Origin of the sequence: Serratia sp. szju (assembly GCF_044594185.1) — a bacterium.
Taxonomy (GTDB): domain Bacteria; phylum Pseudomonadota; class Gammaproteobacteria; order Enterobacterales; family Enterobacteriaceae; genus Serratia; species Serratia bockelmannii.
The window spans coordinates 2,908,425-2,966,095 of sequence record NZ_CP172576.1 but is presented as its reverse complement, the minus strand read 5'-3'; the positions used below and the strand labels follow the sequence as shown (position 1 = coordinate 2,966,095).

Below are 57,671 nucleotides of genomic sequence, written 5' to 3'. Positions count from 1 at the left end.
CTGATAACCTGAAAAAAGTGCACCTCCAGCGAGTAAAATTCATGATGCCCTTTCAACCCGACGTGCTGTGGCGGCGGCTACAAACCTCCCCCTTCCGCGCTCGCTTCCGTTTAAATGCCAAAGACCAGACTTATCTCGACGGCAAGGGATTGCCGCTGATACTCAGCCATGCCCGCGATTTTATCGACCGCCGCCTGGCCGCCGCCCATCCTAAGAATGACGGCAAGCAAACACCGATGCGCGGCCACCCGGTGTTCGTCGCCCAGCATGCCACCGCTACCTGCTGCCGCAGCTGTCTGGAAAAGTGGCACGGCATACCGCAAGGCGTCGCACTGAACGAGCAGCAAAAGGAGTATATTGTCCAAGCTATCGCGCTGTGGCTGGTGCGCAGAGGCGGTGCCAGGGAGATGTCAGGCGCGAATATTTTCGATCCGGATCGCGGATTGTGATAAAAACTGTCAGTAACTTTCACCATTCTTTTGACCCAAGATCCTGACGCTTACATGACAGCTACCTTGTGCAATGAACAGCAAACGCCCGGCATTCCTCAACAGATCGCCACCCGTCTGGCCTTTTTCGTCGCCGGTCTCGGCATGGCCGCCTGGGCGCCGCTGGTCCCCTTCGCCAAAGCGCGCATCGGTATCGATGACGGTTCGCTCGGCCTGTTGCTGCTCTGTATCGGCGCCGGCTCCTTGTTGGCGATGCCGCTGACCGGTTTCCTGACCGGCAAACTGGGCTGCCGCGCGGTGATCCTGATGGCGGGTCTGGGATTGTGTATTGATCTGCCGCTGTTGGCACTGATGGATTCCCTCGGCGGCATGGCCGTAGCGCTGCTGCTATTCGGTGCGGCAATCGGCATGATCGACGTAGCGATGAACGTTCAGGCGGTGATCGTCGAACGCGCCAGCGGCAAGGCGATGATGTCCGGCTTTCACGGTTTCTTCAGCATCGGCGGCATTGCCGGCGCCGGCGGCGTCAGCGCGTTGCTGTGGTTGGGGCTGACACCGCTGCAATCCACCCTGCTCACCGTGTTGGCGGTGATAGTCCTGCTGGCGCTTGCCAGCCGCCATCTGCTGCGTGAGAGCGGCGCCGACGACGGCGGGCCGATGTTCGTCTTGCCGCGCGGTTGGGTGATGTTCATCGGCATTCTGTGCTTTATCATGTTTCTGGCGGAAGGATCGATGCTCGACTGGAGCGCGCTGTTCCTCACCACGTTGCGCGGTGTCGAACACAGCCAGGCCGGTCTGGGCTATGCGCTGTTTTCCATCACCATGACGCTCGGCCGCCTCAATGGCGATCGGGTGGTGAACTCGCTGGGCCGCTACCGGGTGCTGCTGCTGGGCAGCCTGTGTGCCGCTTTCGGCCTGGGTCTGGCCATCGCCTTCAATCACGCCACCGTTTCGCTGGCCGGTTTCATGTTGGTCGGCCTGGGCGCCTCGAACGTCGTGCCGATCCTGTTCAGCGCCGCAGGCAACCAGCGTGACATGCCGGCCAATTTGGCGATCGCTTCCGTCACCACCGTCGGCTATGCCGGTATTCTGGCCGGCCCGGCGCTGATCGGCTTCATCGCTCAGTTTTCCAACCTGACGGTGGCCTTCGCCTGCGTAGCCGCTCTGCTGTTGGCGGTGACCGCCAGCGCCAGGGCCGTCACTCGCTGATTCAGGAATGCGCAGCCACTATGCAAAATAAACAACTGACCATAAGCTCCAGCAACATTACCCGCTGCTTCCTGCTGTTTATCGTGCTGCTGACGATCGGCATCGGTCTGTATGGCTACAACTACACCAATGCCTGGCTGGCGGAAAAGAAGTACACGCTCAATAGCATCGCCGGTTCGCTGCAAAAGCGTATCGATACCTACCGCTATATGACCTATCAGGTCTATGACAAATTCGGCAATGCGCCGGCGCAGAATGTCGATCCTGGTTTGCAGGAAACCCGCCTGCGGCCCGACGTCTATTATGTCGAGAAACCGCACAAGAAAACCGACGCGGTGATCTTCGGCAGCCATGACGAGAACACGCTGGCGATGATCGCCAACATCTCGGACTACCTGGATACCCGCTGGGGCGCCAAGACCGAGAACTACGCCATGTATTACCTCAATGGTCAGGACAACAGCCTCAGCCTGATCACTACCCAGCCGCTCAAAGAGCTGGCTTCGCGCTTTCGGGAAAGCTACCTGACCACCTCGGCGGACGAACGCCGCGCCGAGATGCTGCAGCAGGCCAATATGCTCGACGAACGCGAGAGCTTTTCCGATCTGCGCAAGCAACGCTTCCAGAACGCCTATTCGTTTTCGATTCGCACCACCTTTAATCAGCCGGGGCATCTGGCGACGGTGATCGCCTTTGATTTGCCGATCAACGACATCATTCCGGCCAATCTGGCCCGCGCCAATTTCCTGCTGCTGCCGGATGATGTCGATCTCGACGACAGCACCATCCCGTCGGAAACCGTCCTCGGTACCCATGCAACGATGAGCGGGGGCTGGGTGGAGTTCAGTGCCGCCCTGCCCAATGCGCCGCTGAAGGTGGTGTATCGCGTTTCGGCTATCAATCTGGCCATCGATCTGCTGCGCAACAACATCTGGCTGATCGCAGTCAACTTGCTGCTGCTGGCGCTGTCGATGCTGAGCATCTACTTTATCCGCCGCCAGTACATTCGCCCGAGCGAAAACATGGCAGTGGAACTGGAGGCCGAGCGCGCGCTGAATCGGGAGATCGTCTCCAGCCTGCCCTCCGGCCTGCTGGTCTACAGCTTCGCCAACAATACGGTGATCGCCAGCAACAAAATCGCCGAGCACCTGCTGCCGCATCTCAGCCTGCAAAAGATCGCCCATATGGCCGAACAGCATCACGGAGTGATCCAGGCGACGGTCAACAACGAGGTGTATGAAATTCGCATTTTCCGCAGCCAGCTCTCACCGGACACCTACCTGTTCCTGATGAACGATCAGGATAAAGAGGTGATGGTGAACAAGCGGCTGCAGCAGGCGCGGCGCGAATACGACAAAAACGTTCAGGCGCGCAAACTGATGCTGCACAATCTGGGCATCGAGCTGAATCAGCCGGTACGTCAGATGCACGATCTGGTCGACCGCCTGCACAACCGGCCGGATGAGGAACAACAGCAGGCGCTGCTGGGCCAGCTGACGACGGCGTCGGCTTCGGTACTGGAGTTGATCGATAACATCACCCTGCTGACCCGGCTGGAAACCCAGGACTGGCAACCCACACGCGAGCCGTTCAACCCAACGGCGCTGATCGACGAGTTACTGCTGGAGGCCCTGCCTGCCCTCAATCAAAAGGGGCTGGCGCTGTTCAAGCATTTCCAGCTGGACGTCGAGCAGAACTATATCGGCGACGCCAACGCGCTGCGCAAGGTGATCTCGTTGCTGGTGCATTACGCCATTATCACTACCGCCTGCGGCAAGATTTCTCTGGTCATCGACCATGAGCCCGAGCACCCTGACCGCCTGATTTTCCAAATCAACGACACCGGCTCCGGCATCTCCAACGAAGAGATCAGCAACCTCAACTATCCGTTCCTCAGCCAGACGCTGGTGGACCGCTTCAACCACGGTTCCGGCCTCACCTTCTTCCTGTGCAATCAGCTGTGCAAGAAGCTTAACGGCCAGTTGGACATTCGCAGCAAGGTGGATATCGGCACTCGCTACACCATTCGCGTCGCCATGGAGATGGAGAAAAAAGAACCGCAGGAGCAGGAAAAGCTGCTCGACGGCGTCACCGCCCTGCTGGACGTCACGTCGGATGAAGTGCGCGGCATCGTGACCCGCCTGTTGCAGGCCTACGGCGCCGACTGTCTCGTCGCCGAAGATCGCGCGGTCAATCGCGATTATGACGTGCTGCTGACGGATAACCCGCAGCGGGCCGATGACTACACCCTGCTGCTGGCGACCGATGAGCCGGGTTGGCAAGCGCTGGATAAACGCTACATTCGGGTGAACTACAACCTGAACGGCGCATTAATCGACGCCGTGCTGATGCTGATCGAACAGCAAATGGCCGCGCTGGAACAGGAAGAAAGCCCGCTTTCATTGAGTTCAGAAGATATCCAACTCTATGAAAAACAATTGAAATCAAGTGATTACTATGGGCTGTTTGTCGATACAGTACCCGACGATGTCAAAAAACTGTATACTGAGGCGGGCAGCAGTGATTTCAATGCGCTGTCACAAACCGCACACCGCCTGAAAGGCGTGTTTGCCATGTTAAATCTGCTTCCCGGCAAGCAGCTGTGCGAATCGTTAGAACAGCGTATCGCAGAAGGTGATGCGCCCGAGATCGAGAATAACATCAGTCAGATTGATTTTTTCGTCAGCAGACTGCTGAAGCAAGGTAGCCAACAACATGAATAACCTGAACGTAATTATTGCTGATGACCATCCTATCGTACTGTTTGGCATCCGGAAGTCACTTGAGCAAATTGAATGGGTGAATGTCGTTGGGGAGTTCGAAGACTCAACCGCACTGATCAACAATCTGTCCAAGCTGGACGCCAACGTGCTGATCACCGATCTGTCGATGCCGGGTGACAAGTATGGCGACGGCATCACGCTGATTAAGTACATCAAGCGTCACTATCCGCAGTTGTCGATCATCGTGCTGACCATGAACAACAACCCGGCGATCCTGAGCGCGGTATTGGATCTGGATATCGAAGGCATCGTGCTGAAACAAGGCGCGCCGACCGATCTGCCGAAGGCGCTGGCCGCCCTGCAGAAAGGCAAGAAGTTCACGCCGGAAAGCGTCTCTAAACTGCTGGAAAAAATCAGCGCCAGCGGCTATGGCGACAAACGCCTGTCGCCGAAAGAAAGCGAAGTGCTGCGTCTGTTCGCCGAAGGTTTCCTGGTGACCGAAATCGCTAAGAAGCTCAACCGCAGCATCAAAACCATCAGCAGCCAGAAAAAATCGGCAATGATGAAGCTGGGCGTCGAGAACGACATCGCCCTGCTCAACTATCTCTCGTCCGTCAGCATGACGCCGTTGGACAAAGACTAAAGCCCGCCTCACGGCAGGTGAACGCCAAACAGGCACGGCATCCGCCGTGCCTGTTTGTTTTTCAAGCCTCGCTGCGGCTGTAGCGCACCTGTTGACTATAGTAAGCCAGCGTCTGTTCCAGCGTCTCCAGCGTAACCGGTTTCGACAGGCAATTATCCATGCCCGCCTCGAGACAGCGCTGCTTCTCTTCCGCCAGCGCGTTCGCCGTCACGCCGATTACCGGCGAGCTGAACTGCATCTGTCGCAGTTCCTGCGTCAGGCGATAACCGTCCATGTTCGGCATATTGACGTCGGTCAGCACAATATCGACGTGATGCTGTTTCAGTACGCCGAGCGCGTCGACGCCGTCGTTGGCGGTCACCACCTGATACCCCAGCGACCCCAGCTGATCGGACAACAGGCGACGGTTGATCGGATGATCGTCGACCACCAGCAGATGAATATCGCCGTTGTCCGCCGCGCTGGCCTTGGCGGGCACCGGCAGCTGCACCAGCCCCTCTGCCGCGCCGCCGCCGACGCCAAACAACCGGTTGAGCAAGGTCAACGTTTCACGCGGCGTGGAGGTGCTGTGCATCCAATAGCCTGGCCGGGTTTCCTGCGACGGGCCGATATGCTCGGTGGAGAATTGGATCTGAGCCAGCAGCGGCGTGTCCAGCATCAGCGGGTAATCGCTGAGCAGCACCTCACCGGCAGCGGTCTCCTGCCCGTCATAGCGTTGGATATCGGCGCCGTAACCGCCCAGGATCGCCATCAGGTAGCTTTCCAGCCGCTGATTGCGGATATCCAGCCACAGCCGCCGGCCCTGCCAGGTATCGCTGGCCTGCGGGATCGGGAACTGGGCGTTGAACAGCGGAATGCGAATGCTGAACAAGCTGCCCAACCCCGGTTCGGACTCGACAGAGACATCGCCGTCCATCAGGTTGACCAATTTTTCGCAGATCGCCAGCCCCAAACCGGTTCCCTGGAAGTGGCGCTGAACACCGGTCCCCACCTGGAAGAACGGGTCGAACAGGCGCGAGACCTCTTTCTCCGGAATACCGACGCCGGTATCGCGCACGCTGAACTCCAGGTAGCTGCCGCGGGTGCAGACCTGCAGCACGATACAGCCGGTATCGGTGAACTTGATGGCGTTGTTCACCAAATTGGAGAGCACCTGCTGTAACCGCACCGGATCGCCGAAGATGCGCTCCGGCACGTTCTGTTCGATAAAGCAGTACAGCCCCAGACGTTTCTTGACCACCAGCGGCAAATAGTTGCCGGCGATATGGGTGATCACCTCCAGGCAGGAGAACTCGCGCGGTTCGATCTTCAGCTGCTCGGACTCGATTTTGGAGAAGTCGAGAATATCGCTGATGATTTTCAGCAGCAGGCCGGAAGAGTTGTTCATCGCATTGACCAGCCGATCGACCCCTTGCGGCAACGCCTTGGTTTGCAGCAGATCGAGGTTGCCGATAATGCCGTACAGCGGCGTGCGCAGCTCATGGCTGACGGTAGCCAGGAACATCGATTTGGACTGGCTGGCCTGCTCCGCCGCCGCCGCCATCTCCTGCAACGACTCTTCCATCTTCACGCGCGCGCTGACGTCCACCAGCACGCAAATCGCCACCTCTTCGTTACGGTAGCGCGAGTGAACAAAGCTGATCTGCAGGTTGTTGTTGTTGCTGGTCATCACATCGACGAAATTCGCCTGCTGTTCGCAAATGATACGCGTAATGCGATCGCGATCTTCGTGGGTCAACAGGTTGATGTAGTTATGCGCCAGTTCGTTACTCAGGATATTGGTACCGTCGCTGATGCGCAGGATACAGATACCCACCGGCGCCGAGGCGACGATCTTGCGGTTGAACTGCTCGTGCTCTTCCAGGCGAAACGCGTTGTCCTCCGCCGGCAGGAACATCTTGCGCTCAAACAGCCACGCCAGCGTGAACAGCACGATGGCTGACAACAGGTTCAGCAACAGCGCGTTGAGGATCAGCATTTTGAAGCGTTCCACCACGCTTTTCACCGGCAGTGCATAGACGATGCTCAGCGAAGAAGGTGGCAGCGCTTTCTTCAGAATCAGGTCGCGGTAATTGTCGACATAGCCGAAGTACGCGTGCTCTACGGGATAGCTGTTAAGTGAGGCGGCATAACGATCGCCGTCCGCCAGACGCAGCACCGGCTCGTTGTTCTCATCCAGCAGCGTGACGCCGATCGGCAGGTTGCCGGCGGTAACGAAATCCTCCAACCGAACGGTTTGTTCGATGCCCAACAACGCCTCCAGCTTGTTGCCGATATAGATCGGCGTCAGTACATACAGATAACCGACGTCCGGCCGCTGCGCGCTGGGGCTGATCCAATACAGGTTGTTGTCTTTGTCCTGATTCTTGGCGTTGCGGTATTTCAGAATGCGCTCGTGCAGTGACTTCAGCACATTTTCCCGATTGGCACTCGCATTGCCGCCGCCGAATTCTGCCATACACAGGCTATCGCCGCCGATGAAGAACACCCGGTTGAGATCGTATGCCGCTACGAAGTTCTCTTTCCAATACTGGATCAGGCCGCTCAGTGAATCGAGCGAACTGCGGTAGGTGGTGCTCAGCGCACAGTTGGACTCCGGGTACAGCGGAAAGAATTGCGGCGGGCTGCCCTTGCCGGGAAACACGCCGCTGAACATGTCCAGGCTGCTGACTGACCCGTTGAGGCGGTTCTCCGCCATATACTTGATGTCGCGGATGATGTCGGCGGAATGGCGGATATAGCCCTGTGCCTGGTCGAAATTGAGGTTGTACTCCTGCCGGATGTCCGATTCTTTCTGATGCAGGATATTCAGAATATAAAAGGTGGTGAGCAGCGCTCCCAACGACCACAGCAAAATCGCCAGCACCCGGAACAGATAGCGGGATATCTTCAGCGTAGTTCGAAAAGAGGCTAAGTATTTCAATCGGATACCATACGAAAGTCAGTGGCGGCGCACGCTATCGCCGGCACGGCGGCCGGCGGCTCGGTGCGCCAATTAAACCATATAACTGAAAAAGGGCCTAGCATCGCTGCCAGGCCCTTTTGTCTCAGTGCATTACGGTGTCGGCATGCCGACGCCCTCACCTTGCTTTAAACGTTGTCGTCGTCCATCGGCTCAGCCGCGTCGTCGCCATCGTCCAGCGGCGTGGTGTCTTCTTCCACCGCTTCCGCGCCCGGTTCCAGGCTATCCAGCTCTTCGTCTTCCACCGGTTCGGCCACGCGCTGCAGACCGACGACGTTTTCGTCTTCCGCCGTGCGGATCAGCGTCACGCCCTGGGTGTTACGGCCCACCACGCTGACTTCCGAAACGCGGGTGCGCACCAGCGTGCCGGCATCAGTGATCATCATGATCTGGTCGCTGGTTTCCACCTGCACGGCGCCAACCACCTGGCCATTACGCTCGCTCACCTTGATGGAGATAACCCCCTGGGTGGCACGTGACTTGGTCGGATACTCGGTCACGGCGGTACGTTTACCGAAGCCGTTTTGCGTGACGGTCAGAATGTCGCCTTCGCCGCGCGGCACGATCAGTGAGATCACGCTGTCGCCTTCGCCGAGGTTGATGCCACGTACGCCGGTCGCGGTACGGCCCATCGAACGCACCTGCGCTTCCGGGAAGCGCACCACTTTACCGTTGGCGGAGAACAGCATCACTTCGTTGCTGCCGTCGGTCAGATCGACACCAATCAGCTCGTCGCCCTCGTTGAGGTTGACGGCGATGATGCCGGCGCTGCGCGGACGGCTGAACTCGGTCAGCGCGGTTTTCTTCACGGTACCGCTGGCGGTGGCCATGAACACGTGGCGCCCTTCTTCATACTCGCGTACCGGCAGGATGGCGGTGATACGCTCATCGGCTTCCAGCGGCAGCAGGTTGACGATTGGACGACCGCGCGCGCCACGGCTGGCTTCAGGCAGTTGGTACACCTTCATCCAGTACAGGCGGCCACGGCTGGAGAAGCACAGGATCGTATCGTGGGTGTTGGCCACCAGCAGGCGATCGATAAAGTCTTCTTCTTTAATACGCGCGGCGGACTTGCCTTTGCCGCCGCGGCGCTGGGCTTCATAGTCGGACAGCGGCTGATACTTCACGTAGCCCTGGTGAGACAGGGTCACCACCACGTCTTCCTGGTTGATCAGGTCTTCGATGTTGATGTCGGAAGTATTGGCGGTGATCTCGGTGCGACGGCCGTCGTTGTACAGCTCTTTGACCGCCACCAGCTCTTCGCGGATCACTTCCATCAGGCGCTCTGGGCTTTCCAGAATAAAGATCAGCTCGGCGATGAAGTTGAGCAGCTCTTTATATTCTTCCAGCAGCTTTTCGTGCTCCAGGCCGGTCAGTTTCTGCAGACGCAGATCCAGAATCGCCTGAGCCTGCTGCTCGGTCAGGTAGTACTTGCCGTCGCGGATGCCGAACTCCGGCTCCAGCCACTCAGGGCGGGCGGCGTCGTCACCGGCGCGTTCCAACATGGCGCTGACGTTGCCCAGATCCCACGGCTGAGCTACCAGTGCGACTTTCGCTTCCGCCGGGGTCGGCGCACGGCGAATCAGCTCGATGATCGGATCGATGTTGGCGAGCGCGATAGCCAGCGCTTCCAGGATATGGGCGCGATCGCGGGCTTTGCGCAGTTCGAAGATGGTGCGACGGGTGACCACTTCGCGGCGGTGGCGCACGAAGGCTACGAGGATGTCTTTCAGGTTCAGCAGTTTAGGCTGCCCCTGATGCAGCGCGACCATGTTGATGCCGAAGGTGACCTGCAGTTGCGTCAGCGCATACAGGTTATTCAGCACCACTTCGCCGACCGCGTCACGTTTGACTTCGATGACGATGCGCATGCCGTCTTTATCGGACTCGTCGCGCAGCGCGCTGATGCCTTCCACGCGTTTTTCTTTGACCAGCTCGGCGATCTTCTCGATCAGACGCGCCTTGTTCACCTGATACGGGATCTCGTGAACGATGATGGTTTCGCGCCCGGTCTTGGCGTCGGCTTCCACTTCCGCGCGCGCGCGCAGGTAGATTTTGCCACGCCCGGTGCGGTAGGCCTCTTCAATACCGCGGCGGCCGTTGATGATCGCCGCCGTCGGGAAGTCTGGCCCCGGAATGTGTTCCATCAGCCCTTCGATGCTGATGTTTTCATCGTCGATATAGGCCAGGCAGCCGTTGACGACTTCCGCCAGGTTGTGCGGCGGGATATTGGTGGCCATGCCCACGGCGATGCCCGATGCGCCGTTAACCAGCAGGTTCGGGATCTTGGTCGGCATGACGGCCGGGATCTGCTCGGTGCCATCATAGTTAGGCACGAAGTCGACGGTTTCTTTTTCCAGATCCGCCAACAGTTCGTGAGCAATTTTGGACATGCGCACTTCGGTATAACGCATCGCCGCGGCGGAGTCGCCGTCGACGGAACCGAAGTTACCCTGACCGTCCACCAGCATGTAGCGCAGTGAAAACGGCTGAGCCATACGCACGATAGTGTCGTAAACCGCGCTGTCACCGTGCGGGTGATATTTACCGATCACGTCCCCGACGACACGGGCCGATTTCTTGTATGGTTTATTCCAGTCGTTACCCAATACGCTCATCGCGTACAGAACGCGGCGGTGAACCGGCTTCAGTCCATCACGAACATCTGGCAGCGCACGTCCGACAATAACGGACATCGCATAGTCCAGATACGAGTTTTTCAACTCGTCTTCGATGTTTACCGGTGTGATTTCTCTGGCAAGGTCGCTCATGGAGCTGCTATCCCTCTACTAATGATTCATCTGCCCGCTGCCATAGTGGCAAAGGTGTAAAACTATATCACAAAGCACGCTTTACGGGAAAATAACCGCCGCTGTTTCACGGAAATTGTGCAGATAAGTGCGCTAAAAACGCATCGGCGCAGACGATGCCGCGCCGGAACATGTATAATCCGCGCAACGAGAACAAGGAGCCAGACCAGCCCATGAACGCAGAATCATCCAGCCGAGTGCAAAACGTTGACCACCAGGAAATCGCCAAGTTCGAGGCTGTCGCCTCCCGCTGGTGGGATCTGGAAGGCGAGTTCAAACCGCTGCACCGCATCAACCCGCTGCGCCTGAACTACATCATGCAGCGCGCCGGCGGCATCTTTGACAAGCAGGTGCTCGACGTGGGCTGCGGCGGGGGCATTCTGGCGGAAAGCATGGCGCGCGAAGGCGCCAAAGTGACCGGCCTGGACATGGGCGCAGAGCCGCTGCAGGTCGCCCGGCTGCACGCGTTGGAAAGCGGCATGGACGTCACCTATGTGCAGGAAACCGTAGAAAGCCACGCTCAGGCCAATCCGCAGCGCTACGACGTGGTCACCTGTATGGAGATGCTGGAGCACGTGCCCGATCCGGCCTCGGTGGTGCGCGCCTGCGCCCATCTGGTGAAACCGGGCGGTCACGTGTTCTTTTCAACGATTAACCGCAATACCAAAGCCTGGCTGATGGCGGTGATCGGCGCAGAGTACGTATTGAAAATGGTGCCGCAGGGCACCCACGATCATAAGAAGTTCATTCGCCCGTCCGAACTGATCGGCTGGGTCGACGGCACGCCGCTGCGCGAAAAGCATATGATCGGCCTGCATTACAACCCGATCACCGATCATTTCAAGCTTGGGCGCAACGTTGACGTGAACTACATGGTGCACACCCAGCACGAAGGTTAAGCACGGTAAACCGCGCCGGCCCTGCATTACCGGGGGGCGGCGCCAACGCGGTATTAGGAAAAATACCTAATTTCCGCGACTTCGATCAAAATAGCGGTTGTAGACAGTTTTTTAGAATATTAAATCAGATCAATATGCCGTTTTTTTCTAACGTTTAATAAAGCGCCAAACGATCGGTTTTTTCAGTTTTTCAGTAAAATCTGATCGTGCTTATTGACAAGCTTGTCGCGCCAGTCACGGCGCGCACTGCGAACGGCAAGTGGCATTTCACCCCCAAGTTATCCACAAATTAGGCCGGTTTTGTTCACTTGCAAACGCCGTTTTTTCTCACTATCTTGTTACCTCACCGACATACAACCCCTATATATAGTGTTTACATACTGAGCAGAGCGACTACACTTCTGCTTAGGGGCACCATACGGACAGGTAAAACACCACATGAACCAAAGTCTGCTTGTAACTAAACGCGATGGCCGTAAAGAGCGCATCAATCTCGACAAAATCCACCGGGTCATCGATTGGGCCGCTGAGGGATTACACAACGTCTCGGTTTCTCAAGTAGAGTTGCGTTCACACATTCAGTTTTATGACGGCATCAAAACCGCCGACATTCACGAAACCATCATCAAGGCCGCAGCTGACCTGATCTCCCGCGATGCGCCGGACTATCAGTACCTGGCCGCTCGCCTGGCGATCTTCCACCTGCGTAAAAAGGCTTACGGCCAGTTTGAGCCACCGAAGCTGCACGCCCACGTCACTCGCATGGTCGAGATGGGCAAATACGATAAGCATCTGCTGGAAGACTACAGCGCTGAAGAGTTCGAGCAGATGGATTCCTTTATCGATCATTGGCGCGACATGAACTTCTCTTATGCCGCCGTCAAGCAGCTGGAAGGCAAATACCTGGTGCAGAACCGCGTCAGCGGCGAAATCTACGAAAGCGCCCAGTTCCTGTATTTGCTGGTGTCTGCGTGCCTGTTCTCCAACTACCCGCGTGAAACCCGTCTGGACTACGTCAAACGTTTCTACGATGCGATTTCCACCTTCAAGATTTCGCTGCCTACGCCGATCATGTCCGGCGTGCGCACCCCAACCCGCCAGTTCAGCTCCTGCGTGCTGATCGAGTGCGGCGACAGCCTGGACTCCATCAACGCCACCTCCAGCGCCATTGTGAAATACGTTTCGCAGCGCGCCGGCATCGGCATCAACGCCGGCCGCATCCGCGCGCTGGGCAGCCCGATCCGTGGCGGTGAAGCCTTCCATACTGGCTGCATTCCGTTCTACAAACACTTCCAGACCGCCGTCAAATCCTGCTCACAGGGCGGCGTGCGCGGTGGCGCGGCAACGCTGTTCTACCCGATGTGGCACCTGGAAGTAGAAAGCCTGCTGGTGTTGAAAAACAACCGTGGCGTTGAAGGCAACCGCGTGCGTCACATGGACTACGGCGTGCAGTTGAACCGCCTGATGTACCAGCGTCTGATCAAGGGCGAAGACATCACCCTGTTCAGCCCGTCCGACGTGCCGGGGCTGTACGACGCGTTCTTCGCCGATCAGGACGAATTCGAGCGCCTGTACACCCAGTACGAGAAAGATGACAGCATTCGCCAGAAACGCGTGAAAGCGGTTGAGCTGTTCTCGCTGATGATGCAAGAACGTGCCTCTACCGGCCGTATCTACATCCAGAACGTCGACCACTGCAACACCCACAGCCCGTTCGATCCGCAGATCGCGCCGGTGCGTCAGTCCAACCTGTGCCTGGAAATCGCCCTGCCGACCAAGCCGCTGGAAGACGTCAACGATGAAAACGGCGAGATCGCGCTGTGTACCCTGTCTGCCTTCAACCTGGGCGCGATCGACAGCCTGGACGACCTGGAAGAGCTGGCGACCCTGGCGGTGCGTTCACTCGACGCTCTGCTGGATTATCAGGATTACCCGATCAAGGCTGCGCACCGTGGCGCGATGGGTCGCCGCACCCTGGGCATCGGCGTCATCAACTTCGCTTATTACCTGGCGAAGAACGGCGTACGCTATTCCGACGGCAGCGCCAACAACCTGACCCACAAAACGTTCGAAGCCATTCAGTACTACCTGCTGAAAGCCTCCAACCGTCTGGCTCAGGAACAAGGCGCTTGCCCGTGGTTCAACGAAACCACTTATTCGCAGGGCATCCTGCCGATCGACACCTACAAGAAAGATCTGGATGCGATCTGCAGCGAGCCGCTGCACTACGACTGGGAAACCCTGCGTAAAGAGATCCAGGAAACCGGCCTGCGCAACTCGACGCTGTCCGCCCTGATGCCATCGGAAACCTCTTCGCAGATTTCCAACGCCACCAACGGCATCGAGCCGCCGCGCGGCCACATCAGCATCAAGGCGTCGAAAGACGGCATCCTGCGCCAGGTGGTGCCGGAGTATGAGCGTCTGAAAGACAACTACGAGCTGCTGTGGGAAATGCCGAGCAACGACGGCTATCTGCAGCTGGTTGGGCTGATGCAGAAATTCATCGACCAATCGATCTCGGCCAACACCAACTACGATCCGACCCGCTTCCCGGGCGGCAAGGTGCCGATGAAGCAGCTGTTGAAAGACCTGCTCACCACCTACAAGTTCGGCGTCAAAACGCTGTACTACCAAAACACCCGCGACGGTGCGGAAGACGCCCAGGAAGATTTGCAGCCTGCCAAGGCCGGCGATGACGACTGCGAAAGCGGCGCCTGCAAGATCTAAAGTTTGACCTAGCGGGCCGGAATTTTCCGGCCCCTTCATTTAGCCACGTTACGATGGATTCAGGCTTATGGCTTACACCACTTTTTCTCAGACCAAAAACGACCAGCTGCAAGAGCCGATGTTCTTCGGCCAGTCGGTAAACGTTGCGCGTTTCGACCAGCAAAAGCATGAAGTCTTCGAAAAGCTGATCGAAAAACAGCTCTCCTTCTTCTGGCGCCCGGAAGAAGTTGACGTTTCCCGCGACCGTATCGATTACCAGGCGCTGCCGGAGCACGAGAAGCACATCTTCATCAGCAACCTGAAATATCAGACGCTGCTGGACTCCATCCAGGGCCGCAGCCCGAACGTCGCCCTGCTGCCGCTGATCTCGATCCCTGAGTTGGAAACCTGGGTGGAAACCTGGTCGTTCTCCGAGACCATCCACTCCCGTTCCTACACTCACATCATCCGCAACATCGTCAACGATCCGGCGTTAGTGTTCGACGACATCGTCACCAATGAAGAGATCAAGAAGCGCGCGAAAGACATTTCCGGCTACTACGACGATCTGATCGAGATGACCAGCTACTATCACCTGCTGGGTGAAGGCACCCACCAGGTGAACGGTAAAACCGTCACCGTCAATCTGCGCGCGCTGAAGAAGCAGCTGTACCTGTGCCTGATGAGCGTGAACGCGCTGGAAGCGATCCGCTTCTACGTCAGCTTTGCCTGCTCCTTCGCGTTCGCCGAGCGCGAACTGATGGAAGGCAACGCCAAGATCATCAAGCTGATCGCCCGCGACGAAGCGCTGCACCTGACCGGCACCCAGCACATGCTGAACCTGATGCGTTCCGGCGCCGACGATCCGGAAATGGCGGAGATCGCCGAGGAATGTCAACAGCAGTGCTACGATCTGTTCGTGCTGGCCGCCCAGCAGGAGAAAGAGTGGGCGGAATACCTGTTCCGCGACGGCTCGATGATTGGCCTGAACAAAGACATCCTGTGCCAGTATGTGGAATACATCACCAATATCCGCATGCAGGCGGTCGGCCTTGGTCTGCCGTTCGAAACCCGCTCCAACCCGATCCCATGGATCAATGCCTGGTTGGTGTCCGACAACGTGCAGGTAGCGCCGCAGGAAGTGGAAGTGAGCTCCTACCTGGTTGGCCAGATCGACTCGGAGATCAACGCCGACGACCTGAGCGACTTCGAACTGTAAGCGATGGCGACGCCAATCGTAACGCTGCGCGCCGCCGGCACGCAGCTCTCCTGCCCCAACAGTGAAAACTGTCTGCTCGACGTGCTGGAACTGCACGACGTGCAGGTGGAGTATCAGTGCCGATCCGGCTATTGCGGTGCCTGCCGCCTGAAGCTGGTGAAAGGTGAAGTGACCTACCGCCAGCAGCCGCTGGCGTTTATCAACGCCGGCGAGATCCTGCCCTGCTGCTGCATGCCGCTGACGGATATCGAGCTGGAAATGTAAAGTCGGGTGCCGGAAACCGCGCCTGGAGACCAGAAGGCGGGGTTGCCCCCGCCCTATGATTACCGCTTCACCTCACACGCCAACCTGATCAGGATAGTGATATTTTCCTGGTAGATTTTCAGCTCGCACAGCGAGTCTCTTATCATCCAGATAAATAACAAAACCGTAATACATACAACGGTTAGCGAGTGAAACACATGCCTTAAGCGCATGCTTGCCTCCTTGCTGTGAAGGGGCTACCATAACGGTGTCTAGGCGTTAGGGCAGCCCCATTCTGATTGAGAGTCAGTTTGGGGCTTTCATCTATCCGCCTTGTCACACAATGCCCAAGACGAACAGTCTCAAGCACCCGCCAAAAGAGTAACAGCATTCCCTCGCCGCGAATATCCCCTATAACCTTATGATTAATTAGGAATATATAACTATCCTCAAAGTATTTCGCTTAGCGCCCCTTGCCTGCCGATGCGGAGAAATAACGTGCCGGAGAATCGCCAAAGGCTTTGCGAAACATGGCGATAAAATTACTCGGCGAGGCATATCCCAGCGTTTCCGCGATCTGCAGCACCGTCTCGCCTTCGGCCAGCTTCGCTAACGCATACGACAACCGGGCCTGCTGGCGCCACTGTGCAAAACTCAACCCCGTCTCGCCGATCATCAGCCGCCGCAGGGTACGCGGCGACATCGCCCCCCATTCAGCCCACGCCTCCAGCGAACGCTCGCTCCCCGGCTGCGCCAGCAAGGCCTGCAGAACGCCGGCCAGGCGCGGATGGGACGACATCGGCAAATGCAGTGGTTCCGTCGGCGCCAAACGTATCTCGTCCCGCATCACCTGCGCCATGCGATCCTGCTCCAGGGTGAGCGCGCTGCGCTTGTCCCAGCCTTCTGCTCGCTGAGCCAGCGCCTGCAGCACGGCGCTAATGCCGATGACGCAGGGTACATTCGACAGATCGTGGCAGGCCTCCGGCGCCAGCAGCAAACTCCAGCCGCTCAGTGCGCCGCAGACCTGCACCCGGTGCTCCGTCGCCGGTGGGATCCAACCCGCCCGCTGAGGCGGAAGCACCCAATCGCCCTGCGCCGTGCGTACATGCAACAAGCCGCTTTCGACGCACAGCAACTGCCCGCGCACATGCTGATGCCAGTCGTATTCGCGCGTGCCCAACCGATACTCCCGGCCTGCCGCGTCGCGGCCGCCAAGGGCGATCAGCCAGGGGCCCGCCCGCCATTCGCTGCAGTCAGCGTCAGTGAAGTGAGGGTTATCGTTCACATTGGCCACTTATCACTATTTTTAGTCCAGATACCGTTATATCAACCTTTTCCTGCGCCGACATAATGAAATGCTTCCGGCCGCTCCCGTTTGTGGCCACTGACTCACGAGGGAACATGATGACAACACCCAGCATTGGCATTATCGGCGCCGGGCCCGGCGGTCTGTGTCTGGCTCAGGGGCTGAGCCGCTTCGGCATCCACGCCACGGTGTTTGAACGCGACACCACGCCGCAAGCGCGCGATCAGGGCTACCGGCTGCGCATCGATCCGTCTGGCCAGCAGGCGCTGGCCGCCTGCCTGCCGCCGGCGCACTACCGGTTGCTCTGCGCCGGCAGCGCGCAAAACAGCGGCGAGAGCAATCTATGGGATCCGCAGCTTGCCCCGCTCACCGGCCGGCGCCCCGAGCACTGGTTGCCGTCCAGCCAGCGCCAAACGCAAGAACCGAGCGGCGATCTCGGCATTCATCGCCAAACGCTGCGCGAGATCCTGCTTGCCGGCCTGCAAGACCGGGTGCGTTTCGGCCATACCTTGCGTGAATTTGCACAAACGCCGCAGGGCGTGGAGCTACAGTTCGTCAACGGCGAGCAGGTGCGAGTCGATGTGCTGATCGCCGCCGACGGCGTCAACTCGCTGGTGCGGCGGCGCTGCCTGCCCGAGGCGGGGCCCGAAGACAGCGGCACGGTCACTCTTTACGGCAAAACGCCGCTCGATGCGGCAACCCGGGCCCAATTGGCCCCTGAGCTGCTGAACGGCGTATCGGTGATCTTCGCCGACGGCGTATCGCTGGTGATTGAACCAATGCGCTTTCAGGCGCCCTTGGCGCAGCTGGCGGCCGACTACGCGCCCGATTGCCGCCTCACGCCGGTCGACGATTATCTCTATTGGGCCTGTATCGGATCGGCTGAACGGCTCGGCGGGCCGACACGGGCGAAGGGAAGCGCAACGCTGCAGGCGCATGTACGGCATATCTCGCAGGGATGGGCGCCCGCTTTGCAAACGGCGTTAGCGCTGGCGGATCCCCTGTCGCTCAGCGTGCGGACGGTGCAGGTTACGGCGGCAATGCCGGAATGGCACAGCGAACGCATCGCCTTTCTCGGCGACGCCGTGCACGCCATGAGCCCGGCGGGCGGGCTTGGCGCCAACACCGCGCTGGCGGACGCCGCCAGCCTGGCGACGCATCTGGCGCAAGCCGGCAGCGCCGCGCAGGCGCTCAGGGACTACGGTCTGGAACTGCACGTGCGGGGTGCCGCGGCGATACGCCTGTCACGGCTGGCGTCCGAACGGCTGCAGCAAAGCCGTGACGCCGGCAACTCGGCGCCATGACCGTCACTCGATAATTTCCACTACCTCCAGCCAGGCGTTTTTACCGCACGCCTGGCCCCCATTCAGCCAGCGGCGCAGCATATCCAGCGCCAGCATCGCCACCGACTCCTGACGCAGCCGCAGGCCGTGGCGCGACGCACGATAACGCACGGTCTGGCCAATACCGCCGCGCGGCGTGTGCAGCGCAATGCTCACCTGCTCATCGCGCATGGCGCTGACCGCCAACGCCAACGGCGCACCGGTCAACTCCGCCAGCGAGCGGGCGCGGGCCAGCGTCGTTTCCAGCGTTTCGATACAGTGCGCCGGCAGCAGCTCGCCCCCCGCCAGCGGTGCACCCTCGCTTTGCAGCTGCAGATTGATCAACCCGCCGCTGAATTGCTCGCTCAACGCCAGCTTCAGCCCTTGCTGACTCAGCCGCTGCGTTAACAACGCCGGCAACCCGACGGTGCCTTCAAAAATGCAGTTGTCCCCCGCCACTTCGCGCACGCGCCGCCATGCCTGCTCCATTTCCGCACGCCGGCTTTCCGGCCCGGTCAGCTTCAGTTCGATAATCGGGCTGGATGAGCGGTAACCCAGCACCACTTCCGGCGGCAGCGGCATGCCATCCAGCTCGGCGGCCAGATCGCTCTCGGAAGTGCCGAACGTCGTCAGGCGCAGGCACAGCGGCGGCGCCGGTAAGGTGAAGCGCTGGCGCAGGCGCGGCACGATCTGCTGTTCGACCATCACTTTGAATTCCGACGGTACACCGGGAGTGAAGAACATCTGACATTTGTTCAGCTGCAATGCGAAACCGCAGGCGGTGCCCACCGGGTTATCCAGCATTTCCGCGTTGGCCGGGATCTGCGCCTGCTTACGATTGGAAGGAGCCATCGGCCGCCCACGCTCGGTGAAATAGGCTTCCATGCGCGCCAGCCAGTCGGCCCGTTCGACCAGCTCTACGCCACAGGCTTTCGCCGCGGCCAGCGCGCTGAGATCGTCGCTGGTCGGCCCCAGGCCGCCGTTGACGATCAGCACATCGGCGATATGGCTTCGTTCCTGCAGGATCTCGATCAACGCAGAGAGGCTGTCCCCGACCGTTTCACGCCCGCTCATCGGCAGCCCCTGCTGGAACAGGTAGTCCGCCAGCCAGGCGGCGTTGGTATCAATAATTTGCCCGTGCAGCACCTCATCGCCGGTGCTGAGCATCTCCACCCTTAACATTGATCTCTCCCACATTTTTTGGTCATTCCACTATAGAAGCCCGTAAATAACTTTTCACTAGCCGCCTGCGGATAATTTCAGCCATGGGTCCGTTTCTCATGTGCGATGCAGGCTTGCGAGATGTAAACATTAATGTACATCGTGCGTAACGTCGGTTTGACACAAATTAGGGCTTCCACTATCCTGCCATCCTCATAAATCGTTACCTATAATTTTCAAAATCTTTCGGCTGGTAGAGAAAAAACGTGAAGAATCGCACTCTTGGCAGTGTTTTTATCGTGGCGGGCACCACCATTGGCGCCGGGATGCTGGCGATGCCGCTGGCGGCGGCCGGCGTCGGTTTCGGCGTCACGCTGGCCTTACTGGTCGGGCTGTGGCTGTTGATGTGTTACACCGCGCTGTTACTGGTGGAGGTTTACCAGCATGAGCAGGCGGATACCGGTCTGGGCACGCTCGCCAAACGTTATCTCGGCGGCGGCGGCCAGTGGCTGACCAGCTTTAGCATGATGTTCCTGATGTACGCCCTCACCGCCGCCTATATCAGCGGCGCCGGCGAACTGCTCGCCACCAGCATCAGCCAATGGACGTCGCAGGACTTCCCGGTGTCGCTCGGCGTCCTGCTGTTCACCCTGGTGGCCGGCGGCGTGGTGTGCATCGGCACCCACTCGGTCGACTTGTTCAACCGCATCCTGTTCAGCGCGAAAGTGGTGTTCCTGGTGGTGATGCTCGGCCTGATGTTGCCGAATATCCACCAGACCAATCTGATGACGTTGCCGCTGGAGCAAGGCCTGGCGCTGTCGGCCATTCCAGTGATCTTCACCTCTTTCGGCTTCCACGGCAGCGTGCCGAGCATCGTCAACTACATGGGCGGCAACATTCGCAAACTGCGTTGGGTGTTTATCATCGGCAGCGCGATCCCGCTGATCGCCTATATCTTCTGGCAGCTGGCGACGTTGGGCAGCATCAGCTCCGACACCTTCGTCGGCATCCTGGCTCAGCAGGCCGGGCTAAACGGCCTGTTGCAGGCGGTGCGTGATGCAGTAGCTTCACCGCACGTTGAACTGGCGGTGCACCTGTTCGCCGATCTGGCGCTGGCGACCTCGTTCCTCGGCGTCGCGCTCGGGCTGTTCGATTTCCTGGCTGACCTGTTCAAGCGTCAAGATAACGTGCGTGGCCGCCTGCAAACCGGCGCCATCACCTTCCTGCCGCCGCTGGCCTTCGCGCTATTCTACCCGCGCGGTTTCGTGCTGGCGCTGGGTTTCGCCGCCATCGCCCTGTCGGTGCTGGCGCTGCTGCTGCCTTCGCTGCTGGTGTGGAAAACTCGCCAAAAGCATCAGGCACAATATCGCGTCTGGGGCGGCACCCCTGCGCTGGCGTTGGTGTTTGTCTGCGGGGTAACGGTGATCGCCATTCAACTGGGCATCGCCAGCGGCATGCTGCCGGCGGTCGGGTAAGCGCCGAAAGACAAGAAATGATAGAGAGAAAGGGGCCGCAATGGCCCCTTTTTTCGCAGCCTTAGAAGCTCAGGCCGACACCGACATAAGGGCCATCGGCCAGGGTGTTGTCGCGACGCCCGTCTTTGCCTTCCATCTGCATGTAACGGTAGCCCACGTCCACGCTCAGCGGACGGAACTTCCAGCGCAGGCCGCCGCTGGCTTCGTTATAGGCCTTCACGCCGCTGGTGAAAGAGTCAGGCGCAAAGTAACCTTCGCCGTGCAGGCTGAAGTAGCGGTTGATCTCCCACTCCAGGCCGCCGCCCAGCGCGACCGCCCCGCCGCTCTTCCCGTCTTTCGGGCTGAGGTACAGCGCTTTGGCACCTACGGTCGCCGTCAACGGCCCCAGCGGCACACCGAAGTTCAACCCCACGCTGCCGACGTTGCCGTCGTGGTCGCTGCGCGCCCAGTTGCCGGTCAAGCCCAGACCTGAAGAGCCGGTGCTCATGCCAACGCCCAGGTTGGTGTAGTGTTGCCCGGCTTCGCCCGACACGCTGATGGCGTTCGCCGCACCGGTCACAAACAGCAATCCTGCCGCGCACGCGACCCAAGTCTTTTTCATCATCTTTCCCTCTGGTTTGTCATCCGTACCGAATGATCGAATCAACGCATAATAATAACGTCATGAGTCTATACCAAAGCGCAATGAGTATTTAAGGGATAAAAGCGAAAAAATTCTTCAATAATCAAATAAATGTAAAAATTTGCAAACAAAAATCCATATTCGTCAAGGCGATGCCAACGATAACCGAGACCTATTTGCCGTCGCTCGGCAATAGGGCTACAACTAGTAGTGGCTTTGACCAAGGTCAGGGGAAGAAGCCCCGCCAAAGGACTATGCTGATGAACGCTTAAACCGCCCGAGTCTTTACTTAACTGCACTACGATAAGGAGCAAGTGATGAGCAAGAAAGGACTGACCACCGCAGCCGGCGCCCCGGTTGTCGATAACAATAACGTGATCACCGCAGGCAAACGCGGCCCGATGCTGTTGCAGGACGTGTGGTTCCTGGAAAAACTGGCCCACTTCGACCGTGAAGTCATCCCCGAGCGTCGCATGCACGCCAAGGGTTCCGGCGCCTACGGCACCTTTACCGTTACCCACGACATCACCCGCTACACGCGCGCCAAGATCTTCTCCGAAATCGGTAAGCAGACCGACATGTTTATCCGCTTCTCCACCGTCGCCGGTGAGCGCGGCGCCGCCGACGCCGAGCGCGACATTCGCGGTTTCGCCATGAAGTTCTATACCGAAGAAGGCAACTGGGATTTGGTGGGTAACGATACGCCGGTGTTCTATCTGCGCGATCCGCTGAAATTCCCCGATCTCAACCACGTGGTGAAACGCGATCCGCATACCAACCTGCGCAACCCAGTCTACAAGTGGGACTTCTTCTCCCACCTGCCGGAGTCGCTGCACCAGCTGACCATCGACTTCAGCGATCGCGGCATTCCGAAATCCTACCGTCACATGCACGGTTTCGGCAGCCACACCTTCAGCTTTATCAATGCCGCCAACGAACGTTTCTGGGTGAAATTCCACTTCCGCTGCGAGCAAGGCATTGAAAACCTGATGGATGAAGAAGCGGAAGCGATCATCGCCAAGGATCGCGAAAGCTCACAGCGCGATCTGTTCGATGCGATCAAACGCGGCGACTTCCCGCGCTGGAAGCTGCAAATTCAGATCATGCCGGAGCATGAGGCCTCGCAGACGCCATACAACCCGTTCGACCTAACCAAGGTGTGGCCGCACGGCGACTACCCGCTGATCGACGTCGGCTTTTTCGAGCTGAACCGCAACCCCGACAACTACTTCTCCGAGGTTGAGCAGGTGGCGATGAACCCCGCTAACGTGGTGCCGGGCATCAGTTTCTCGCCGGATAAAATGCTGCAGGGCCGCCTGTTCTCCTATGGCGATGCGCACCGCTACCGCCTGGGCGTCAACCACCACCAGATCCCGGTGAACGGCGCCAAATGCCCGTTCCACAACTACCATCGCGACGGCGCGATGCGCGTGGACGGCAACAGCGGCAACGGCGCCACCTACGAACCGAACAGCTTCGGCCTGTTCCAGGAGCAGCCGGACTTCAGCGAGCCGCCGCTGAGCATTGAGGGCGCGGCCGACCACTGGAATCATCGTGAAGACGACGATTACTACAGCCAGCCGCGCGCGCTGTTCAACCTGCTGAGCGCCGAAGAGCACCAGCGCATGTTCACCCGCATCGCCGGCGAACTGTCGCAGGTGCCGGAACACATCCAGCGCCGTCAGGTCGAGCTGTTCACCAAGGTGCACCCCGACTACGGCGCCGGCGTCGCCAAGGCGTTGGGGCTGAAATAATCCCCCTGCATCATTCACTCAGCCGCCCTTTCGGGCGGCTTTTTTTATGCCGGACGCAGGCGCTCCGCCACCCATACCTGCAACCGGCGGCGCGAAATCTTGATGCCGCCGTTTTTCAGCTCGTCAGGCAGCGGAAGCAATGCCGTCGGGCGTTGGAAATTGGCGAGCTTATCCTGCGACCAGGCGAGCAGCGTCGGCAGCGACAGCGACGGATCGCCATCGATTACCGCCACCGGCCGCTGGCCGAACTCGGCGTCCGCCACCGGCACCACAAACGCCTGCGATATCTGCGGGTGCGCCGCCAGCACGCGTTCGATATCTTCCGGCTGCACCCCTTCGCCACCGCTGAAAAACAGGTTGTCCAGCCGGCCGAGAATGCGTAGCTCCCCCTCGATCATCGCGCCGCGATCGCGGGTCGGGAACCAGCCCTGTTCATCGGCCAACGGCTGCAGATGGCCATGACGCCAGTAGCCAAGCGCCAGGCTGTCGGCGCGGATCCAGACCTCTTCATCCACCAGTTTTACCTCGCGGCCGCCGAGCGGCAGGCCGACACCCGGCCGCGCATCGGCGCGCTTGGCGCACACCGTGGAGGCCAGTTCGGTCAGCCCGTAGCCGCACCAGCAACGGATCCCCGCCGCCTCCGCCCGCTCGGTCAGTTCCACCGGGATCATCGCGCCGCCGAGCAGCACCGCCTTCAGCGTCATGTCCGCCAGCGGTTGCGCCAGCAGCCGCCACAGCTGGGTCGGCACCAACGAGGCATGCGTGCATCCCGCCAACGCCTCGTTCAGCGGGTGCATCTCGCGCACCGCCAACCGGGCGCCCGCCGCCAGCCAGCGCCAGACGATACCCTGGCCGGAGACGTGAAACAGCGGCAATGACAGCAGCCAGCAATCCTCGCGCTGAAACGCCATCAGCCGCAACACCCCGGCGGCGCTGGCCAGATGGTTGGCGTAGCTGTGTGCGGCCGCCTTCGGCATGCCGCTGGAGCCCGAGGTCAGCGTCAGCGTCGCCAGACGCTGCGCATCCCACGTAGGCAGGTTCGGCCAGCGCGGCTCGGTCGAGGGCGGCGTCAATCGAATCACGTCTTCCGGCAGCGCCGGCAACGAGTCCGGACCGAAGACAAAGGTCATATCCAATTCCGGCAACAGCTGCGCCAGCAGCGGCGTCGGCAAGGCGGGATTGAGCGGCAATAGGCGTGCGCCGCACTGCAACAGCGCCAGATAGGCCAGCAGCAGCGGATAGCTGTTTTTACCGCACAGCGCCACGCCGCAGCCCGGTTCAACGCCCTGATGCTGGAAATCCGCCGCCAGCTCATCCACCTGGCTCTGCAACGCCAGCCAGCTCAGCGGTTGTTCGCCGAGCATCAGCGCCGTCGCCTGCGGCTGAGTGCGGGCCCAGTGTCGCCACGGCCAATCGTTCAACGGCGCCATAGGCACTCCAACGCCGAGACATCCAGCAGCGGCAACGCGCTGCCCGGCCACGGGCGCAGCACCTGCGCCTGCATCAACCCCAGCGTATCCAGCCCCGGCACGGTGTCCGGCGTCAGCCAATGGGCGATGCGCGCCAGTTGGGTCAACCCCAGGCTGGATTCGAGGCTGGAGCTGATCACCGCCGTCAGGCCCGCCGCGTGCGCCTGCGCCACCAGCGTCTGGCAACGCGCCAGGCTGCCGACCAGCGTCGGCTTGATCACGATGGCCGCCACGCCCGGCTCGGCCTGCACCACAAAGTCCGCCTCCCGCACGCTCTCATCCCAGGCGATGGCGATACCGGTCGCCCGGGCGAAGTCACGCGATTCATCACGGGTCTTGCAGGGCTCTTCCAGGAAAGAGATACGATCGCGCCATGCCGGGTTAACATACCTGGCGAAGCCGTCGGCCTTGGCGCGGGTCCAGCTGCGGTTGGCGTCCAGCCGCAGCCGCAGATCCGGCAACGCCTCCAGCAACACGTTGACGATCATGCCGTCCCGCACCGCCTCATACAGCCCCACCTTCACCTTGGCGACTTTCTCGCCCGGCAAAGCGCTCAATGTCTCGAACAGCTCATCCGGATCGCCGGTGCACAGCGGCGCCTTGCGAAAATCCGCCTGCATCGGCAAACGCTGCTCCAGCTCGGCCTGCGCACAGCTGAGCCCAAAGGCCACCGAGGGCAGCGCGCTGTGCTCCGGTTCGTTGCCCGCCAACCAGGCCTGCAGCCAGCCCAACGCGGCCTGTTCGGCCTGCGCCGGCGTTTCCCGGCTGAATTCCGGCAGCGGCGCGATTTCTCCCCAACCTTCACGCTCGCCCTGACACAGCTGCACCACCCATCCGTCACGCGTTTTCAACCGTTGATTGCGCAGCACCACGCCCGCCTCCATCGGCAGGCTGTAACGGTATAGCGCCGCGCTGCGGTTTGCCCCGTTCATTACGGGTTACGCTTGAATTTGCTGAAGTCCGGTTGGCGCTTCTCGTTGAACGCGTTGCGCCCTTCCTGCCCTTCGTCGGTCATGTAGAACAGCATGGTGGCGTTGCCCGCCAGCTCCTGCAAACCGGCCTGGCCGTCGCAGTCGGCATTCAGCGCCGCCTTCAGACAGCGCAGTGCCATCGGGCTGTTCTGCAGCATTTCGCGGCACCAGCGCAGCGTCTCTTTTTCCAGTTCGGCCAGCGGCACCACGGTATTGACCAGGCCCATGTCCAGCGCGGCGGCGGCGTCGTACTGGCGGCACAGGAACCAGATTTCGCGCGCCTTCTTCTGGCCGACGATGCGCGCCATGTAAGACGCGCCCCAGCCGCCGTCGAACGAGCCCACTTTCGGACCGGTCTGGCCGAAGATGGCGTTATCCGCCGCGATGGTCAGATCGCACATCATGTGCAGCACGTGGCCGCCGCCGATCGAATAGCCGGCCACCATCGCCACCACCGGCTTCGGGCAGGTGCGGATCTGGCGTTGGAAGTCCAGCACGTTGAGGTGGTGTACGCCGCTGTCGTCGCGATAGCCGCCGTAGTCGCCGCGCACTTTCTGATCGCCGCCGGAGCAGAAGGCCTTATCGCCGGCGCCGGTCAGAATAATGACGCCGATGCCGTCGTCGTAACGGGCGTTGGCCAGCGCGTCGATCATCTCTTTGACCGTTTGCGGGCGGAACGCGTTGCGCACCTGCGGCCGGTTAATGGTGATTTTGGCGATGCCGTCGGCGGATTTGTGATACAGGATGTCTTCGAAATCGCCGGTGCAATCCTGCCAGGCGATAGCGGCATACAGGTGTTCTTCATTCGGATAAAGCATGTTCGGTTCCTTTAACCAGGGTTAACGAGAAATGTCTGCAGCTCGGCGACGAAATCCTGCGGATTGGCCAGATGCGCGTTGTGGCCGGCCTGCGGCACGATGCGCAACGGCAACCCGGCGTCGCGCGCCAGCCGTTGAAATTTGGGGTCGTTCTCACCGCACAGCACCCGCAGCGGCACGGTCAGTTGGCGCAGCTGCGGCGCCAGATAAGGCTGCCGCCCGAGCGAGGTGGCTTCGAGCATGTCGGCAATCGCCGGGCCGCTGTTGACCGAACGCGCGGCGATCAGCGCCTGGCGGTGCACATGGCTAAGCTCTTTGAACACCGGCTGCTGATACCAGTCCGCCAAGACTTCGGCAATCAGCTCACTGCGAAAACGCGCCGCCCATCGCGCATCCTGCTCGCAACGATCGCGGCGCTGTTGTTCGTCCTCCAGCCCCGGATTGCCGCCCTCGACGATCACCCCTTGCAGGCCGTCATGGCGGCCGTGGCAAGCGTGATACATGGCGATGCGCCCGCCGAGCGAGTAGCCCACCAGCCAATAACGTTCAATATTGCGCAGTTGCAGGGTCGCGGCGATTTGCGCGCTGATGTCGTCGAAGCCGCGGCAGCCCACCGCCACGGAATCGCCGTGGCCGGGCAGATCGATGGCCAGCGACGGCCATTCCGGGCAGCGCGCGGCGATCACCCGCCATTCATTGTTGTTGCCGAGCAGGCCGTGCAGCCACACCAGCCACGGACGCCCCGCTTCGCCCTGTTGCAAAATTCGCGTCGCCAGCATCATTGCACCGCCATCTGTTGTACCAGGTATTGCAGGCTTTCGGCCCCTTCACTCGGCGACACCTGCAGTTCTATCAGCGTGGCGCCGCCGCGCCGCCAGCCTTGCTCAACCGCCTGTTGCAGCTGGCTCCAGTTCTCCGGCCGCGCGTAGTCAAGCTGGAACATCGCCGCCGCATGGCTGAACTCAACGTTCTGCGGCATGCAGTAAAAGCGCTGACGATCTTCTTCGGGCGTCGGCAGCAGCGAGAAAATTTGGCCGCCGTTGTTATTGACGACGATCAGCACCGTCGGCGCCGAGCAGTGGCGCAGCAGCGCCAGCGCATTGAGGTCATACAGTGCGGAAAGGTCGCCCACCACCGCCAACGTTGGCCTGGCGGTGGCACGTTGTACGCCGGCGGCGGTGGAAATCAGACCGTCGATACCGCTGGCGCCACGGTTGCTGAATACCGGGTAAGCGACGGGCAATGGCGTTAACGCGTCGATCAGTCGCACCACCAGGCTGTTGCCGAGAAACAGCTGGCCGTTCTCCGGCAACAGTTCCGGCAGGCGGTGCGCCAGCTGCGCTTCGCCAAAGTTATCGTACAGATGCGTGGACGCCGCCGTCAGCGCCTTATCCGCCAGCGCAGCCAGCCCGGCGGCCCACGGCGCGCGCGGTTGCGCCGGATGCTGCGCCAACCACTGCGCCACGCCGGCGCGCAGGCGCCGCCCCCGGTGCTGGGCCGGATCGAGCCGCCCCGGCAGCTCGTCGATGACCCAATACTCTTCCGGCCGGCACTGCGCCTGCCACTGCAGCAGGCGTTTGCCGGTCAAACTGCCGCCGAACTGCACCACCAGCTGCGCGTCTTGCAACAGGCGCTGCGCCTGCGGATGCGCGAGCCATAAATCGGCACAGGGCAGCGGTTGCCCGGTCTGCGACAGTACATCGCCGATCAGTGGCCAACCCAGCGTTTCGGCCCATTCCGCCACCTGTGCGCCCTCTTGTGCGCTCATGCGGCCGGCGAGCACCACGCCGCGCTTTTGTCGCCAGAAAAACCAGTCCGGCTGCGGCAATGGCACTGCATGCGTCTCGCTTTCCTGCAGCCACGGACGATCGCTCTGCCACCAGTCGCCCAGCGCGGCGGACCATTCGGCATAGTGACGCTCATCGCCGCCGTACAGCGGTTCGGCGAACGGGCAGTTGATATGCAAAGCGCCATGCTGCAAGCGCGCCATCGCGCTGTCGACGCTGGAGGCCAGCCACGCGGCCGGAATATCCGGCGTAGGACGCGGCAGATCGATCGCCAGCGTCGGGTGGCTGCTGTAGAGGCCGTTTTGACGGATCGCCTGATTGGCGCCGCAGTCGATCAGTTCCGGCGGCCGATCGGCGGTGAGAAACACCAGCCGTTCACCGGTCAGGCCGGCTTCGATTAAAGCCGGGTAAAGGTTCGCCGCCGCGGTGCCGGACGTGACGATCACCGCCACCGGCTCACGCGCCGCCTTCGCCAGCCCGAGTGCCAGATGACCGAGCCCGCGCTCATCAAAATGGGTATGGCAGATAAACGATCGGTTGGCCGCGGCGGCCAGCGTCAGCGGCGTGGAGCGCGATCCCGGAGCGATACAAACATGCCGCACCCCATGGCGGGCCAGCGCCTCGAGCAGCACAGCCGCCCACCGGCGATTAAAAACACTTGTCGACATAGTTCGCTCACAAGTCAGTTAGCAGAGATCGTCTCCGACGCAGCCGACAGACGCCGCGCCTGTAGTTACGCTCTGTATTATATGAGGTGTTATTTTCACGGCTTTTGCGCCAGCGCAAGAACGCCGTATATCCCTGGGTGTTTACACCAGATAATTATTTGATTTAGAACAAAAAACAAACAATAAATATACAAACACTTTACACTTGCGGCGGCGTCGGCTCAATCCGTCCATATAAAAACAAGGGAAATAGGGGTGCTCCAACGGCGGCTAGCGGGAAGTATAGGCGGGATAAGGAAAAGCTTTCGGTAAAACGGCGGAATGAACAACACAGTCTGAAGAAAAACACGGGGCGGCCTGCGCCGCCCCGATGGCATGGTTTATTTGCGAGCCAGCAACAATCCCAGCACCAGCCCGACGGTGGCGCCGATGCCCACGCTGTGCCAGGGTTTGTCCCGCACGTAGTCGTCGGTGCGGTGCACCGCTTCTTTGGCGCGCGCATAGTAAGATTCGCCGGTGTTCGCCCAGCGCGCCTTGACCTCACTCAGCGCCTGCTCGGCGTGCGACTTGATGTCGATGTAGGCCTGATCCGCGCGGTCGCCGGTGTATTGCAGCACTTCTTCCAGCGTCTCGGTCAGCATTCTCAGATCGTCATCCAGCGTAGTTTGCTCAGCATCCGTATGTCTTGCCATCGTGAGATCTCCGTGGTTGAAAAATTAAGCGTTCCTACACTATAGACAAGGATCGCCGCCTGCGGCCATCGGACTTTTACCCTAAAACACCAATTGCACCTTGGCAGCCTGGCGTTTATCGCCGGCAAACGTCAGCGCCTGCGCCAACTGCCCGCTGGCGAATTCCGCCGACAGCAACGGCAGCGGATCGATCACGCCGTCGGCCAGCCAGGCCACCGCCAACGTGAACTCCGCCACGAAGCGGAACGATCCAAGCAGATTCAGTTCCTTGGCAATCAACAACATCAGCGGAAAATCGGGGAAGCTGCCGCCCATGCCCACCTGCACCACAGTGCCTTTGGCGCGGGTGATCTCCAGACAGCGCTGCAGCGACTGCGGGTGCCCCGCCACTTCGAAGGCGACGTCAAAATACCCCTTGTCCTGCAGATAACCGCTAAAATCGTCGTCCGCGGCATGCAGGCACCGATCGGCCCCCATTTGCCTCGCGATCGCCAGGCAGCGCGGACTGAGATCGGCGCAGACAATCTCGGCGGCGCCCAGCGCTTTCAGCGCCGCCACCAGCAGGCAGCCGATCGGGCCAACGCCGGACACGAAAATCTTTTTCCCCGTCACATCGCCGGGCTGCTTCGCCGCGTGGACAGCCACCGCCAGCGGTTCGGCGAACACCATTACCCTGTCGTCGCGATCGGCAGCGTAAGGAATGCACTGCGCGCTATCCACCACTTTGTATTGGGTAAAAGCGCCGTCGACGTGCGGAAAATACATCGCGCTGCCGAAAAAGCGCATCTCGACGCATTGATTGCTTTGCTGCACCAGACAGTATTTGCACTGCCCGCAGGGTTTGCTGGGATTGAGCGCCACCTTCTGCCCGACCGGCAGCTGCGGCGAATCGCTGGCGACCACCTCACCGATCACCTCATGGCCCAGCACCATCGGCTGACGCACCTGAAAATTGCCGACCTTGCCTTCCTGGAAGTAATGCAGATCCGAGCCGCAGATGCCGCCGCGGCTGATTTTTACCAGCGTTCCCTGCCCCCGATAATCCACTTCTTGCGCGATCACCGCCACGTCTCGCTTGCCATTGACCACGCAGGACTGGGTTTGAATTTTCATCTCCAGACTCCACGAAAAAAGATTACACCGCCGCAGACATGCCGCCATCGACAAACAGCAACTGCCCGTTGACGAAGGCGGAGGCGTCGGCGGCCAGGAACACCGCCGCGCCGATCAACTCCTGAGGATCGCCCCAGCGCGCGGCAGGCGTGCGTTGGGTCAGCCAGGCGGTGAAGGCCGGATCGTCGGCCAGCGCCTGCGTCATCTCGGTTTTGAAGTAGCCGGGGGCGATGCCGTTGACCTGAATGTTGTAGCGCGCCAGCTCCACGCACATGCCGCGCGTCAGCATTTTCACCGCGCCCTTGGACGCCGCATAAGGGGTGATGGTGTCCCGCCCCAGCTCGCTTTGCATCGAACCGATATTGATTATCTTGCCGCGCCGGCGCGGCACCATATAACGCGCTACGGTCTGCGACACGATGAAGACCGCCTTCTGGTTGACGGCGATGATGTCGTCCCAATCTTGCTCCGGAAATTCGGTGAACGGGTGGCGGCGCTGGATACCGGCGTTGTTGATCAAGACGTCTATCGCGCCGATGTCCGCTTCGATACGGTCGATGGCGGCATGCACCGCCTGGGAGTCGGTGACGTCGAACGCCGCCGCATCGGCGCGCAGCCCCTCTTCACGCAGGCGATCGGCGGCGTGCCGGGCATGTTCTTCGGTGGTGGCGTTGATCAGAATATGCGCGCCTTGCTGTGCCAGGCCGCGCGCCAGCAGAAAACCAATGCCGCGCGAGGCACCTGTGATTAAGACGGTTTTGTTATCCAGAGAAAACAGGTTGTGCATGGTGATTCCCGGCCTTCAGGCCTCCAATCGGACAGGCCTCTATCTCAGCCGATTGTTACCGGTAAAAACGTGATGGAAATCACTGAAAATAATGTTACGAAACCCTGTTACTTTTAACGTGATCTCACGCAATCCCTACAGGAAGAGTCAATACCTATCCCTTTTAAAATAGACAATTTTCAACAGCGTTACCGTCCTGGTTATCAGGAGATACTGCCGCACAGCGGCGCGGCAGCAACTCACTCGGCGGCACCGTTTGAGCCGGCATTCGGGTCCATCGGCGGCGTAGCGCGGGCTTTATCGCTGCGTGCCGCCCACCACAGACCGCTGTTTTTCATCGCATAGCCGAACAGCAGGCCCACCAGCAGGGAAAGCGTCACCAGCGGCCAATCGCCGCCGCCGGCGAAGGTCGCACAGGCGCCGATAAAGGTGCCGGGTACGAATCCCAGCCACTGCTGTTTAGCCTGAATGCACATCAGGAACGCCACGATGCCGGTCAGCAGATACCCCAGCAGATTCCACTGCGGCGCCAGTTCGCTGCCGTGGATGATCGCCATTGCCCAGAAGACGCCGCTGCAGCAGGTCAACGCGCCGATCAACAGCCCTTTCAGTCCGCCCTGCGGGCAGGCGAAATACGCCGTGCAGCCGAGAAAGCCGGCCCAACCGATCAGGCCCAAACTGACGGCAACCCATCCCCAAACGCCGGACAGGATCCCGGTGGTGACGGCAATGGCGAAAAGAACGTTCATAAAGTGACCTGCAGCAAAAAGAAAGCGCGCAGTTTACCCGAAAACAGGCCAATTTATGCGATGAAAATCACACTATAAATGTAATTAAAGAATCATTAATTATAAAAAATAGATATTCATCACAAAGTAATTAGCGAGGGAACCCCACCCGGGACGTCTTCCATGCCAACAACAGGCACACCACGGTGCTGCCCAGGAACAGCAAATGGGTTGCCTGATTCAGATCGACGCGATCGACCACCACGCCCAGCAAGATCGGCACCCAGTTGGCGATATAAGCGATAACGTAAAACAGCGAAAGCAAACGCGCATGGCTGGTCGGCGGCGAAATCAGGTTCACCAGGGTCGCGCTGCCGACGAAAATGGCGCCATAAGCATAGCCGGCCACCACCAGCCCCACCGCCGCCAGCCCAAGAGAATGCCACTGGATCGCCATGGTGAACACCACTGCCGCCAGCACCTGCGCCAGGCAACCGAACAACAGCGAATGACGGGCGTTAACGCGGCGGCTCAGGATCTGGCTGATACCGGCGATCAGCAGATACACCGCAATCGCATAGCCAAAGACGCCACGAGCGTGCAGGCCTAACAGCGTTTCCGCCACGCCGGGGCCGATTGCCAAAATACTGGCGGCCAGCGCCCAACAGATAAATAAAGCCCCTGCACACACAAAGAATTTACCGCCGGTGGCGCGCAAGCCATCGAGCAGCGAGCTGTTTTCTGTCTCGGCCGACGTAACATGGCTCGGCGCCGTAACCACGCCACGCGGCCACGAGAACATCACGCCCAACGCAGCCACGGCGGCCATGACCATGATGAAAACAAATGGCAGCGTCGTGGGATGGAAACCGGTCTGCAAGGCGATGCCGCTGAAGATCGGGCCCAGCGCCAATCCGGTGGTGAATGACAGCGTCGCGATCAACGCCGCATTTTTGCCGCCGTCGCGCGGCCCAAACCGCACCAACGCGATGTTCGCCGCGCCGGTTAGCGCCCCGGTGCCCACCCCGGCCAACAGCCGCGCCATCAGCATCATGGCAAAGGTATCAGCCTGCGCGAACAGCAGGGCGCCGCTCAACACCACCAGCAATGCCGGCACGATCATGCTGCGTAAATCCTTTACTTTGCCGGCCAGATTGCCGACGCCGAACAAAGAGATCAGCACGCCGGCGGCATAGGCGCCGTAGATGACGGTCAGACTGACCGAGCTTAGCGTAAGCTGCTGCTGATACAGCGGATAAAGCGGCGTCGGCGCGCTGCTGTTCAGCAATGCCGACATCAAAGCCAGCGCCAGGAACAATAAAATTGTCCTGCCCGACGCCTGAGCATTTTGCGGCGCCGCAATCTGGCTGGCGGTATTTTCTGACATGTTTCAACTCCCAAAGACGGCAGACGGCGGCCTGCCGTCGACATTTTCCTCACCCGGCCTGCCGGGAACGGCGCTTATCATAGCGTTCCGGCGACGGGCGAAGTATCGTCAAGAATGAATCACCCTGATGCATTCTTGCATCACCGGAGAAATAACCGCCGATGTGCAGCCCGCTAACCGTCTTTCTCTCCCCCCGGGCAGAACAACGCTTTATGATAGAAACCGTTATTGTTCGCCTGGCTCGGCCTGTGCCCCACGGCGCCGACAAATCTGCAGAGAGGAAATGGCATGATGAATTGGGACGACGCGCGCTTCTTTTTGGCCGTCGCACGCTGTGGCACGCTACGCAAAGCCGCCAACCAGCTGCATGTCGATCAGGCGACCGTCGGTCGACGGCTCTCCGCTTTCGAAGACGCTCTCGGTTCCAAGCTGTTTATCCGCACGCCGAAATCCTTCGCCCTCAGCCCGTTGGGGGAAGAAATGCTGGCGGACGTGATGAAGATGGAGAATGCGGTGCAGGCGATCAACCGCAAAGCCGCCAGCGGCGATGACAGCCTGCACGGCCACGTGAGCATCGCCACCACCGATACCCTGGCCGAAGCCTTCGTGATACCCGCGCTGCAAGATCTGCGGGAACGCTATCCGGCCATCACCGTCACGCTGTTGACGGCACTGAACATCGCCGATATCTCTTATCACGGCGCGGATCTGGCGATCCGCGGTGCACGCCCCGATGACGATGAACTGATCATCAAGCGGCTGGCCACCATCGAGATGGGCCTGTACGCCAGCCCGCACTATCTGGCTCGGCGAGGTATGCCGGTCAAAGGCGAGCAGTTGCGCGGCCACGATCTGCTGATGTTCCCGCGCGAGCTGGTGCCGCGCCACTGGAACAATTTCTGCGGCGAAGCCCTGCACGAGCCCAACGTCGTGCTGCAATGCAATTCACAGCTGCTGCTGCGCTCCGCCACTCGCAGCGGGCTAGGCATCGGCCTGCTCTCCGCGTTTCTGGCGGATAAAGACCCGGAGCTGGTGCGCCTGTTGCCAGAGAATAAAGACTGGGTGGATATCTGGCTGGTGCTGCATCCCGATTTGCAGCGTGCCGCCCGCGTGCGCGCGGTGGTGCAGGCGCTGGAAACGTCGTTTAGCGCCCATTACGGCTGAGTGCCGTTTCTCCATAAAAAAAGGCCGCCGAAGCGACCTTTTTACCGTCTGAAGCGTTATCAGAACGTCGGCTGCGCCATCTGCACCAGCGAAATCAGCGGCTGCGGATAAACCCCCAACAGCAGCACCAGCGCGGCGGAGATCAGCACCACGACGCCACCGGCGGTCAACGCCCAGTTGTTCGGGGTGTCGCGCTGCAGCGATTCCGGCGCGCTGAGGAACAGGCTGACGGTCACGCGCAGGTAGTAGTACAGGCCAATGGCGCTGCCTACCACGACTGCGCCGGTCAGCCACCACAGGTGTGCGCTGACGCCCATCGCGATCACGAAGAACTTACCGATAAAGCCCAGCGTCATCGGGATACCGGCCAGCGACAGCATCATCACCGTCATTACCGCGGACAAGATTGGCTTATGCCAGAACAGACCACGGTAAGAGAACAGCGAATCCGCATCCGGGCCGCGGTACGGGCTGGACATCAGGCTGACCACGCCGAAGGCGCCCAGGCTGCTGAACAGGTAACCGGCCAGGTAAACGCCGGCGGTTTCCAGCGACAGCTGATGGGTTTGCACCGCAATCAGCGCCACCAGCAGGTAGCCCAGGTGAGCGATCGACGAGTAGCCCAGCAGACGCTTGATGTTGGTCTGGCTGATGGCCATCAGGTTACCGAACAAGATAGAGCAGAACGCGATGATCGACAGCACCAGACGCAGCGCTTCGTTGTCGGCGGCCGGGGCATACAGGAACAGACGCATCACGACCGCGAAGATCGCAATCTTGCTGGCGGTTGCCAGGAAGGTCGAGACCGGCGCAGGCGCGCCCTGATACACGTCCGGCGTCCACAGTTGGAACGGCACCAGCGACAGCTTGAAGCCCAGACCGACGATCATCATGCCCATACCGGCCAGGATCAGCGGCTGGTGCATCATGTTTTCCTGCAGGCTCTTGCCGAGGCCGGCCAGCGACAGATCGCCGGATTCAGCGTACAGCAGCGCCATGCCGAACAGCAGGAACGACGACGCGGCGGCGGACAGCAGCATGTACTTGATGGCAGCTTCCAGCGGGCGCTTCTGACGATAGGCATAACCCACCAGGCCGAACAGCGGCAGCGAGATCAGCTCGATACCGATGAACAGCGAAGCCAGATGGTTGGCGCTCGCCAGCAGGATGCCGCCCATGGCGGCGATCAGCACCAGCAAGTAGAACTCTTCGCGGTTATCCGGATAGCCGACCAGCCACGGATAGGCGAAGGTGCAGGTCGCCAGACTCGCCAGCAGCACCAGCCCGGTGTAGAACATCGAGTAGCCGTCAACCCGCAGCAGCGGGGTGACGTCCATTGGGCCTGCCTGGCCGACAAAGTACAGCGAAAGCAGCGCCAGGTTGAGACCGATCACGGTCAGGGTGGCGTTGATAAAGTGGTCGCGTCGCCACGCAATGCCTAGCATCACAACCACCACCGTCAATCCGACGATCAACAGCGGCAGCAGTGCGATCAGTTGTTGAGGAGTTATTGTCATGGCGAATTACGGCCTTGTTGTTGAAATTGCTGAAACTGACGAACCAAACCAGTGTTGCACGTTGCTCATCGCCGCGTTGGAAGTATCCAGAATCGGCTGCGGGTAAACCCCCAGCAGAACCAGCAACACCACCAGCAGCAGAATGATGAACAGTTCGCGCGCGGTCATGCCCTGCAGCGGCTGGTCGGATTTAGGCGCACCGTAGTAAGCGCGCTGCATCATGATCAGCGAGTAAACCGAAGCGAACACCAGACCGAAGGTAGAGATCACGGTGATCACCGGCACCACCTGGTAGCTGCCGAACAGAATCATGAATTCACCGACGAAGTTACCGGTACCCGGCATCCCCAGCGTAGCCACGGCGAAGAACAGCGACAGCGCAGGGATGAATTTGATACGCCCCCACAGGCCGCCCATCTGACGCATGTCGCGGGTATGCAGACGCTCATACAGCTGGCCGCAGATAATAAACATACCGGCGGCGGACAGACCGTGCGCGATCATCTGGATCACGGCACCCTGGTAAGCCAGCTGGCTGCCGGTGTAGATGGCAATCAGCACGAAGCCCATGTGCGATACCGAGGTGTAGGCGATAAGACGCTTGATGTCAGTCTGCGCGAACGCCATCCAGGCGCCGTAGAAGATGCCGATCACGCCCAGCCACATGGCGATTGGCGCGAACTCGTGCGAAGCCTCAGGGAACAGCGGCAGGCTGAAACGCAGCAGGCCGTAGGCCGCGGTTTTCAGCAAGATGCCCGCCAGGTCGACGGAACCTGCGGTCGGTGCCTGGCTGTGCGCGTCCGGCAACCAGCCGTGCAGCGGCACCACCGGCATTTTCACCGCGAAGGCGATGAAGAAGCCCAGCATCAGCAGATATTGCACGTTGTGGGACATCGGCGTTTGCAGCAGGTCTTCGTAATCGAAGGTCCACACGCCGGTGGCGTTGTAATGCACGAACACCAGGCCCAGGATCGCAATCAGCATCACCAGACCGCTGGCCTGGGTGTAGATGAAGAACTTGGTCGCCGCGGTGATACGGGTTTTACCGTCCGACGCTTTGTGCCCCCACAGCGCGATCAGGAAGTACATCGGCACCAACATCATTTCCCAGAAGAAGAAGAACAGGAACATGTCGATGGCGAGGAACACACCGATAACGCCGCCCAGGATCCACAGCAGGTTGAGGTGGAAGAAGCCCTGATACTTCTGGATTTCACGCCAGGAACAGAGGATCGCCAGAACGCCCAGCAGACCGGTCAACACCACCATCAGCAGCGACAGACCGTCCAGCGCCAGGTGGATGGAGATGCCGAAGCGCGGGATCCACGGCAGCAGGAATTCGCTCTGCCACTGCGGAATGCCTTTCGGCGTGGTCAAGGTATAGCCGCCCTGCATCCACAACTGCAGAGAGAGCGCCAACGTCAGCCCCATTGCGATCAGCGCTATCCAGCGCGGCACCTTAGTACCGAAGCGCTCAAGCTGCCAGCACAGCAGACCGCCGATAAAGGGGATAAGAATTAGCCAAGGTAATAGCATGGCGTTTTGTGTCCCTTATACGAATAATTTCAAACTTTGTACGTAGCGCCTACCCGGCGCTACGCCCGAAAAATGCGTCTGTTTAAATTATTCAATTAAACCAAAATCAACAGAGCCAATACGACCACTGCACCCACACCCATAGACGCTATATACCAACGCACCTGACCGTTCTCGCTCACCGTCAGACCGCGGTTCCCCCAGCGGGAGAAGACGGCCGGCAGGTTCATCAGCGAGTTCAGCGGATCGCGCTGCAGCAGCTTCGCAATGCCCAGGTACGGCTTGACGAACACTTTGTCATACAGCCAGTCGAAGCCCCAGGCATGGAACCACCAGGTCGAGAAGAAACGACCCGGCGCGCTGTTGGCGATGCTGTTGACCAGGCTGCGTTTGCCCAGCCACAGCGCGGCCGCCAGCAGAATGCCGACGATAGCCACCACGCCAGAGGTGATTTCCAGCGTCAGCACGCTGCCGTGCGCCAGTTCAGTGGTATCCGGCAGCACGCCCTGCAACGGCGGCACGATCATCGCGCCGACGAAGGTAGACAGCACCAGCAGAACCAGCAGTGGCAGGTGGTGAGTGATGCCTTTACCGGCATGCGCTTTGATTTTCTCTTCGCCATGGAACACGATGAAAATCATACGGAAGGTGTACAGCGAGGTCATGAACGCACCAACCAAGCCGGCCACCATCAGGTTGATGTGGCCGTTGGCCATCGCGCCCGCCAGGATCTCGTCCTTACTGAAGAAGCCGGCCGTGACCAGCGGCAACGCAGACAGCGCCGCGCCGCCCACCAGGAAGCAGACGTACACCAGCGGGATGCTCTTGCGCAGGCCGCCCATCTTGAAGATGTTTTGCTCGTGGTGGCAAGCCAGGATCACCGAACCGGACGACAGGAACAGCAGCGCCTTGAAGAACGCGTGGGTCATCAGGTGGAAGATCGCCGCGTCCCATGCCTGCACGCCCAGCGCCAGGAACATGTAACCGATCTGGCTCATGGTGGAGTAAGCGAGCACGCGCTTGATGTCGGTCTGCACCAGCGCGGCGAAGCCGGCCAGCAGCAGAGTGACCGCACCGACGATGCCCACCAGGTGCAGCACTTCCGGCGCCATCAGGAACAGGCCGTGCGTACGGGCGATCAGATAGACGCCCGCGGTCACCATGGTCGCCGCGTGGATCAGTGCGGAAACCGGGGTTGGGCCCGCCATCGCGTCCGCCAACCAGGTTTGCAACGGCAGCTGCGCCGATTTACCGACCGCGCCGCCCAGCAGCATCAGGGTCGCCCAGGTGATGGCCGTGTCGCCCACCGCCAGTTTCTGCGGCGCCAGGATCATCAGCTCGCGGATGTTCAGCGTGCCCAGCTCGTTGTAGAGGATGAACAGCGCGAACGCCAGGAACACGTCGCCCACGCGGGTGACGATAAAGGCTTTCATCGCCGCCGCGCCGTTGGCCGGATCTTTATAGTAGAAACCGATCAACAGGTAGCTGCACAGGCCCACGCCTTCCCAACCCAGATACATCAGCAGCAGGTTGTCCGCCAGCACCAATACCACCATGCTGGCGATAAACAGGTTGGTGTAAGCGAAGAAGCGCGAATAGCCCTCTTCACCGCGCATGTACCAGGAAGCGAACATGTGGATGAAGAAGCCGACGCCGGTGACCACCGACAGCATGGTCAGCGACAGGCCGTCCAGCACCAGGGTCACGCCGATATTGAAGTTACCGACGGCCATCCAGGTCCACAGGCTTTGCTCGAACAGCTGCACGCCGGCGGCTTTCTGGGCGAAGAAATCCATCGCCACATACACCGTGACCAGCGCAGCCAGGCCGATAGAACCCACGCCGACGGTGGCCGCCGTGTTTTCAGACCAACGACCGCGGGAAAATGCCAACAGCAGGAACCCGATCAGCGGTAGCAGAATTGTTAAATATAATAGGTTCATCCGCGCATCTCACTGACAGTATCAATATTCAGGGTATGACGACGACGGTAGAGCTGCAGCAGCAGCGCCAGGCCGATACTGGCCTCGGCTGCCGCCAGGCTGATCGCCAGGATGTACATCACCTGCCCGTCCGCCTGGCCCCAGTAGCTTCCCGCCACGATAAACGCCAACGCCGCAGCGTTGATCATCACTTCCAGGCTGATCAGCATAAACAGCAGGTTGCGGCGCACCAGCAGCCCGGTCAGCCCGAGCACAAACAGGATAGCCGCCAGGATCAGGCCATGTTGAAGAGGGATCATGCTTGCTCCTCCGATTTTCTTCTCGCCATTTCGCCACTCGCCGGCGCGTTGCTCAGCACCTCGCCAGGCTTGTGCTCGCGGCCGATATGGAAGGCGACAACCAGACCCGCCAGCAGCAGCATTGAAGCCAGCTCAACCGCCAGTACGTAAGGCCCGAACAGGCTGATGCCCACCGCCTTCGCGTCGACCATCTCGCCGCTGATACCCTGATCGGATACGCTGCGGATCGCGACGATCAATACCACCAGCAGCGCCAGTGACAACAGGCCAGGCCCGATCCACACCGTCGGCTTCATCCAGTCGCGTTCTTGCTGCTGCACGTTGCCGAGGTTCAGCATCATCACCACGAACACGAACAGCACCATGATGGCGCCCGCATAGACGATGATTTCCAACGCGGCGGCAAAGTAGGCACCGAGAGAGAAGAAGACTGCCGAGATCGCCAGTAACGAGACGATCAGATACAGCAGCGCATGCACAGGGTTGGTATGGGTGATCACGCGAATCGTCGCGGCCACCGCAATCAAACCTGCCAGATAAAATGCAATTTCCATGCTTGCTGGCTCCTTAGGGCAACAGACCTTTGACGTCGATCGGTTTGGCTTCGTTTTCGGCTTCGCCTTTGGCTTTGCCGTCAATCGCCATACCGGCCATCCGGTAGAAGTTATATTCCGGATATTTACCCGGCCCCGAGATCAACAGATCTTCTTTTTCGTACACCAGATCCTGACGCTTGTACTCACCCAGTTCGAAATCCGGCGTCAGCTGGATAGCGGTAGTCGGGCAAGCCTCTTCGCACAGGCCACAGAAAATGCAGCGCGAGAAGTTGATGCGGAAGAACTCCGGATACCAACGGCCGTCTTTCTGTTCCGCTTTTTGCAGCGAGATACAGCCGACCGGGCAGGCCACCGCACACAGGTTACAGGCGACGCAGCGCTCTTCGCCGTCCGGATCGCGCGTCAGCACGATGCGGCCGCGGTAGCGCGGCGGCAGGTAAACCGGTTCTTCCGGATACATCTGGGTTTCGCGCTTGGCGAAGGCATGCATGCCAATCATCCAAATGCTGCGCACCTGGGTGCCGAAACCAACCACTAACTCTTTCAATGTCATGGTTTATTCACCCCTTATTGAGCGTTGTACAAAATGACCGCGGCGGTTGCCAGCAGGTTCAGCAGCGTCAGCGGCAGGCACACTTTCCAGCCGAAGGACATCACCTGGTCATAACGCGGACGCGGCAGCGCGGCACGGATCAGGATGAACATCATCATGAAGAAGGCCGTTTTCAACGCGAACCAGATGAATGGCGGCAGGAACGGACCCTGCCAGCCGCCGAAGAACAACGTCACAATCAGGGCGGACACGGTGACGATACCGATGTATTCCCCCACGAAGAACAGACCGAACTTCATGCCGGAATATTCGATGTGGTAACCGTCGGCCAGTTCCTGCTCGGCTTCCGGCTGGTCAAACGGGTGGCGGTGACACACCGCCACGCCGGCGATCGCAAAGGTCACGAAGCCGAAGAACTGCGGAATGACGTTCCAGACGTGCGCCTGGGATTCAACGATGGCCTGCATGTTGAACGAATCCGCCTGCATCACCACGCCCATCAGCGACAGGCCGATGAACACTTCGTAGCTCAGGGTTTGCGCGGAGGCGCGCATCGCGCCCAACAGCGAGTATTTGTTGTTGCTCGACCATCCGGCGAACAGCACGGCGTACACCGCCAGGCCGGCCATCATCAGGAAGAACAGAATACCGATGTTGAGATCGGACACCGCCCAGGTCGGGCTGACCGGAACGATGGCAAATGCCAGCAACAGGGAAGTAAAGGCGATCATCGGCGCCAGGGTGAAGATCACCCGGTCGGAGAATCTCGGTACCCAGTCTTCCTTGAAGAACATTTTGATCATGTCGGCGACCAGCTGCAGCGAGCCGCCCCAGCCTACGCGGTTCGGTCCGTAGCGGTTCTGGAACAGGCCGAGCAGGCGGCGTTCGCCGAAGCTCATGAATGCCCCGCACGCCACGACCACCAACAGGATCACGACCGCTTTAAGAATGGCGATCAGAATGTCGATCACCTCAGGGGTAAACCAGCTCATCGTGCCGCCTCCCGCAGATTGTCTACCTTAGCACCCACCAAGATCGGCGGGATCCCTGGCAAGCCGAGCGGCAAACCAACCTGGCCCTGGGTCAGGGTTTCACTCAGACGCACCGGCAGACGCAAGGTCTGGCCCGCGCAGCTGAACTCCACCAGGCTGCCCGCGTTGACGCCAAGCGTCGCCGCGTCGGCCGGGTTGACCATCACGTAGGCTTCCGGCATGCGCTGCTGGATCACGTGAGAGCGCTGCGACATTTCATCGCTGCCGAACAGGTGGTAGTAAGGCGCGACACGCCAGCCGTCGTTCGGATTGAAGGCGGCTGGCACGCGGTCGAAGTAACCGAGGCTGCCCTCCCCCGCTTCGATCAGGCGCACGCCCGGATCGCCGTGGCGCAGTTTGCCGCCCACTTCGGCCTGGAACTTGTTCCATGCCTGCGGTGAGTTCCAGCCTGGCGCCCAGGCGAACGGGATCTGCTGACGATCGGCCAGCGGGCTGTTGTTCCCTTCCATCGAGAAGGCGAACATGGTGTCTTTATCCTGCGGCTGACGCGGCTCGTGCACGCTGATGTTGGCGCGCATGGCGGTACGACCGCTGGAGCGGTGCGGCGAACGCGCCAGCTTCTGACCGCGGATGCGGAACGTCGCGTCCGGCGCGGCGTCGACGATGCCCTGCAGCTGCGGCAACGCGGCGACGCAAGCGGCGATCACGTCATCGAGCTGGGTCCAGTCCACGTGGCGGCTGGTGTAGGTGGAGTGCAGCGAGTGCATCCAGCGCCAGCTTTCCAGCATCACGGTGAACTGATTTTTCTTGGCGTCGTCATAGTAAGCCGGATCGTATACCTGGAAGAAGCGCTGCGCGCGGCCTTCCTGGTTGATCAGCGTACCGTCGCTCTCGGCGAAGCTGGCCGAGGAGAGGATCAGGTTGGCTTTGTCCATGATCGCGGTGCGCTGGTGGTCGGCGACGATCAGGTTGTTGACCTTGGCCAACGCTGCGTCCACCTGCGCCGCCGGCGCATGACGATAGAGATCGTTTTCCATCACGATGGCGGTGTCGGCTGCGCCACTCGCCAGCTGTTCCAGCGCTTGATCGAGCGAACCGCCGCCGATCATCGCCAGGCCCATGCTGTTGGCAGCGCCCGCCACGAAGGTGATGCCGACATCGGAACCGCGGCCCTTCAACGCTTTGGCGATGTTGGCCGCCGCTTGGATGATGGCTTCGCTGCCGGCGTTGCTGCCGGTCACGATCAGCGGTTTGCGTGCGCCGGTCAGCGCCTGCACGATGATATCGACTTTCTTGTTCAGGCCGTCGGCCAGATCGTTCACCGCCGGCGCTGCGCTATCCAGCGCGTGCGCGATGGCGAAGCCGAAGCGTGCCTGCTCGTCCACCGGCGCGCGGTAGTTCCAGGCGGCAATGTCGTCCAGGCGGGTGTTGTCGATGTTAGTGGTGAACAGCGGGTACTTGGCGTGCTGACCGATGTTCTGCACCGCCGCGATCTGCCAGTCGGCAACACGTTGCGCCGCCGCCATCGCGCGAGCTTTCCCTTTGACGGCCTGGCGCACGGACAGCGCGATACGCGCACCGGTTTGCGTCAGGTCTTCGCCCAGCACCAGCACCGCGTCGTAATCTTCGATCTCACGCAGCGCCGGCGTATGGACGCCGCCGTTTTTCAGCACGTTCAGCATCAGCGCCAGGCGTGATTGCTCCGCCTGAGCGATACCGGTGTAGTAGTTCTCGGCGCCGACCAGCTCGCGCAGTGCGAAGTTGCTTTCCAGGCTGGCGCGCGGGGAGCCGATGCCGATGGTTTTCTTCGCCTGACGCAGGATGTCCGCCGCGCCCTGCATCGCCTGCTCGGCGTTCAGGGTGATCCAGTCATCGCCGCGCAGCTGCTGCGGTTGACGCGGACGATCTTTCTGGTTGACGTAGCCGTAACCGAAACGGCCGCGGTCGCACAGGAAGTAGTGGTTCACGCTGCCGTTGTAACGGTTTTCGATACGGCGCAGCTCGCCATAGCGTTCGCCCGGGCTGGTGTTACAGCCGATGCTGCACTGCTGGCAAATGCTCGGCGCGAACTGCATGTCCCATTTACGGTTGTAGCGTTCGGAGTGCGTTTTGTCGGTGAATACGCCGGTCGGGCACACTTCCACCAGGTTGCCGGAGAACTCGCTTTCCAGCGTGCCGCTTTCCGGGCGACCGAAGTAGACGTTGTCGTGCGCGCCGTACACGCCGAAGTCGGTGCCGTCCGCATAGTCTTTGTAGTAACGCACGCAGCGGTAGCAGGCGATGCAGCGGTTCATCTCGTGCGAGATAAACGGCCCCAGCTCCTGGTTGTTGTGGGTACGCTTGGTGAAGCGGTAGCGGCGGAAGCTGTGGCCGGTCATTACCGTCATATCCTGCAGGTGACAGTTACCGCCTTCTTCACAGACCGGGCAATCGTGCGGGTGGTTGGTCATCAACCACTCGACCACGCTTTCACGGAACTGCTTCGCTTCGCCGTCATCGATGGAGATGAAGGTGCCATCGGATGCCGGGGTCATACAGGACATCACCAAACGGCCGCGCGTATCTTCCGCGTTTTGGTATTGCTTTACCGCACATTGGCGGCAAGCGCCGACGCTTCCCAGCGCCGGATGCCAGCAAAAGTAAGGAATATCAAGGCCGAGGGAAAGACAAGCCTGCAGCAGGTTGTCCGCCCCGTCTACCTCATACTCTTTGCCGTCTACATGAATCGTAGCCATAGTCAGCATGCTTCCAAGTGGCCTGCCTTGCGGCAGGCGTTAATCAAAAATTCTGGCCGTGTTCGGGCGAGTTCGGCTTACCAGCGCTGCTTCAGCAGATTGTTCGGCTGAATGCCGCCAATCGCATGGGCGTTGCCGAAGTGCTGCACGGCGATACCCGCCTCGAACTCTTCACGGAAATATTTAATCGCGCTTTGCAGTGGCTCTACGGCACCTGGCGCGTGGGCGCAGAAGGTTTTGCCCGGGCCGAGGGAGCGGCACAGCTGTTCGAGGGTTTCGATATCCCCCGGCTGCCCTTCGCCGTTTTCCAACGCACGCAGGATCTTCACGCTCCACGGCAGGCCGTCGCGGCATGGCGTACACCAGCCGCAGGACTCGCGGGCGAAGAACTCTTCCAGGTTACGCACCAGCGGCACCATGCCGATCTCGTGGTCTACCGCCATCGCCAGCGCGGTGCCGAGACGGCTGCCGGCTTTGCCGATCGCGCCGTATTCCATCGGCAGGTCGAGGTGATCGGCGGTCAGGAAGTCGGTGCCCGCGCCGCCCGGCTGCCAGGCTTTGAAACGCAGACCGTCGCGCATGCCGCCGGCGTAGTCTTCCAGGATCTCGCGCGCGGTGGTACCGAACGGCAGCTCCCAGACGCCCGGATTTTTCACCCGGCCGGAGAAGCCCATCAGCTTGGTGCCTTTGTCTTCACTACCGGAGATGCCGGTGTACCACTCCACGCCGTTCGCCAAAATGGCCGGCACGTTGCACAGCGTTTCGACGTTGTTGACGCAGGTCGGCTTGCCCCAGACGCCGGCGCTGGCCGGGAATGGCGGCTTGGAGCGCGGGTTGGCGCGGCGGCCTTCCAGCGAGTTGATCAGCGCGGTCTCTTCGCCGCAGATGTAACGGCCGGCGCCGGTGTGCACAATCAGCTCGAAATCAAACCCGGTGCCGAGAATGTTCTTGCCCAGATAGCCGGCTTCGGTGGCTTCCGCGATGGCGCGACGCAGGTGCGCCGCCGCTTCGATGTACTCGCCGCGCAGGAAGATGTACCCGCGATAGGCTTTCAGCGCGAACGCGGAGATCAGCATGCCTTCCACCAACAGGTGCGGCAGCTGCTCCATCAGCAGGCGGTCTTTATAGGTGCCCGGCTCCATCTCATCGGCGTTACACAGCAGGTAACGGATGTTCATGGATTCGTCCTTCGGCATCAGGCTCCACTTCAAACCGGTGGAGAAGCCCGCGCCGCCGCGGCCCTTCAGCCCGGAATCTTTCACCAGGCCGACGATCTCGTCCGGGGCCAGGCCTTTGAGGGCCTTCTCTGCGCCGGCATAGCCGTTTTTGCTGCGGTATTCGTCCAGCCACAGCGGCTGCTTGTCATCGCGCAGACGCCAGGTCAGCGGATGCGTTTCGGGAGTGCGTACAATGTGCTTGGTCATTGATACTGCTCCAGTAGCGTCTCGATATCTTCAGGCTTCAACTGACTGTGAGTGTCCTCATCAATCATCATGGTCGGCCCTTTATCGCAGTTGCCCAGACAGCAGGTCGGCAGCAGCGTGAAGCGGCCATCAAAAGTGGTTTGACCCGGCTTGATGTTCAGCTTCTTCTCGATAGCGGCCTGAATGCCCTGGTAACCGGTGATGTGACAAACAACGCTGTCACAATAACGGATCACGTGACGTCCTACTGGCTGACGGAAAATCTGGCTGTAGAACGTGGCCACGCCTTCTACGTCGCTGGCGGGGATGCCCAGCACTTCCGCGATGGCGTAAATCGCACCGTCCGGAACCCAGCCGCGCTGCTTCTGCACAATTTTCAGTGCTTCGATGGAAGCGGCGCGCGGATCCTCGTAATGGTGCTTTTCGTGCTCGATCGCATCACGTTCTTCCGCGCTCAGTACAAATGCATCAACGCCGCTCTGAGGAGCGGCTGCATTGATGGGCTCGAGCGCATCGTTGACTGCGTGATTGTCTTTTTGATCATGCATAGTTAGCGGTCCACATCTGACATTACAAAATCGATACTACCCAGATAGACGATCAGGTCGGAAACCAGGCTGCCTCGGATGACCGATGGGATCTGCTGCAGGTGCGCAAAGCTCGGCGTACGTACCCGGGTGCGGTAGCTCATGGTGCTGCCGTCGCTGGTCAGGTAGTAGCTGTTGATCCCTTTGGTGGCTTCAATCATCTGGAATGATTCGTTGGCTGGCATCACCGGGCCCCAGGAAACCTGCAGGAAGTGGGTGATCAGCGTTTCAATGTGCTGCAGCGTGCGCTCTTTCGGCGGCGGCGTGGTCAGCGGGTGATCGGCCTTGAACGGGCCTTCCGGCATGTTGTTCAGGCACTGTTCGAGGATGCGCAGGCTCTGGCGCAGCTCTTCCACCTTCAGCATCACGCGGGTGTAACAGTCGCTGTTGCCGTCGCCCACTGGCACTTCGAAGTCGAAGTTCTCATAGCCGGAGTAAGGACGCCATTTACGCACGTCGAACTCAACGCCGGTAGCACGCAGGCCGGCACCGGTCACACCCCACTCCAGCGCTTCCTTGGCGTTGTAAGACGCTACGCCGATGGAACGGCCTTTCAGGATGCTGTTCTTCAGCGCCGCTTTCACGTAAGAATCCAGACGTTTCGGCATCCAGTCGAGGAATTCACGCAGCAGGCGATCCCAACCGCGCGGCAGATCGTGCGCGACGCCGCCGATGCGGAACCAGGCCGGGTGCATACGGAAGCCGGTAATCGCTTCCACCAGATCGTAGATTTTCTGACGGTCGGTAAAGGCGAAGAACACCGGGGTCATCGCGCCGACGTCCTGAATGAAGGTGGAGATATACAGCAGGTGGCTGTTGATACGGAACAGCTCGGACAGCATCACGCGGATAGTGTCGACGCGCTCAGGCACCTTAATACCGGCCAGCTTCTCGACCGCCAGCACGTAAGGCATTTCGTTCACGCAGCCGCCGAGATACTCGATGCGGTCGGTGTACGGAATGTAGCTGTGCCAGGATTGACGCTCGCCCATCTTCTCGGCGCCGCGGTGGTGATAACCGATGTCCGGCACGCAGTCGACGATCTCTTCGCCGTCCAGCTGCAGAATGATGCGGAACGCACCGTGCGCAGACGGGTGGTTCGGGCCGAGGTTGAGGAACATGAAGTCTTCGTTCTCGGTGCCGCGCTTCATGCCCCAGTCTTCCGGCTTGAAGGTCAGCGCTTCCATCTCCAGATCTTCTTTCTGCTTGGTCAGCACGAAAGGATCGAATTCGGTGGCGCGCGCCGGGTAGTCCTTGCGCAGCGGGTGCCCTTCCCAGGTCTGCGGCATCATGATGCGCGACAGGTGCGGGTGGCCGTCGAAGGTGATGCCGAACATTTCCCAGGTTTCGCGCTCATACCAGTTGGCGTTCGGGAATACCTTGGTCGCCGTGGGCACGTGCAGGTCTTTTTCAGACAGCGCCACCTTCAGCATGATGTCGCGGTTGCGCTCGATGGAAATCAGATGGTAGAAAACGGAGAAATCCGCAGCGGGCAGGCCGTCGCGGTGGGTGCGAAGACGTTCGTCCACGCCATGCAGATCGAACAGCATGACATACGGCTTCGGCTGTTTTCTCAGGAACGTCATTACTTCCAGTAACTGGTCAGGTTTAACCCATACCACGGGCATGCCGGTACGGGTGGCCTGAACAGTAAAGGCTTCCGGCCCAAAACGGTTGCGCAGTTCGCCGATCACCGGGTCGTCAAGGTGATCTCGGGTCTGCCAGGCAGGCAAGGCGTCGTGCGTCGTCAAATCTGTCATAATTTTTTTTCACCACACTAAAGGGTTATTCGCCGCAAGTTTCACTTTTCGCTGTGTTAACCAATAGCGCACTAAGATGGACGTTAAATGAACGTCTTAAATCTCGTCAGGCGTCCGGAGGTTGGTCACCGCGATGCGCTCGCCGTGTTTACGCTCTCTTTCAGACTGCATATTGGCGCGGTAAACGCCCTGATCGCCGACAACCCACGACAGCGGGCGACGTTCTTTGCCGATAGATTCCTGCAGCAACATCAGCGCTTGCATGTAGGCTTCCGGACGCGGTGGGCAGCCGGGAATGTACACGTCGACCGGCAGGAACTTGTCCACGCCCTGCACCACGGAATAGATGTCGTACATACCACCGGAGTTGGCGCAGGCGCCCATCGAGATCACCCACTTCGGTTCCAGCATCTGCTCGTACAGGCGCTGGATGACCGGGGCCATCTTGGTGAAACAGGTACCGGCCACCACCATCAGGTCAGCCTGACGCGGGGAGGCGCGCAACACTTCCGCACCGAAACGCGCCACGTCGTGAACGGCGGTAAACGACGTCACCATCTCCACGTAACAGCACGAAAGGCCGAAGTTATACGGCCAAATAGAGTTTTTACGCCCCCAGTTCACCATGTCATGCAGCGCATGTTCGAGTTTACCCATGTAAACCGTGCGGTGGACCTGTTGTTCCAGGGGATCGGCGACGATCTCCTGTTTTTGCAGGGGATAACGGTCGTTCTCACCGTTCGGGTCTATGCGGGTGAGCGTATAGTCCATCTTAATGCCTCGCTGTTACTGCGGATGACTGTTGGTGTTAGTGATCGTGCTCGGTTTGCTGCGGCGTTGGGAACGCGCCGGAGTCCAATCCAACGCGCCGATGCGCACCAGATAAACCAGACCGGCCAATAGCACCAAAATGAAAATGGCGGCTTCGATAAAGCCTACCCAACCGCTCTCGCGAACCGAGACCGACCAGGCATACAGGTATAAGGCTTCAACGTCGAAAATAACGAAGAACATGGCCACCAGGTAGAACTTGGCGGACAAGCGCATGCGCGCCGTGCCGACCGAGTCGATGCCTGATTCAAACGGGGTGTGTTTGGCGCGCGCCCGGGCTCTCCCGCCCAAGAAGAACGCGCCCAGCAGCATTAAGCCGCAGAGCCCGATAGCCACAACGAGAAATACGGCGAGCGCCCAGTGATGAGCGATAACTTCAGTGGTTGTTGACATACTCTATGCTTACTCATCAAAAGTGGCGTCGATCGCACTGCTCTTGTCACCGGCAGTTAGTGCGCCACATCGATTTAAGGGAAGGATAAATAACCACACAAACAAACTGCTTTTACAGCGAGTTAGGCAGCGTTTTTCTGTGGGCTTTTTACTCCTTTCTATAACCTTTTGTCAACTTTGACAAAAGTATCTACACACTAGTTTACATACGTATCATTTAATTAACATTTGATGCGCCAGGGACAGGCTAAATCGTGTCAGTTAATTTTTGTGTAGAAACAGATAGATATAAACCAACATGCACATTTCAGTTTTACTATACCATTGTCTCAGGAATTCCCTGTTCTTCCACTCACTACCTAGGGGTATTTTTTTGATCCAGGACACGTTTTCAGCATAAATCCTCAAAAAAAGTGTGGCCCTTTAACAATTTTCCTCAAATTGAGCCGCAAAAACGGCCGCTATAAGCTAACAAAATACCCCTGCTATTACCATGCCTTTAACCCATTCAATCTTATTGCTCAAAAAACGAACTTAGCGTATTAAACCCGGCCAAACTCTCTTTTCATTAACGCTTAAAAGTTAACAAAACAGCCAACTCAATTGAAAATACAAGCCAAATACATATAAATAAATTTTTAGGTAAAAAAAGGGCAAAAAAAACCTCCGCCGAAGCAGAGGTTTTTCATCAGATATCGCGCCGCGACGTTATTCTTCTTCGTCCACCAGGCTGGCGTCATCCTGATCGCTCTGGAGACCGCCTTCCGCACCGTTGAAGCCATAGCCGTCATTGCCGCCCTGCATCGCGCTGAAGATGGCCATCGCCAGCTCGTTGCTGCACTGCGCGTTTTTGCACAGCGCATACTGGGTATCCGGCAGCGGCGGCAAACCTTCCACCGCGCCCAGCACCCGCAGATCGGGGCTCATCATCTCGATCGGCCGTGCGGTCACGCCCAGGCCGGCTTTACAGGCCGCCCGCACCGCGGACAGCGTGGAGGCGACGTAGGCGATACGCCACGGAATACCGGCTTCGTCCAACTGTTTAATCGCCAGCGCGCGGAACGGGCTTGGCTCATCCATTACCACCAGCGGGATCGGTTCGCCGGCCTGATAGTGATAATCGGCGGCGCAATACCACAGCGTCGGCGACGTGCGCAGCACGATGTGCGGGTGCCCGGCCGGATCCGCCGTGGTCACCGCCAGATCGATCTCGCCCTCTTCCAGCAGATCGACCATCGTCGTACTGCGCTTTACGCGCACGTCAATGGCCAGCTTCGGATAGATGGCGGTCACGCGGTTCAACAGGAAAGGCAGAATGGTATCGGCGGTGTCGTCGGAAGCACCGATGGTCAGAACACCTTTTATATTGTTGTACATCAGCGAGGTACAGGCTTCGTCGTTAAAGCGCAGGATCTTCCTGGCATAACCGAGAAGCTGAATACCATGCTCAGTCAGGAGTTTGTTGCGCCCATGGCGGGCAAACAGTTCTTTGCCGACCAGTTGCTCTAATCGCTGCATTTGTTGACTGACGGCTGATTGAGTACGGCAAACGGCAACAGCCGCCGCGGCGAAGGTATTCAAATCAGCAACCGCAACAAAGGTTCTTAGCAGATCGAGGTCGAGATTAAGTATCGGACGATTTGCAGTTGTCATAGTGTATTCTTCACTTTTTTAAATTCTAATTTACGAACTACTACCCTGGTGTGTTTCTCAGACGCCGTTGAAAAGGACGGCGCCTGTTATGACAGTACCCCACTCATAAGTGGAGGGCAAAAAAATTACTTATGATTCGTTACCTCTATCGCTTTTTAAAATGCGATCTATCGATGGTGCTTATAGAACGCGGGGGACTGAATACCGGTGAAAAGGGAAAACCCCCACCGAACCTGAGATTTTACTCATTCATACTGCCTAATTTCCACTCCATTCGTGCTACTGAGAACCCTTATCAACCGGCCTTCAGACTGCATTCCAGAGCAAAAAAGATAAATAATTAACGGTACCGACTTCATGTTACTACTCAATGAATTTAATAAATTCAATCATTAAGATTTTTGCTTTAAATAATAATCTTATAACCACATAAACAATGCTTAAGGTAAAATATAAAGTAAAGCTAATGTAAATATGTCATTTTCCTTAGTGTGGTGCGCGAACCGACACCCCGCTATCAGACTACTCCGGTATTATCGTTCCTTTACAGTTTATTGAAGCCTATTCTCCCTTTCGGCTTATCAGTTCACTGCTGCCGGCCGCGATCGCCGGCACGTCTCGTTTATCGACGCTTGATTTAACAGAACAAAACCCTAGTAAAATTATAGTTCATGAAATTATGAACCACAAAATAACTTTACCTTTGCTTATCATAACTAAAATCCCCCGTTACGACATGCATTTGCACCAAAGGCGTGCAAAACCCTTCAAAAGCAACTACGCCAGGAGTACATTGGGCGGGTTGCGGCGTCCCACGGTAGGAGCGCCCCTATCCCAGCAAAAGGCTCAACTTTTTATGTCCCCCATTGAGAAATCCAGCAAACTGGACAACGTCTGCTATGACATTCGCGGCCCGGTGCTTAAAGAAGCTAAACGTCTTGAAGAAGAAGGCAACAAAGTCCTGAAACTGAACATCGGCAACCCTGCCCCGTTCGGTTTCGACGCCCCGGACGAAATCCTGGTCGACGTGATCCGCAATCTGCCCACGGCGCAAGGCTACTCCGACTCCAAGGGCCTCTTCTCGGCGCGTAAAGCGATCATGCAGCACTATCAGGCGCGCAACATGCGTGACGTGACCGTTGAGGATATCTACATTGGCAATGGCGTCTCTGAGCTGATCGTCCAATCCATGCAGGCGCTGCTCAACAGCGGCGACGAAATGCTGGTACCGGCGCCGGACTACCCGCTGTGGACCGCTGCGGTATCGCTGTCCGGCGGCAAGGCCGTGCACTACCTGTGCGATGAGCAGGCCGGCTGGTTCCCGGATCTGGACGATATCATCAGCAAGATCACCCCGCGCACCCGCGGTATCGTGATCATCAACCCAAACAACCCGACCGGCGCGGTTTACAGCAAAGCGCTGTTGGAACAGATCGTCGAGATCGCCCGTCAACACAACCTGATCATCTTCGCCGACGAGATCTACGACAAGATCCTGTACGACGACGCCGAACACCACTCGATCGCCGCACTGGCGCCAGATCTGCTGACCGTGACCTTCAACGGCCTGTCGAAAACCTACCGCGTGGCGGGCTTCCGCCAGGGCTGGATGGTGCTGAACGGGCCGAAGAAGCACGCCAAAGGCTATATCGAAGGGCTGGAGATGCTGGCTTCGATGCGCCTGTGCGCCAACGTGCCGATGCAGCACGCCATTCAGACCGCGCTGGGCGGTTATCAGAGCATCAGCGAATTCATTCAGCCCGGCGGCCGCCTGTACGAACAACGCAACCGCACCTGGGAATTGCTCAACGACATCCCGGGCGTCTCTTGCGTGAAGCCGCAGGGCGCGTTGTACATGTTCCCGCGCATCGATGCCAAACGCTTCAACATCCACGACGACCAGAAGCTGGTGCTGGATCTGTTGCTACAGGAAAAAGTGCTGCTGGTGCAAGGTTCGGCGTTCAACTGGCCTTACCCGGATCACGTGCGCATCGTCACCCTGCCGCGCGTAGACGAACTGGAAATGGCGGTCGGCAAGCTGGGCCGCTTCCTTGAAGGTTACCACCAGTAATCGCCTGGGGCGCAGCGCCTTGCTGCGCCCTTCTCTTATTGCCCGGTTGCAAAATTCGCCGTCACTGCTTCACAATGGGGCCCTCACTTGCCGTTAAAGAGAGCACCATGAGCCAGAGCCATTTCTTCGCCCATCTGTCCCGCCTGAAACTGATCAACCGCTGGCCACTGATGCGCAACGTGCGTACCGAGAACGTCTCCGAACACAGTCTGCAGGTGGCTTTCGTCGCCCACGCGTTGGCGGTGATCAAGAACCGCAAATTCAACGGCAACCTCAATGCCGACCGCGTTGCGCTGTTAGCGATGTATCACGACGCCAGCGAAGTGATCACCGGCGACATGCCGACGCCGATCAAGTACTACAATCCGCAGATCGCCCATGAATACAAGAAGATCGAAAAGATCGCCCAGCAAAAGCTGCTGGACATGATCCCCGCTGAGCTGCGCAACGATTTCCGCACCATTCTCGATGAGCACTACTACAGCGAAGATGAAAAGCAGGTAGTGAAGCAGGCAGACGCGCTGTGCGCCTACCTGAAATGTCTGGAGGAACTCTCTGCCGGCAACAATGAATTTACCCTGGCCAAGGCGCGGCTGGATAAAACCCTGGAACAGCGCCGCAGCCCGGAAATGGACTACTTTATGGACGTGTTCATTCCCAGTTTCAGCCTGTCATTGGACGAAATCAGCCTCGACAGCTCGCTGTAACCCCACCGGCGCAGCCTCGCTGCGCCGTTAAAAACCGTAGAGCCACGGCACCACAATCACGCTGACCGCCATCACCAACAGGGTGAACGGCACGCCGAGACGCACGAAATCGCCGAACTTGTAATTGCCCGGCCCCAGCACCAGCGTGTTGACCGGTGAAGAGACCGGCGTCATAAAGGCGGCGGACGCGGCGATGGCGATAATCATCGCGAACGGGTATGGCGAGACGCCCATTTCGCGCGCGGCGGCAATGGCGATCGGCGCCATCAGCACCGCCGTCGCGGTATTGGAAATAAACAGGCCAATGGTGGCGCACAAGACGAACAGGCACAGCAGCATCACGCGCGGCCCCGCGCCGCCGGCGACGTCCATCAGCCCGCGAACGATCAGATCCACGCCGCCGGTCTTTTGCAGCGCCTGCGCGAACGGCATCATGCCGACGATCAAAATGATGCTCGGCCAATGGATCGATTTATAGGCGCTCTCCATGTCGATACAGCGGAACTTGCCCATCAGCAGGCAGGCGATCAACGCCGCGATCGGGTTAGGGATTTCGTCGGTCAGCATCATCGCCACCATCAACGCCAGGCAAAACAGCGCGTGCGGCGCCTGGGTGATGGCCGGCGCCACTTCGTCCACTTCGGCCGGCAGGTTGAGCACGATAAAGTCGTGGGTTTTGGCCTGCAGCTGACGAATCGCCTTCCAGTCGCCGATCACCAGCAAAATGTCGCCCAGCTCCAGCGGCTCGTCCACCAGCTTGCCGCTCAGAGTCTCGCCGTGGCGGCGGATGCCCACCACATTCAGATCGTAGCGGCTGCGGAACGCTGCTTCACGCAGGCTTTTGCCCAGCAGCGCCGAGTCCGGGATCAGCGACACTTCGGCCATGCCGACGTTGCGCGACTGTTCAGAGAAGTAATCGCCGCGCAGCACCATCGGCTCCAGCCGCTGCTCGCCGCAGAATTCGCGCAGATCGACCTGGCTGTCCGACATGTCGATCAAGAGGACGTCGCCCTCGCGCAGCTCGGTGCTGCCGGAGGCGCTGACCATCACCCGCCGGAAGCGTTTCCAGCGCTCGATGCCCACCACGTTGGCACCATAGCGCGCACGCAGGTGCAGTTCATCCAGCGAACGTCCGATCAGCGGCGAAGCGCTGCGGACAGCCAGCCGCCGCGCGCGGCCGGTCAGCTTGTAATCACGGATCAGGTCGCGGAAGGTGCGACGCTGCCAGTCATCGCCGGCTTTGCCGGTGTCACCGCTGCCCAGCCAACGCCGGGCGATCAGCATGTAGCCGACGCCCAGCGCCAGCACCACCAGGCCAATGGGCGTCACGCTGAAGAAACCGAAACCATGGATGCCTTCCCGCACCAGTTCGCTGTTGACCACCATGTTGGGCGGCGTGGCCACCAGCGTCATCATGCCGCTGATCAGCCCGGCGAAGCTGAGCGGCATCATCAGCCGCCCCGGCGCGATCTTCATTCTGGCCGTCACGCTGAGCACCACCGGGATAAAAATCGCCACCACGCCGGTCGAGCTCATGAACGCGCCCAGCCCGGCGACCGTCACCATCAGCAGCATCAACATTTTGGTTTCGCTGCTGCCGGCCACTTTCACCAGCCAGTCGCCCACCTGATAGGCCACGCCGGTGCGCACCAGCCCTTCGCCGATCACGAACAGTGCGGCGATCAAAATCACGTTGGGATCGCTGAAACCGACCGTCGCTTCCTGCAGGCTGAGCGTGCCGCTCAGCACGAAGGCGATAATCACCAACAGCGCCACCACGTCCATCCGCAGCTTGTTGGTGGTAAACAGCACGATGGCAATCAGCAGTAAACTCAGCACCCACAGTAATTCGCTGTTCAAAACGGCCTCATCCGGCAAATGTCCAAAGGTCTAAAAAATAGCATAAAAAAACCCCGCCGAAGCGGGGTCTAATCAATTAGGGTGAAGATAATGCCACTCAGGCCAGCCGGCGAACGATCGCGCCCTGCGCCGTTTTATCGACGGCGATCTGCGCCAGCGAATCCAGCCGCAGGTCGACCTGCTCCAGCTTCGGCGCATCGGCCGGGGCGTTGACCGCAATCACCTGACAGCCCGCAGCCAGACCCGAAAGAATGCCGGCCGGCGCGTCTTCAACCACCACGCACTCGTGCGGCGCCAGCCCCAGGCGCTCGGCGCCCAGCAGGTAGGCATCGGGCTGTGGCTTACCGTGTTTAACCTGCTCGGCGGTGATGAACACCGCCGGCTGCGGCAAACCGCCGGCCTGGCGGCGAGCGCCGGCCACTGGCACCGAACCGGAGGTGACGATCGCCCAAGGGATGCCGAGCGCGTTCAGGCGCTCCAGCAGCGCGATGGCGCCCGGCAGCGCGCGAACGCCGTCGGTATCCTGCGCTTCCACCTGCTCCAGCAGTTGGAACTCGCGCTGAATTTCCGCTTCGCTTTCGTCCGGCATAAAGTGGCGCAGAGAAGTAATGGCCTGTTTACCGTGAATGAAGTCCAGCACCGCTTGCGGATCGACGCCGCGGCGCTCGGCCCAGTGCGTCCAGGCACGCTCTACCGCCGGCAGAGAATCCACCAGGGTGCCATCAAGATCGAACAGAAAACCCTTACACTCCACAGAAAACCTCTTCTTAATCAAGCATTGATGATTTGCGCTATCTCAACGGCGCTCAAGTGATACTGGCGCGGACAGGCCAGCCAGATCGCCAGCATACGCTGGTACTTTTCCCACATTTTGGTCTGGGCGTTAAAACCGTGGCTACCGGAATCGAAGTGAGTATAACGCCCCTCGGTGCTGACCAGGAAACGCACGTAGCTCAGGTAGCGCGCCTCGGTAGCAGCGTCGAAGCCGAGAAACGCCAGGCGGCGCTCGTCCAGATCCTGCTTCTCTTTCAGGTTGCCCCAGGAAACCTGCAGCGCATGGTGCATCTCCATCACGTTGATGATGGTGCGGCACACCTCTTCGCTCAGTTCGCCGAAGTCGCGATCCAGTTCGCGCATTTGCAAACCGAAGCCGCGTTCGACGATGG

Annotated in this window: 47 protein-coding genes (1 of these 47 only partly in view); 14 read left to right on the top strand and 33 right to left on the bottom strand. The window is 59.6% G+C overall.

Features of this window, described 5'->3' with window-relative positions; all coding sequences use genetic code 11:
* Positions 1 to 41: 41 nt before the first annotated feature.
* Genes RE418_RS14055 through rcsB form a run of 4 tightly spaced genes read left to right on the top strand, consistent with a single transcriptional unit; the run spans position 42 to position 5,024 of the window.
* Positions 42 to 449, top strand: a complete 408-nt coding sequence (locus tag RE418_RS14055; RefSeq protein WP_062826730.1) for a DUF4186 domain-containing protein — start codon at positions 42 to 44, stop codon at positions 447 to 449.
* 54 nt (positions 450 to 503) lie between these two features.
* Positions 504 to 1,658, top strand: a complete 1,155-nt coding sequence (locus RE418_RS14050) for an MFS transporter (protein ID WP_049294881.1) — start codon at positions 504 to 506, stop codon at positions 1,656 to 1,658.
* A gap of 20 nt (positions 1,659 to 1,678) precedes the next feature.
* Positions 1,679 to 4,381, top strand: coding sequence for a phosphotransferase RcsD (gene rcsD, locus RE418_RS14045; RefSeq protein ID WP_049207299.1), 2,703 nt, complete (start codon positions 1,679 to 1,681; stop codon positions 4,379 to 4,381).
* The gene (gene rcsB / locus RE418_RS14040) at positions 4,374 to 5,024 is read left to right on the top strand and encodes a response regulator transcription factor RcsB (RefSeq protein WP_004935900.1); all 651 of its coding nucleotides are present in this window, start codon (positions 4,374 to 4,376) and stop codon (positions 5,022 to 5,024) included. Before rcsD ends, rcsB begins: the two co-directional genes overlap by 8 nt.
* 61 nt (positions 5,025 to 5,085) lie before the next feature.
* Here rcsB and rcsC read toward each other — a convergent pair whose 3' ends face one another.
* Together rcsC and gyrA are read right to left on the bottom strand one after the other, a co-directional pair.
* The gene (rcsC, locus tag RE418_RS14035; RefSeq protein WP_089181144.1) at positions 5,086 to 7,947 is read right to left on the bottom strand and encodes a two-component system sensor histidine kinase RcsC; all 2,862 of its coding nucleotides are present in this window, start codon (positions 7,945 to 7,947) and stop codon (positions 5,086 to 5,088) included.
* A gap of 167 nt (positions 7,948 to 8,114) precedes the next feature.
* The gene (gene gyrA / locus RE418_RS14030; protein ID WP_043136507.1) at positions 8,115 to 10,757 is read right to left on the bottom strand and encodes a DNA topoisomerase (ATP-hydrolyzing) subunit A; all 2,643 of its coding nucleotides are present in this window, start codon (positions 10,755 to 10,757) and stop codon (positions 8,115 to 8,117) included.
* A 212-nt stretch (positions 10,758 to 10,969) separates the two neighbouring features.
* On the opposite strand from gyrA, the gene ubiG reads away from it, so the two are divergent.
* The 4 genes from ubiG (at position 10,970) to yfaE (ending at position 15,884) form a co-directional block, all read left to right on the top strand.
* A complete protein-coding gene (gene ubiG, locus RE418_RS14025) occupies positions 10,970 to 11,695 on the top strand; it encodes a bifunctional 2-polyprenyl-6-hydroxyphenol methylase/3-demethylubiquinol 3-O-methyltransferase UbiG (RefSeq protein WP_025303640.1) in 726 nt (241 codons plus the stop codon).
* Positions 11,696 to 12,133: 438 nt separating this feature from the next.
* A complete protein-coding gene (gene nrdA / locus RE418_RS14020; RefSeq protein ID WP_025303641.1) occupies positions 12,134 to 14,422 on the top strand; it encodes a class 1a ribonucleoside-diphosphate reductase subunit alpha in 2,289 nt (762 codons plus the stop codon).
* Between the two features lie 67 nt (positions 14,423 to 14,489).
* The gene (gene nrdB, locus RE418_RS14015; protein WP_399675172.1) at positions 14,490 to 15,620 is read left to right on the top strand and encodes a class Ia ribonucleoside-diphosphate reductase subunit beta; all 1,131 of its coding nucleotides are present in this window, start codon (positions 14,490 to 14,492) and stop codon (positions 15,618 to 15,620) included.
* Positions 15,621 to 15,623: 3 nt separating this feature from the next.
* A complete protein-coding gene (yfaE, locus tag RE418_RS14010; protein ID WP_025303642.1) occupies positions 15,624 to 15,884 on the top strand; it encodes a class I ribonucleotide reductase maintenance protein YfaE in 261 nt (86 codons plus the stop codon).
* 59 nt (positions 15,885 to 15,943) lie between these two features.
* Here yfaE and RE418_RS14005 read toward each other — a convergent pair whose 3' ends face one another.
* Together RE418_RS14005 and RE418_RS14000 are read right to left on the bottom strand one after the other, a co-directional pair.
* A complete protein-coding gene (locus RE418_RS14005; protein WP_004935921.1) occupies positions 15,944 to 16,096 on the bottom strand; it encodes a Hok/Gef family protein in 153 nt (50 codons plus the stop codon).
* 230 nt (positions 16,097 to 16,326) lie between these two features.
* Positions 16,327 to 17,148, bottom strand: coding sequence for a helix-turn-helix domain-containing protein (locus RE418_RS14000; protein ID WP_043136550.1), 822 nt, complete (start codon positions 17,146 to 17,148; stop codon positions 16,327 to 16,329).
* 116 nt (positions 17,149 to 17,264) lie between these two features.
* On the opposite strand from RE418_RS14000, the gene RE418_RS13995 reads away from it, so the two are divergent.
* On the top strand, positions 17,265 to 18,473 hold the full coding sequence (locus tag RE418_RS13995) for an NAD(P)/FAD-dependent oxidoreductase (RefSeq protein WP_225735598.1): 1,209 nt from the start codon (positions 17,265 to 17,267) through the stop codon (positions 18,471 to 18,473).
* A gap of 3 nt (positions 18,474 to 18,476) precedes the next feature.
* Here RE418_RS13995 and RE418_RS13990 read toward each other — a convergent pair whose 3' ends face one another.
* The gene (locus RE418_RS13990; protein ID WP_043136517.1) at positions 18,477 to 19,673 is read right to left on the bottom strand and encodes a nicotinamide mononucleotide deamidase-related protein YfaY; all 1,197 of its coding nucleotides are present in this window, start codon (positions 19,671 to 19,673) and stop codon (positions 18,477 to 18,479) included.
* 245 nt (positions 19,674 to 19,918) lie between these two features.
* Between RE418_RS13990 and tyrP the strand changes: the two genes are divergently transcribed.
* The gene (gene tyrP, locus RE418_RS13985; RefSeq protein ID WP_004935940.1) at positions 19,919 to 21,127 is read left to right on the top strand and encodes a tyrosine transporter TyrP; all 1,209 of its coding nucleotides are present in this window, start codon (positions 19,919 to 19,921) and stop codon (positions 21,125 to 21,127) included.
* Positions 21,128 to 21,188: 61 nt separating this feature from the next.
* On the opposite strand, the gene RE418_RS13980 is transcribed toward tyrP, so the two are convergent.
* Entirely contained in the window at positions 21,189 to 21,728 is a 540-nt protein-coding gene (locus tag RE418_RS13980; protein ID WP_038876374.1) for a YfaZ family outer membrane protein, read from the bottom strand.
* Between the two features lie 338 nt (positions 21,729 to 22,066).
* Here RE418_RS13980 and katA point away from each other — a divergent pair, with 338 nt between their 5' ends.
* Positions 22,067 to 23,503, top strand: a complete 1,437-nt coding sequence (gene katA / locus RE418_RS13975) for a catalase KatA (protein ID WP_033651930.1) — start codon at positions 22,067 to 22,069, stop codon at positions 23,501 to 23,503.
* Positions 23,504 to 23,547: 44 nt separating this feature from the next.
* Here katA and menE read toward each other — a convergent pair whose 3' ends face one another.
* From menE to RE418_RS13925, 10 genes are all read right to left on the bottom strand, one after another.
* A complete protein-coding gene (menE, locus tag RE418_RS13970; protein WP_399675170.1) occupies positions 23,548 to 24,933 on the bottom strand; it encodes an o-succinylbenzoate--CoA ligase in 1,386 nt (461 codons plus the stop codon).
* A complete protein-coding gene (menC, locus tag RE418_RS13965; protein ID WP_049207305.1) occupies positions 24,921 to 25,904 on the bottom strand; it encodes an o-succinylbenzoate synthase in 984 nt (327 codons plus the stop codon). Before menC ends, menE begins: the two co-directional genes overlap by 13 nt.
* Complete coding sequence (gene menB / locus RE418_RS13960; protein WP_089181147.1) at positions 25,904 to 26,761, bottom strand: 1,4-dihydroxy-2-naphthoyl-CoA synthase; 858 nt, start codon at positions 26,759 to 26,761, stop codon at positions 25,904 to 25,906. The genes menC and menB overlap by 1 nt, the downstream gene beginning before the upstream one ends.
* A gap of 11 nt (positions 26,762 to 26,772) precedes the next feature.
* Positions 26,773 to 27,543 (bottom strand): 2-succinyl-6-hydroxy-2,4-cyclohexadiene-1-carboxylate synthase, encoded by a 771-nt coding sequence (gene menH / locus RE418_RS13955; protein WP_043136534.1) that lies wholly within the window; start codon positions 27,541 to 27,543, stop codon positions 26,773 to 26,775.
* Complete coding sequence (menD, locus tag RE418_RS13950) at positions 27,540 to 29,216, bottom strand: 2-succinyl-5-enolpyruvyl-6-hydroxy-3-cyclohexene-1-carboxylic-acid synthase (RefSeq protein WP_025303652.1); 1,677 nt, start codon at positions 29,214 to 29,216, stop codon at positions 27,540 to 27,542. The genes menH and menD overlap by 4 nt, the downstream gene beginning before the upstream one ends.
* A 380-nt stretch (positions 29,217 to 29,596) precedes the next feature.
* Entirely contained in the window at positions 29,597 to 29,908 is a 312-nt protein-coding gene (gene elaB / locus RE418_RS13945; RefSeq protein WP_025303653.1) for a stress response protein ElaB, read from the bottom strand.
* 81 nt (positions 29,909 to 29,989) lie between these two features.
* Complete coding sequence (gene idnD / locus RE418_RS13940; RefSeq protein ID WP_089181148.1) at positions 29,990 to 31,021, bottom strand: L-idonate 5-dehydrogenase; 1,032 nt, start codon at positions 31,019 to 31,021, stop codon at positions 29,990 to 29,992.
* A 22-nt stretch (positions 31,022 to 31,043) separates the two neighbouring features.
* Complete coding sequence (gene idnO / locus RE418_RS13935; protein WP_025303655.1) at positions 31,044 to 31,808, bottom strand: gluconate 5-dehydrogenase; 765 nt, start codon at positions 31,806 to 31,808, stop codon at positions 31,044 to 31,046.
* A gap of 239 nt (positions 31,809 to 32,047) precedes the next feature.
* Positions 32,048 to 32,557, bottom strand: a complete 510-nt coding sequence (locus tag RE418_RS13930; RefSeq protein WP_025303656.1) for a DUF1097 domain-containing protein — start codon at positions 32,555 to 32,557, stop codon at positions 32,048 to 32,050.
* 130 nt (positions 32,558 to 32,687) lie between these two features.
* Complete coding sequence (locus tag RE418_RS13925; RefSeq protein WP_089181149.1) at positions 32,688 to 33,923, bottom strand: MFS transporter; 1,236 nt, start codon at positions 33,921 to 33,923, stop codon at positions 32,688 to 32,690.
* A gap of 288 nt (positions 33,924 to 34,211) precedes the next feature.
* On the opposite strand from RE418_RS13925, the gene RE418_RS13920 reads away from it, so the two are divergent.
* Positions 34,212 to 35,087 (top strand): LysR family transcriptional regulator, encoded by an 876-nt coding sequence (locus RE418_RS13920; protein ID WP_025303658.1) that lies wholly within the window; start codon positions 34,212 to 34,214, stop codon positions 35,085 to 35,087.
* A gap of 59 nt (positions 35,088 to 35,146) precedes the next feature.
* On the opposite strand, the gene nuoN is transcribed toward RE418_RS13920, so the two are convergent.
* From nuoN to lrhA, 14 genes are all read right to left on the bottom strand, one after another.
* Positions 35,147 to 36,604, bottom strand: a complete 1,458-nt coding sequence (gene nuoN, locus RE418_RS13915; RefSeq protein WP_025303659.1) for an NADH-quinone oxidoreductase subunit NuoN — start codon at positions 36,602 to 36,604, stop codon at positions 35,147 to 35,149.
* Positions 36,605 to 36,610: 6 nt separating this feature from the next.
* Positions 36,611 to 38,140: an NADH-quinone oxidoreductase subunit M gene (gene nuoM / locus RE418_RS13910; protein WP_025303660.1), complete on the bottom strand. Its 1,530-nt coding sequence runs from the start codon at positions 38,138 to 38,140 to the stop codon at positions 36,611 to 36,613.
* A 95-nt stretch (positions 38,141 to 38,235) separates the two neighbouring features.
* The gene (gene nuoL / locus RE418_RS13905; protein WP_019453716.1) at positions 38,236 to 40,083 is read right to left on the bottom strand and encodes an NADH-quinone oxidoreductase subunit L; all 1,848 of its coding nucleotides are present in this window, start codon (positions 40,081 to 40,083) and stop codon (positions 38,236 to 38,238) included.
* Positions 40,080 to 40,382 (bottom strand): NADH-quinone oxidoreductase subunit NuoK, encoded by a 303-nt coding sequence (gene nuoK, locus RE418_RS13900; protein WP_004936014.1) that lies wholly within the window; start codon positions 40,380 to 40,382, stop codon positions 40,080 to 40,082. Before nuoK ends, nuoL begins: the two co-directional genes overlap by 4 nt.
* On the bottom strand, positions 40,379 to 40,936 hold the full coding sequence (gene nuoJ, locus RE418_RS13895) for an NADH-quinone oxidoreductase subunit J (RefSeq protein ID WP_019453717.1): 558 nt from the start codon (positions 40,934 to 40,936) through the stop codon (positions 40,379 to 40,381). Before nuoJ ends, nuoK begins: the two co-directional genes overlap by 4 nt.
* Positions 40,937 to 40,949: 13 nt before the next feature.
* Positions 40,950 to 41,492 carry an NADH-quinone oxidoreductase subunit NuoI gene (gene nuoI, locus RE418_RS13890; protein ID WP_025160170.1) on the bottom strand — a complete coding sequence of 181 codons (543 nt, stop codon included), beginning with the start codon at positions 41,490 to 41,492 and terminating at the stop codon, positions 40,950 to 40,952.
* A gap of 14 nt (positions 41,493 to 41,506) precedes the next feature.
* Positions 41,507 to 42,484 (bottom strand): NADH-quinone oxidoreductase subunit NuoH, encoded by a 978-nt coding sequence (nuoH, locus tag RE418_RS13885; RefSeq protein WP_004936022.1) that lies wholly within the window; start codon positions 42,482 to 42,484, stop codon positions 41,507 to 41,509.
* Positions 42,481 to 45,219: an NADH-quinone oxidoreductase subunit NuoG gene (nuoG, locus tag RE418_RS13880; protein ID WP_043140271.1), complete on the bottom strand. Its 2,739-nt coding sequence runs from the start codon at positions 45,217 to 45,219 to the stop codon at positions 42,481 to 42,483. Before nuoG ends, nuoH begins: the two co-directional genes overlap by 4 nt.
* 77 nt (positions 45,220 to 45,296) lie before the next feature.
* Positions 45,297 to 46,643: an NADH-quinone oxidoreductase subunit NuoF gene (gene nuoF / locus RE418_RS13875; protein WP_015378579.1), complete on the bottom strand. Its 1,347-nt coding sequence runs from the start codon at positions 46,641 to 46,643 to the stop codon at positions 45,297 to 45,299.
* Positions 46,640 to 47,191 (bottom strand): NADH-quinone oxidoreductase subunit NuoE, encoded by a 552-nt coding sequence (nuoE, locus tag RE418_RS13870; RefSeq protein WP_004936034.1) that lies wholly within the window; start codon positions 47,189 to 47,191, stop codon positions 46,640 to 46,642. The genes nuoF and nuoE overlap by 4 nt, the downstream gene beginning before the upstream one ends.
* Before the next feature lie 2 nt (positions 47,192 to 47,193).
* Positions 47,194 to 48,990 (bottom strand): NADH-quinone oxidoreductase subunit C/D, encoded by a 1,797-nt coding sequence (gene nuoC / locus RE418_RS13865; RefSeq protein ID WP_025303662.1) that lies wholly within the window; start codon positions 48,988 to 48,990, stop codon positions 47,194 to 47,196.
* A 96-nt stretch (positions 48,991 to 49,086) separates the two neighbouring features.
* Positions 49,087 to 49,761 (bottom strand): NADH-quinone oxidoreductase subunit B family protein, encoded by a 675-nt coding sequence (locus RE418_RS13860; protein ID WP_004936039.1) that lies wholly within the window; start codon positions 49,759 to 49,761, stop codon positions 49,087 to 49,089.
* A 15-nt stretch (positions 49,762 to 49,776) separates the two neighbouring features.
* Positions 49,777 to 50,214 carry an NADH-quinone oxidoreductase subunit NuoA gene (gene nuoA, locus RE418_RS13855; RefSeq protein ID WP_025303663.1) on the bottom strand — a complete coding sequence of 146 codons (438 nt, stop codon included), beginning with the start codon at positions 50,212 to 50,214 and terminating at the stop codon, positions 49,777 to 49,779.
* A gap of 708 nt (positions 50,215 to 50,922) precedes the next feature.
* Positions 50,923 to 51,867, bottom strand: a complete 945-nt coding sequence (gene lrhA / locus RE418_RS13850; protein ID WP_025303664.1) for a transcriptional regulator LrhA — start codon at positions 51,865 to 51,867, stop codon at positions 50,923 to 50,925.
* Between the two features lie 856 nt (positions 51,868 to 52,723).
* Between lrhA and RE418_RS13845 the strand changes: the two genes are divergently transcribed.
* On the top strand, positions 52,724 to 53,938 hold the full coding sequence (locus tag RE418_RS13845; protein WP_025303665.1) for a pyridoxal phosphate-dependent aminotransferase: 1,215 nt from the start codon (positions 52,724 to 52,726) through the stop codon (positions 53,936 to 53,938).
* A gap of 107 nt (positions 53,939 to 54,045) precedes the next feature.
* Positions 54,046 to 54,645, top strand: coding sequence for a 5'-deoxynucleotidase (yfbR, locus tag RE418_RS13840; protein ID WP_025303666.1), 600 nt, complete (start codon positions 54,046 to 54,048; stop codon positions 54,643 to 54,645).
* Between the two features lie 27 nt (positions 54,646 to 54,672).
* Here the strand turns inward: yfbR and RE418_RS13835 are convergent, their stop codons facing one another.
* The 3 genes from RE418_RS13835 to RE418_RS13825 all read right to left on the bottom strand — a co-directional run.
* Entirely contained in the window at positions 54,673 to 56,505 is a 1,833-nt protein-coding gene (locus RE418_RS13835) for an SLC13 family permease (RefSeq protein ID WP_043140070.1), read from the bottom strand.
* A gap of 97 nt (positions 56,506 to 56,602) precedes the next feature.
* The gene (locus RE418_RS13830; RefSeq protein WP_049207312.1) at positions 56,603 to 57,259 is read right to left on the bottom strand and encodes a sugar phosphatase; all 657 of its coding nucleotides are present in this window, start codon (positions 57,257 to 57,259) and stop codon (positions 56,603 to 56,605) included.
* Positions 57,260 to 57,276: 17 nt separating this feature from the next.
* Positions 57,277 to 57,671 carry the 3' portion of a YfbU family protein gene (locus RE418_RS13825; RefSeq protein ID WP_016926898.1) on the bottom strand. It continues 100 nt past the right edge of the window, so only the last 395 of its 495 coding nucleotides appear in the window; the start codon falls outside the window, past its right edge; the stop codon is at positions 57,277 to 57,279.

Excerpts from the sequence above, each read along its gene's own strand:
- RE418_RS14055 (WP_062826730.1), top strand. The coding sequence starts at position 42 with ATGATGCCCTTTCAACCCGACGTGCTGTGGCGGCGGCTACAAACCTCC.
- RE418_RS14050 (WP_049294881.1), top strand. The coding sequence starts at position 504 with ATGACAGCTACCTTGTGCAATGAACAGCAAACGCCCGGCATTCCTCAA.
- rcsD (WP_049207299.1), top strand. The coding sequence starts at position 1,679 with ATGCAAAATAAACAACTGACCATAAGCTCCAGCAACATTACCCGCTGC.
- rcsB (WP_004935900.1), top strand. The coding sequence starts at position 4,374 with ATGAATAACCTGAACGTAATTATTGCTGATGACCATCCTATCGTACTG.
- gyrA (WP_043136507.1), bottom strand. The coding sequence starts at position 10,757 with ATGAGCGACCTTGCCAGAGAAATCACACCGGTAAACATCGAAGACGAG.
- ubiG (WP_025303640.1), top strand. The coding sequence starts at position 10,970 with ATGAACGCAGAATCATCCAGCCGAGTGCAAAACGTTGACCACCAGGAA.
- nrdA (WP_025303641.1), top strand. The coding sequence starts at position 12,134 with ATGAACCAAAGTCTGCTTGTAACTAAACGCGATGGCCGTAAAGAGCGC.
- nrdB (WP_399675172.1), top strand. The coding sequence starts at position 14,490 with ATGGCTTACACCACTTTTTCTCAGACCAAAAACGACCAGCTGCAAGAG.
- yfaE (WP_025303642.1), top strand. The coding sequence starts at position 15,624 with ATGGCGACGCCAATCGTAACGCTGCGCGCCGCCGGCACGCAGCTCTCC.
- RE418_RS14005 (WP_004935921.1), bottom strand. The coding sequence starts at position 16,096 with ATGCGCTTAAGGCATGTGTTTCACTCGCTAACCGTTGTATGTATTACG.
- RE418_RS13995 (WP_225735598.1), top strand. The coding sequence starts at position 17,265 with ATGATGACAACACCCAGCATTGGCATTATCGGCGCCGGGCCCGGCGGT.
- RE418_RS13990 (WP_043136517.1), bottom strand. The coding sequence starts at position 19,673 with ATGTTAAGGGTGGAGATGCTCAGCACCGGCGATGAGGTGCTGCACGGG.
- RE418_RS13980 (WP_038876374.1), bottom strand. The coding sequence starts at position 21,728 with ATGAAAAAGACTTGGGTCGCGTGCGCGGCAGGATTGCTGTTTGTGACC.
- katA (WP_033651930.1), top strand. The coding sequence starts at position 22,067 with ATGAGCAAGAAAGGACTGACCACCGCAGCCGGCGCCCCGGTTGTCGAT.
- menE (WP_399675170.1), bottom strand. The coding sequence starts at position 24,933 with ATGGCGCCGTTGAACGATTGGCCGTGGCGACACTGGGCCCGCACTCAG.
- menC (WP_049207305.1), bottom strand. The coding sequence starts at position 25,904 with ATGAACGGGGCAAACCGCAGCGCGGCGCTATACCGTTACAGCCTGCCG.
- menB (WP_089181147.1), bottom strand. The coding sequence starts at position 26,761 with ATGCTTTATCCGAATGAAGAACACCTGTATGCCGCTATCGCCTGGCAG.
- menH (WP_043136534.1), bottom strand. The coding sequence starts at position 27,543 with ATGATGCTGGCGACGCGAATTTTGCAACAGGGCGAAGCGGGGCGTCCG.
- menD (WP_025303652.1), bottom strand. The coding sequence starts at position 29,216 with ATGTCGACAAGTGTTTTTAATCGCCGGTGGGCGGCTGTGCTGCTCGAG.
- elaB (WP_025303653.1), bottom strand. The coding sequence starts at position 29,908 with ATGGCAAGACATACGGATGCTGAGCAAACTACGCTGGATGACGATCTG.
- idnD (WP_089181148.1), bottom strand. The coding sequence starts at position 31,021 with ATGAAAATTCAAACCCAGTCCTGCGTGGTCAATGGCAAGCGAGACGTG.
- idnO (WP_025303655.1), bottom strand. The coding sequence starts at position 31,808 with ATGCACAACCTGTTTTCTCTGGATAACAAAACCGTCTTAATCACAGGT.
- RE418_RS13930 (WP_025303656.1), bottom strand. The coding sequence starts at position 32,557 with ATGAACGTTCTTTTCGCCATTGCCGTCACCACCGGGATCCTGTCCGGC.
- RE418_RS13925 (WP_089181149.1), bottom strand. The coding sequence starts at position 33,923 with ATGTCAGAAAATACCGCCAGCCAGATTGCGGCGCCGCAAAATGCTCAG.
- RE418_RS13920 (WP_025303658.1), top strand. The coding sequence starts at position 34,212 with ATGATGAATTGGGACGACGCGCGCTTCTTTTTGGCCGTCGCACGCTGT.
- nuoN (WP_025303659.1), bottom strand. The coding sequence starts at position 36,604 with ATGACAATAACTCCTCAACAACTGATCGCACTGCTGCCGCTGTTGATC.
- nuoM (WP_025303660.1), bottom strand. The coding sequence starts at position 38,140 with ATGCTATTACCTTGGCTAATTCTTATCCCCTTTATCGGCGGTCTGCTG.
- nuoL (WP_019453716.1), bottom strand. The coding sequence starts at position 40,083 with ATGAACCTATTATATTTAACAATTCTGCTACCGCTGATCGGGTTCCTG.
- nuoK (WP_004936014.1), bottom strand. The coding sequence starts at position 40,382 with ATGATCCCTCTTCAACATGGCCTGATCCTGGCGGCTATCCTGTTTGTG.
- nuoJ (WP_019453717.1), bottom strand. The coding sequence starts at position 40,936 with ATGGAAATTGCATTTTATCTGGCAGGTTTGATTGCGGTGGCCGCGACG.
- nuoI (WP_025160170.1), bottom strand. The coding sequence starts at position 41,492 with ATGACATTGAAAGAGTTAGTGGTTGGTTTCGGCACCCAGGTGCGCAGC.
- nuoH (WP_004936022.1), bottom strand. The coding sequence starts at position 42,484 with ATGAGCTGGTTTACCCCTGAGGTGATCGACATTCTGATCGCCATTCTT.
- nuoG (WP_043140271.1), bottom strand. The coding sequence starts at position 45,219 with ATGGCTACGATTCATGTAGACGGCAAAGAGTATGAGGTAGACGGGGCG.
- nuoF (WP_015378579.1), bottom strand. The coding sequence starts at position 46,643 with ATGACCAAGCACATTGTACGCACTCCCGAAACGCATCCGCTGACCTGG.
- nuoE (WP_004936034.1), bottom strand. The coding sequence starts at position 47,191 with ATGCATGATCAAAAAGACAATCACGCAGTCAACGATGCGCTCGAGCCC.
- nuoC (WP_025303662.1), bottom strand. The coding sequence starts at position 48,990 with ATGACAGATTTGACGACGCACGACGCCTTGCCTGCCTGGCAGACCCGA.
- RE418_RS13860 (WP_004936039.1), bottom strand. The coding sequence starts at position 49,761 with ATGGACTATACGCTCACCCGCATAGACCCGAACGGTGAGAACGACCGT.
- nuoA (WP_025303663.1), bottom strand. The coding sequence starts at position 50,214 with ATGTCAACAACCACTGAAGTTATCGCTCATCACTGGGCGCTCGCCGTA.
- lrhA (WP_025303664.1), bottom strand. The coding sequence starts at position 51,867 with ATGACAACTGCAAATCGTCCGATACTTAATCTCGACCTCGATCTGCTA.
- RE418_RS13845 (WP_025303665.1), top strand. The coding sequence starts at position 52,724 with ATGTCCCCCATTGAGAAATCCAGCAAACTGGACAACGTCTGCTATGAC.
- yfbR (WP_025303666.1), top strand. The coding sequence starts at position 54,046 with ATGAGCCAGAGCCATTTCTTCGCCCATCTGTCCCGCCTGAAACTGATC.